49 protein-coding genes (1 of these 49 cut by a window edge) are annotated in these 57671 nt (G+C 67.8%); 15 read left to right on the forward strand and 34 right to left on the reverse strand.

Annotated elements, in window-relative coordinates; translation table 11 throughout:
* On the reverse strand, positions 1–926 hold a 926-nt coding region (locus LFM09_RS26600), incomplete at its 3' end, for a helix-turn-helix domain-containing protein (RefSeq protein WP_414099273.1).
* A 143-nt stretch (positions 927–1069) separates the two neighbouring features.
* On the opposite strand from LFM09_RS26600, the gene LFM09_RS26605 reads away from it, so the two are divergent.
* From LFM09_RS26605 to LFM09_RS26620, 4 genes are all read left to right on the forward strand, one after another.
* The gene (locus LFM09_RS26605; RefSeq protein WP_414099274.1) at positions 1070–2494 is read left to right on the forward strand and encodes a glycosyl hydrolase family 28 protein; all 1425 of its coding nucleotides are present in this window, start codon (positions 1070–1072) and stop codon (positions 2492–2494) included.
* Between the two features lie 11 nt (positions 2495–2505).
* Complete coding sequence (locus tag LFM09_RS26610; protein ID WP_414099275.1) at positions 2506–3894, forward strand: glycoside hydrolase family 28 protein; 1389 nt, start codon at positions 2506–2508, stop codon at positions 3892–3894.
* Positions 3891–6266: a TIM-barrel domain-containing protein gene (locus LFM09_RS26615; RefSeq protein WP_414099276.1), complete on the forward strand. Its 2376-nt coding sequence runs from the start codon at positions 3891–3893 to the stop codon at positions 6264–6266. Before LFM09_RS26610 ends, LFM09_RS26615 begins: the two co-directional genes overlap by 4 nt.
* A 195-nt stretch (positions 6267–6461) precedes the next feature.
* Positions 6462–7277, forward strand: coding sequence for an intradiol ring-cleavage dioxygenase (locus tag LFM09_RS26620; RefSeq protein WP_414099277.1), 816 nt, complete (start codon positions 6462–6464; stop codon positions 7275–7277).
* On the opposite strand, the gene LFM09_RS26625 is transcribed toward LFM09_RS26620, so the two are convergent.
* From LFM09_RS26625 to LFM09_RS26635, 3 genes are all read right to left on the reverse strand, one after another.
* A complete protein-coding gene (locus LFM09_RS26625; RefSeq protein ID WP_414099278.1) occupies positions 7274–9358 on the reverse strand; it encodes a peroxidase family protein in 2085 nt (694 codons plus the stop codon). The two genes, LFM09_RS26620 and LFM09_RS26625, sit on opposite strands and share 4 nt — an antisense overlap.
* A 107-nt stretch (positions 9359–9465) precedes the next feature.
* A complete protein-coding gene (locus LFM09_RS26630; RefSeq protein ID WP_414099279.1) occupies positions 9466–10290 on the reverse strand; it encodes an SCO6745 family protein in 825 nt (274 codons plus the stop codon).
* Between the two features lie 8 nt (positions 10291–10298).
* Positions 10299–11612, reverse strand: a complete 1314-nt coding sequence (locus tag LFM09_RS26635; RefSeq protein ID WP_414099280.1) for a PucR family transcriptional regulator — start codon at positions 11610–11612, stop codon at positions 10299–10301.
* Positions 11613–11694: 82 nt separating this feature from the next.
* Between LFM09_RS26635 and gabT the strand changes: the two genes are divergently transcribed.
* Both gabT and LFM09_RS26645 read left to right on the forward strand, forming a co-directional pair.
* Positions 11695–12978: a 4-aminobutyrate--2-oxoglutarate transaminase gene (gene gabT, locus LFM09_RS26640; RefSeq protein ID WP_414099281.1), complete on the forward strand. Its 1284-nt coding sequence runs from the start codon at positions 11695–11697 to the stop codon at positions 12976–12978.
* Positions 12975–14285, forward strand: coding sequence for an aldehyde dehydrogenase family protein (locus tag LFM09_RS26645; RefSeq protein ID WP_414099282.1), 1311 nt, complete (start codon positions 12975–12977; stop codon positions 14283–14285). Before gabT ends, LFM09_RS26645 begins: the two co-directional genes overlap by 4 nt.
* On the opposite strand, the gene LFM09_RS26650 is transcribed toward LFM09_RS26645, so the two are convergent.
* The gene (locus LFM09_RS26650; protein ID WP_414099283.1) at positions 14282–14941 is read right to left on the reverse strand and encodes a S1 family peptidase; all 660 of its coding nucleotides are present in this window, start codon (positions 14939–14941) and stop codon (positions 14282–14284) included. The genes LFM09_RS26645 and LFM09_RS26650 overlap by 4 nt on opposite strands.
* A 172-nt stretch (positions 14942–15113) precedes the next feature.
* Between LFM09_RS26650 and LFM09_RS26655 the strand changes: the two genes are divergently transcribed.
* The 3 genes from LFM09_RS26655 to LFM09_RS26665 all read left to right on the forward strand — a co-directional run bounded on the left by LFM09_RS26655 (position 15114) and on the right by LFM09_RS26665 (position 19028).
* A complete protein-coding gene (locus LFM09_RS26655) occupies positions 15114–16076 on the forward strand; it encodes a LacI family DNA-binding transcriptional regulator (RefSeq protein ID WP_414099284.1) in 963 nt (320 codons plus the stop codon).
* Between the two features lie 458 nt (positions 16077–16534).
* Positions 16535–17056, forward strand: coding sequence for a CAP family protein (locus tag LFM09_RS26660; protein ID WP_414099285.1), 522 nt, complete (start codon positions 16535–16537; stop codon positions 17054–17056).
* 646 nt (positions 17057–17702) lie between these two features.
* Complete coding sequence (locus LFM09_RS26665) at positions 17703–19028, forward strand: amino acid permease (RefSeq protein WP_414099286.1); 1326 nt, start codon at positions 17703–17705, stop codon at positions 19026–19028.
* Here the strand turns inward: LFM09_RS26665 and LFM09_RS26670 are convergent.
* From LFM09_RS26670 to LFM09_RS26680, 3 genes are read right to left on the reverse strand one after another with little or no spacing between them, the layout of a single operon-like run.
* Positions 18982–21018, reverse strand: coding sequence for an NPCBM/NEW2 domain-containing protein (locus LFM09_RS26670; protein ID WP_414099287.1), 2037 nt, complete (start codon positions 21016–21018; stop codon positions 18982–18984). The two genes, LFM09_RS26665 and LFM09_RS26670, sit on opposite strands and share 47 nt — an antisense overlap.
* Positions 21009–21791: a Tat pathway signal sequence domain protein gene (locus LFM09_RS26675; RefSeq protein ID WP_414099288.1), complete on the reverse strand. Its 783-nt coding sequence runs from the start codon at positions 21789–21791 to the stop codon at positions 21009–21011. The genes LFM09_RS26670 and LFM09_RS26675 overlap by 10 nt, the downstream gene beginning before the upstream one ends.
* 46 nt (positions 21792–21837) lie before the next feature.
* A complete protein-coding gene (locus tag LFM09_RS26680) occupies positions 21838–24657 on the reverse strand; it encodes a glycosyl hydrolase family 95 catalytic domain-containing protein (protein ID WP_414099289.1) in 2820 nt (939 codons plus the stop codon).
* Between the two features lie 664 nt (positions 24658–25321).
* On the opposite strand from LFM09_RS26680, the gene LFM09_RS26685 reads away from it, so the two are divergent.
* The 3 genes from LFM09_RS26685 (at position 25322) to LFM09_RS26695 (ending at position 29603) form a co-directional block, all read left to right on the forward strand.
* Complete coding sequence (locus tag LFM09_RS26685; RefSeq protein ID WP_414099290.1) at positions 25322–25534, forward strand: hypothetical protein; 213 nt, start codon at positions 25322–25324, stop codon at positions 25532–25534.
* An 82-nt stretch (positions 25535–25616) separates the two neighbouring features.
* A complete protein-coding gene (locus LFM09_RS26690; protein WP_414099291.1) occupies positions 25617–26795 on the forward strand; it encodes a cytochrome P450 in 1179 nt (392 codons plus the stop codon).
* 531 nt (positions 26796–27326) lie between these two features.
* A complete protein-coding gene (locus LFM09_RS26695) occupies positions 27327–29603 on the forward strand; it encodes a transketolase-like TK C-terminal-containing protein (RefSeq protein ID WP_414099292.1) in 2277 nt (758 codons plus the stop codon).
* On the opposite strand, the gene LFM09_RS26700 is transcribed toward LFM09_RS26695, so the two are convergent.
* From LFM09_RS26700 to LFM09_RS26710, 3 genes are all read right to left on the reverse strand, one after another.
* On the reverse strand, positions 29595–29852 hold the full coding sequence (locus LFM09_RS26700; protein WP_414099293.1) for a helix-turn-helix domain-containing protein: 258 nt from the start codon (positions 29850–29852) through the stop codon (positions 29595–29597). The two genes, LFM09_RS26695 and LFM09_RS26700, sit on opposite strands and share 9 nt — an antisense overlap.
* A 396-nt stretch (positions 29853–30248) precedes the next feature.
* Entirely contained in the window at positions 30249–30881 is a 633-nt protein-coding gene (locus LFM09_RS26705; RefSeq protein ID WP_414099294.1) for a UdgX family uracil-DNA binding protein, read from the reverse strand.
* Positions 30859–31038 (reverse strand): CsbD family protein, encoded by a 180-nt coding sequence (locus LFM09_RS26710; protein ID WP_414099295.1) that lies wholly within the window; start codon positions 31036–31038, stop codon positions 30859–30861. The genes LFM09_RS26705 and LFM09_RS26710 overlap by 23 nt, the downstream gene beginning before the upstream one ends.
* Before the next feature lie 185 nt (positions 31039–31223).
* On the opposite strand from LFM09_RS26710, the gene LFM09_RS26715 reads away from it, so the two are divergent.
* On the forward strand, positions 31224–31568 hold the full coding sequence (locus LFM09_RS26715; protein WP_414099296.1) for an ANTAR domain-containing protein: 345 nt from the start codon (positions 31224–31226) through the stop codon (positions 31566–31568).
* Here LFM09_RS26715 and treZ read toward each other — a convergent pair.
* From treZ to LFM09_RS26750, 7 genes are all read right to left on the reverse strand, one after another.
* A complete protein-coding gene (gene treZ, locus LFM09_RS26720; protein WP_414099297.1) occupies positions 31487–33169 on the reverse strand; it encodes a malto-oligosyltrehalose trehalohydrolase in 1683 nt (560 codons plus the stop codon). The genes LFM09_RS26715 and treZ overlap by 82 nt on opposite strands.
* Entirely contained in the window at positions 33166–35244 is a 2079-nt protein-coding gene (gene treY, locus LFM09_RS26725; RefSeq protein WP_414099298.1) for a malto-oligosyltrehalose synthase, read from the reverse strand. The genes treZ and treY overlap by 4 nt, the downstream gene beginning before the upstream one ends.
* Positions 35244–37349 carry a glycogen debranching protein GlgX gene (gene glgX, locus LFM09_RS26730; protein ID WP_414099299.1) on the reverse strand — a complete coding sequence of 702 codons (2106 nt, stop codon included), beginning with the start codon at positions 37347–37349 and terminating at the stop codon, positions 35244–35246. The genes treY and glgX overlap by 1 nt, the downstream gene beginning before the upstream one ends.
* 62 nt (positions 37350–37411) lie before the next feature.
* The gene (locus tag LFM09_RS26735; protein WP_414099300.1) at positions 37412–37714 is read right to left on the reverse strand and encodes a hypothetical protein; all 303 of its coding nucleotides are present in this window, start codon (positions 37712–37714) and stop codon (positions 37412–37414) included.
* Between the two features lie 93 nt (positions 37715–37807).
* Entirely contained in the window at positions 37808–39622 is a 1815-nt protein-coding gene (locus tag LFM09_RS26740) for a 4-alpha-glucanotransferase (protein ID WP_414099301.1), read from the reverse strand.
* Between the two features lie 105 nt (positions 39623–39727).
* Positions 39728–40153: a RidA family protein gene (locus LFM09_RS26745; protein WP_414099302.1), complete on the reverse strand. Its 426-nt coding sequence runs from the start codon at positions 40151–40153 to the stop codon at positions 39728–39730.
* A gap of 13 nt (positions 40154–40166) precedes the next feature.
* A complete protein-coding gene (locus LFM09_RS26750) occupies positions 40167–41078 on the reverse strand; it encodes a LacI family DNA-binding transcriptional regulator (RefSeq protein ID WP_414099345.1) in 912 nt (303 codons plus the stop codon).
* Positions 41079–41111: 33 nt separating this feature from the next.
* Here LFM09_RS26750 and LFM09_RS26755 point away from each other — a divergent pair, with 33 nt between their 5' ends.
* The gene (locus LFM09_RS26755; RefSeq protein WP_414099303.1) at positions 41112–41561 is read left to right on the forward strand and encodes a peroxiredoxin; all 450 of its coding nucleotides are present in this window, start codon (positions 41112–41114) and stop codon (positions 41559–41561) included.
* On the opposite strand, the gene LFM09_RS26760 is transcribed toward LFM09_RS26755, so the two are convergent.
* The 13 genes from LFM09_RS26760 to LFM09_RS26820 form a co-directional block, all read right to left on the reverse strand.
* Positions 41548–42036 (reverse strand): MmpS family transport accessory protein, encoded by a 489-nt coding sequence (locus LFM09_RS26760; RefSeq protein WP_414099304.1) that lies wholly within the window; start codon positions 42034–42036, stop codon positions 41548–41550. The two genes, LFM09_RS26755 and LFM09_RS26760, sit on opposite strands and share 14 nt — an antisense overlap.
* Positions 42037–42078: 42 nt before the next feature.
* Entirely contained in the window at positions 42079–42648 is a 570-nt protein-coding gene (locus LFM09_RS26765) for a TetR/AcrR family transcriptional regulator (protein ID WP_414099305.1), read from the reverse strand.
* 2 nt (positions 42649–42650) lie between these two features.
* Positions 42651–43601, reverse strand: coding sequence for an LLM class F420-dependent oxidoreductase (locus LFM09_RS26770; protein WP_414099306.1), 951 nt, complete (start codon positions 43599–43601; stop codon positions 42651–42653).
* 123 nt (positions 43602–43724) lie between these two features.
* Positions 43725–43820, reverse strand: a complete 96-nt coding sequence (locus LFM09_RS26775) for a hypothetical protein (RefSeq protein ID WP_414099346.1) — start codon at positions 43818–43820, stop codon at positions 43725–43727.
* 47 nt (positions 43821–43867) lie between these two features.
* Positions 43868–44524 (reverse strand): O-methyltransferase, encoded by a 657-nt coding sequence (locus LFM09_RS26780; protein WP_414099307.1) that lies wholly within the window; start codon positions 44522–44524, stop codon positions 43868–43870.
* 13 nt (positions 44525–44537) lie between these two features.
* On the reverse strand, positions 44538–44999 hold the full coding sequence (locus LFM09_RS26785; protein WP_414099308.1) for a hypothetical protein: 462 nt from the start codon (positions 44997–44999) through the stop codon (positions 44538–44540).
* Positions 45000–45289: 290 nt separating this feature from the next.
* Positions 45290–46774: an HAL/PAL/TAL family ammonia-lyase gene (locus LFM09_RS26790; protein WP_414099309.1), complete on the reverse strand. Its 1485-nt coding sequence runs from the start codon at positions 46772–46774 to the stop codon at positions 45290–45292.
* A 179-nt stretch (positions 46775–46953) separates the two neighbouring features.
* Positions 46954–47679 (reverse strand): SDR family NAD(P)-dependent oxidoreductase, encoded by a 726-nt coding sequence (locus LFM09_RS26795; RefSeq protein ID WP_414099310.1) that lies wholly within the window; start codon positions 47677–47679, stop codon positions 46954–46956.
* Positions 47667–49100, reverse strand: coding sequence for an AMP-binding protein (locus tag LFM09_RS26800; protein WP_414099311.1), 1434 nt, complete (start codon positions 49098–49100; stop codon positions 47667–47669). The genes LFM09_RS26795 and LFM09_RS26800 overlap by 13 nt, the downstream gene beginning before the upstream one ends.
* 75 nt (positions 49101–49175) lie before the next feature.
* Entirely contained in the window at positions 49176–50033 is an 858-nt protein-coding gene (locus LFM09_RS26805) for a M23 family metallopeptidase (RefSeq protein ID WP_414099312.1), read from the reverse strand.
* A 711-nt stretch (positions 50034–50744) separates the two neighbouring features.
* Complete coding sequence (locus LFM09_RS26810; RefSeq protein ID WP_414099313.1) at positions 50745–52838, reverse strand: transglycosylase domain-containing protein; 2094 nt, start codon at positions 52836–52838, stop codon at positions 50745–50747.
* Between the two features lie 119 nt (positions 52839–52957).
* Positions 52958–53986 carry a carbohydrate kinase family protein gene (locus LFM09_RS26815; protein ID WP_414099314.1) on the reverse strand — a complete coding sequence of 343 codons (1029 nt, stop codon included), beginning with the start codon at positions 53984–53986 and terminating at the stop codon, positions 52958–52960.
* 65 nt (positions 53987–54051) lie between these two features.
* Positions 54052–54510: an SRPBCC family protein gene (locus LFM09_RS26820; protein ID WP_414099315.1), complete on the reverse strand. Its 459-nt coding sequence runs from the start codon at positions 54508–54510 to the stop codon at positions 54052–54054.
* 128 nt (positions 54511–54638) lie between these two features.
* On the opposite strand from LFM09_RS26820, the gene LFM09_RS26825 reads away from it, so the two are divergent.
* A complete protein-coding gene (locus LFM09_RS26825) occupies positions 54639–55289 on the forward strand; it encodes an alpha/beta fold hydrolase (protein ID WP_414099316.1) in 651 nt (216 codons plus the stop codon).
* On the opposite strand, the gene shbA is transcribed toward LFM09_RS26825, so the two are convergent.
* The 3 genes from shbA to LFM09_RS26840 all read right to left on the reverse strand — a co-directional run.
* On the reverse strand, positions 55286–55972 hold the full coding sequence (gene shbA, locus LFM09_RS26830) for an RNA polymerase sigma factor ShbA (RefSeq protein ID WP_414099317.1): 687 nt from the start codon (positions 55970–55972) through the stop codon (positions 55286–55288). The two genes, LFM09_RS26825 and shbA, sit on opposite strands and share 4 nt — an antisense overlap.
* A gap of 146 nt (positions 55973–56118) precedes the next feature.
* On the reverse strand, positions 56119–57345 hold the full coding sequence (locus tag LFM09_RS26835) for a class I SAM-dependent methyltransferase (RefSeq protein WP_414099318.1): 1227 nt from the start codon (positions 57343–57345) through the stop codon (positions 56119–56121).
* A protein-coding gene (locus LFM09_RS26840; RefSeq protein ID WP_414099319.1) for a DUF1365 domain-containing protein crosses the window boundary here: on the reverse strand, positions 57346–57671 show its 3' end. It continues 352 nt past the right edge of the window; only the last 326 of its 678 coding nucleotides appear in the window; its start codon lies beyond the right edge, outside the window — the gene reads right to left on this strand; its stop codon occupies positions 57346–57348.

The following is a 57671-nucleotide window of genomic DNA, read 5'->3' on the forward strand; positions in this document are numbered from 1 at the left end:
GCGGCGCGCAGACCCGCCTGGAAGCGGGTCTGCGCGCCCAGCTCGTCCATCAACCTGTGCAACCGCCGCTGGAACGTCCGATAGCTCAACCCGAGCTGCTTCGCGATGCTGCGATCCGGCAACCCGGTGGCGAGCAACGCGAGCAACCGCGCGTCGTCGATCGACATCTCGTTCGACGTCGGCTCACCCGGCAATGCCAGCGGCACCGCGTCCTCCCACATCCGGGCGAACAACGCCCCGAGCGAGTCGAGCAACGCCGACCGGTGCACGATCACCGCGCTCTCCAGGACCGTCTCCGTGCTGTGCAACGGGATCAGGCCGAGGTGCGCGTCGGCGAGGATCATCTTCGTCGGCGCGAGAGCGACCACCCGCGCCTCCTCCCCCAACGCCAGCCCCGCCTCCAGATCCGCGCGCAGGTCGTGCAACTCCAACGCCTGCCGCTCGTAGATCCCGCGAAACCGCACACCACGCTGAAGCAGCTCCTCCTCGACCGGGTGCAACGAGGAAGGCGGCTTGGCGTAGGGCGGTTTGTCGACGAACCGCACCTCGTGCCGCGCCGTGCGCATCACCTGGTCGACCCGCTGCGAGATCGCCTCGGCGCCGTGCACCACCTCGACGAGGTCCGCCGGAGCGCGCAGACCCGCCGCCCGCTCGTACCGAACCTGCAACTCACCGGCCAGCAACCGGTCCCGCCGAAGGTCGTCTTCGCGGCGCAGGAAGTACGTCGCCAGCGCGACATCCGGGGCGACGGCCGTGTGCAGACCGTTGACGTGGTGCACGAAACCGAGATCGGTCAAGGACCTCAGCGCGGCACGTACGGCCCGCTCAGCCAGTTCTGTGGCAAGACAAAGCTCCGTCACACCCAGTTGATACGAGTCCACGAGCGTCTCGTAAACCGCTAGTTCCGCCGGACGCAATCCGAGCACACAAGCCAGTATGCCGACTTCGGGCACCCGTTGACGCGGGGCCGGAAACGGGTGTAGACATCGGTTGAAAAGGTTTACAGCATCTTTTCACTGCCGCCACGCCGCCGCTGTTGGTTCAACGCATGCGTGCGAGAGGACGGCCAATGGAGACCAACCGCCGCGACTTCCTCAAAGTCGCCGGTGCCACCGCGGGTGTCACGATGCTGTCCGGCTCGTTCCTGAACGCACCGGTTGCGTCGGCGGAGGAACACCTGTCGATCCCGATGGCGGAGTCACCGTGGGACCAGGTGCCCGCGATCCTCGCCAAGATCGTCCCGCCGACCTTCCCCAGCGCCAAGTTCGACATCACGGCGTACGGCGCCAAGGGCGACGGCAAGACGAAGAACACCGAGGCGTTCAAGAAGGCGATCGAGGCCTGCAACAAGGCCGGCGGCGGGCAGGTCGTCGTGCCCAAGGGCAGCTTCCTCACCGGCGCGATCACGCTGCTGAGCAACGTGAACCTGGTCGTCTCGGAGGGCGCCACGATCAAGTTCTCCACCGATCCCAAGGACTACCCGCTGGTCTTCACCCGGTGGCAGGGCATCGAGTGCATGAACTTCTCGTCGTTCATCTACGCCCGCAAGGCCGAGAACATCGCGATCACCGGACCCGGCCTGATCGACGGCCAGGGCCCGTCCGGTCCGTGGTTCGACTACGACCCCAAGCGGCAGCCCGACTGGGAGCAGCTGCAGAAGTGGGCGGTGGAGAACAAGCCGGTGACCGAGCGCAAGTTCGGCATGGGCCACTACCTCAAGCCGAACATGATCACGCTGTACGAGTGCAAGAACGTCCTCGTCGAAGGCGTGCGGCTGCGGAACTCGGCGATGTGGAACGTGCACCCGGTGCTGTGCACGAACGTCACCATCCGCGACATCTTCGTCTACAGCCGCGGCGGCATGGTCGACGGCTGTGACCCCGAGGCGTCGCAGTACGTGCACATCACGGGCTGCCGGTTCGACTGCGGTGACGACGGCATCGCGATCAAGGCGGGCCGCGACATCGACGGCCGCAGGATCGGCGTGGCGAGCGAGAACATCGTCATCGAGAACTGCTCGTTCGAGGGCCGCTGGGGTGCGCTCACGGTGGGCAGCGAGATGTCCGGTGGCGTGCGCAACGTGTTCTTCCAGGACTGCACGGTGAAGAAGGGCTCGTCCTACAAGCCGTTCCACGTGCTGTACATCAAGACGAACAAGCGGCGCGGCGGCACCGTGGAGAACATCCACGCCCGGCGCATCAAGGCGACCGACGTCGACCGCGAGGCGATCATGGTGACGCTGAACTACAGCCTCACCGGCCCCGGCTTCGGCCCGATCGTGAACCCCAAGGTGCAGAACATCACCGCCGACGGCTTCACCGTCAACGGGGTCAAGAAGACCGCGGTCACCCTGGACGGCCTGGCCGAGTCCCACATCAAGAACGTGACGGTCTCCAACAGCACGTTCACCAACGTCACGACCGCCAAACCGTCGATCAAGAACGCGGACGGCACCACGTTCACGAACGTCACCATCAACGGCAAGAAGGTCTGAGGAGAAGCCCTGTGTCCTTGTCACGTCGTGATTTCGCGCGTGTGTCCGGCCTGACGGCCGCTGGTCTCCTGCTCCCGGCAGGCGTTGCGGCCGCAGCACCCGCATTGGGCCGGGACCCGTGGCGTGAGGTGCCCGCCATCCTCGCCCGCATCTGCCCGCCACGCTTCCGCAGGAAGGACTACGACGTCACCGCGTACGGCGCGAAGGGTGACGGCCTCACGAAGAACACCGAGGCGTTCTACCGCGCGATCACGGCGTGCCACCGAGCCGGTGGGGGACGTGTAGTCGTTCCCGCGGGCACGTTCCTCACCGGCGGCATCAGACTTCTGTCCAATGTGGAGCTGCACGTGCGCGAGGGCGCCACGATCAAGTTCTCCACGGACCCCAACGACTACCTGCCGCTCGTGCTCACCCGCTGGGAGGGCACCCTCTGCTACAACTACCAGCCGTTCATCTACGCGTTCGAGCAGAAGAACATCGCGATCACCGGCAAGGGCACGATCGACGGCGACGCGCCCAGCGGCAAGTGGGCGAGCTGGGGTGCCGGCAACACCGCGCTGCTGCGGCAGTGGGGTGAGGAGGGCAAGCCGGTCGAGGAACGCATCATGGGCGTCGGCATGAACATGCGGCCGAACATGATCCAGTTCTTCCGCTGCCAGAACCTGCTGGTCGAGGACGTGCTGATCAAGAACCCGGCGATGTGGTCGCTGCACTTCGTGTTCTCGAAGAACATCACCGTCCGCCGCATCGAGATCTACTCGACGAACTCGCAGGGCGACGGCGTGGACCTCGACTCGTCCTCGTACGCCCACGTGCACGACTCCAAGTTCAACACCAACGACGACTGCGTCGTGATCAAGTGCGGACGGGATGCCGACGGACGGCGGGTCGGCATCCCGTCGACCCACGTCGTGGTCGAGCGCTGCAAGTTCTCCGGCCGGTGGGGCGGGATCACGGTCGGCAGTGAGATGTCCGGTGGTGTGCGGAAGGTGTTCTGCCGCGACTGCGAGATCAACGCGCCGGACTACCCGGGCCGCTACCCGATCAAGCACGCCCTCTACATCAAGTGCAACCAGGACCGCGGCGGCGTCATCGACGGGGTCCACCTGCGCAACGTCTTCGGCCAGAACGTCGAGCGCGAGATCCTGTTCGTCTCGATGTTCTACCAGGGCGGCGGCACCAAGGGCTTCTTCCCGCAGATCAACAACCTGACGATCGACAAGATGCGGATCAACGGCGGCCGGATCGCCGCGACTTTCCGGGGCTTCCCGCAGCAGCACATCCGCAACGTGCTGATCTCCAACTCGACGTTCACCGGCATCACCCAGCCAAACCTGATCGAGAACACCGACAACCTCGTGTTCCGCAACACGACGATCAACGGGGTGGTGCCGGCGTGAGATTCCTGCTGGCGCTCCTGCTCGTCGCTGCCGGACTGTCCGCTGGTTCGCCGATCGCGACGGCTCACGAAGGGTTGTCGTGGAAGGCCGTCTCCACCCCGTTCGCTCTGGATTTCCAGGACGGCAGGCGGACGCTGACCGGACAGCGCGAGACGTTCTACCGGCTCGCGGACGGCACGCAGCACTCGTTGACGAACGTCGTCGCGCAGAAACGGGTTCCGGGCGGGGTGCGGTACGTCGTGGCGACCACGGAGGCGTCCAGGACCGCCTCCGTGGTCGTGACCCGCACCTCACGCGGTCTGCGGGTGGGCTGGACGTTGGAACCTGCCACGGGCGTGGCGCAGGTGTCGGCGAACCTCACCGGCTCGTTGGAGGAGCACTTCCTCGGCGGTGGCGCGCACACGATGTTCGTTGACCTGCAACGACGTGTGCTGCTGAACAAGGCCGTGTTCGTCGGCGCGTCGAACTTCGGCAAGTGCAACAAGAACGGCGCGCCCTCGACGTTCTTCATCTCCAGTGCGGGTTACGGCGTCTACGCCGATACGAAGGCCATCGGGCGGACCGCGTTCCCCGGTGCACTCGCCGACGACCACTGCGCGGACAAGCCCGCCCCCTGCCCGGTCTCGTACGGCGTGCCGGACCGGATCCAGTTGTGCTTCAAGACTTCCCGGCTGGACTACGAGGTCTACGCGGGTTCGCCGGAGAAGGTCAACTCCTCGTACTTCAAACGGGTCGGCACGCCGACCCTGCCGCCCGCGAAGCAGTTCGCGCTGACGAAGTGGCGGGACAAGTACAACCACTCCGACGAGGTCGTCGAGGACGTCACGCGGTTCCAGGCGCGCGGGGTGCCGCTCTCGACTCTGTGGGTCGACAACCCGTGGGAGCAGGGTCCTGTCGGCGCACGGCCAACCTACGCGTGCATCGGCGCGTTGAAGTTCGACAAGACGATGTACCCGGACGCCCAGGGCACGATCGACTGGGTGCGTTCGCGAGGCGTCGACATGGGTGTGTGGGTGGCGCCGTTCCTGTCGAAACTCGCTGACGGCAAGGAATGCCCGCACGACTACCCGGCCGGCTCGTTCGCGCAGTCCGACCGCACGAACGTGTGGGACATCGACCTCACCAACCCGGTGGCGCGGGCGCACTACGAAGCACGGCTCGAAGCCGTGTTCCGGATGGGCGTGAACTTCGTCAAGGGCGACCGGGGCGAGGAGCACAACTTCGAGGAGACGACGTTCGCGGGCGGGCCCGGTACGTTGATCCACAACCAGTACCCGTTGCTGTACGCGGAATCCGTGGTGAAGATGCTGCGGAAGGTGCACGGCGACAACTACACGACGTTGTTCCGCGCGGGTGGCGACGGGATGCCGACGCTGCTGCACGGGTTCTGGCAGGCCGACGCGGACATGAGCTTCGACGGGCTGCGGCTGACCAACCGGCGTGGCATCAACTCATGGATCTCCGGTCACCCGGTGCACGGCTCGGACATCGGTGGCTACCGGAACCTCGGTGGCGGGCCGTCGGAGTCGCTGTTCGTGCGGTGGGCGCAGCAGTCCGCCGTGACGCCGGTCTTCCAGCTCGGCAGCTCCGGCCGCAACTCGACGCCGTGGGTGTACGACCCCGCTACGTTCGAACGGTTCCGGCGCGCCGCGGTGCTGCACTACGAGCTGTTCCCGTACCTGCACGCGCAGGCGGTTCGCGCTTCGAAGGACGGCACGCCGATCACTCAGGCGATGGCGTTCCGGTACCCGTCGTCAGCGGAAGCGTGGAAGGCGGACCAGCAGTTCATGGTCGGGCCGGACCTGCTCGCGGCTCCCGTCACGGCTGATCGCGCGGAAGCCGACGGCGCGGCCGGGAAGCCGACCCCGGTCGACGTCTGGCTGCCTCCGGGCGACTGGATCGACCTGTACTCCGGCGCACGGGTGGCCGGTGGGCGGACTGTTGTGCGGGAGGCCTCGCTCGACGAGTTCCCGTTGTACCTGCGGGCGTCCGCGGCGATGCCGTTCAACTTCCGCACGCCGGACGTCTGGTCCAAGGCGTGGGGTGTGAACGACCTGGACCGGAAGGACCGCGCGGGCTGGCTCGTGTCACCCTCCGCGACCGGCAAGTTCGGCAACCTGCAGGTCAAGTCGTTCGGCAAGCATCTGCTGGTCACGCTGCGGGGTGCGCCCGCGGAGTCGCAACTGATGGTGCCGGCGAACGTGAAACGCGTGGTCATCGACGGGAAGCCGCTGCCGGCGTCGACCGTCGAGGAGCTGCGCGGCAAGGCAACGGGCTGGGCGTCCCTCTCCTCAACGCCCGGCGCGTTCGGCGGCACGGTGCTGAAGCTCCTACCCCGACACGGCTCCAGCACCGTGCTGCTCACCTTCTAGGGCTGCTATCTCTGTGAGCTCGTGGCGGTCATCCGGTCGCCTCGTCGGGTCAACCGCCGAAGGCGATTCGGCCCGAAGCGGCGGCCGGATGACCGACTTCCCGACGAACTCACCGCCATCTGCGGAGCAGGAGCAATAGGGCACTGACAGTCGCTCCACAGGCGGCTCACAGGAAGCGGTCGCAGTCTGGTGTCCATGACGGACAACCACGACCGCGGCCTCCAGTTCGACCTCGCCACGCTGATCGGGCGCCGGCGGGCGTTGTCGCTGTTCGGCGGCGCAGGCCTCACTCTCGTGGCCTGCGCCCCGTCAGCCACGAACTCGAGCTCGACCGCTCCCACCACGACCACCACGTCCTCCACCACCGGGACGACCGCTGACGGCAGCCCGCTGGAGGCGATCCCCGAGGAGACCGCCGGGCCCTACCCCGGCGACGGCTCCAACGGCCCGAACGCGCTCACCCAGAGCGGGATCGTGCGGTCGGACATCCGTTCCAGCTTCGGTTCGTCCTCCCGCACGGCCGAGGGCGTGCAGCTGAACATCGAGCTCACGGTCCAGCACGAGGACGGCAAGCCGTACGCGGGCGCCGCCATCTACCTGTGGCACTGCGACATCAACGGCGACTACTCGATGTACTCGGACCGCGTGAAGAACGAGAACTTCCTGCGAGGTGTTCAGGAAGCCGACAGCGCAGGCAAGTTGAAGTTCGTCAGCGTCTTCCCCGGCGCGTACTCCGGGCGCTGGCCGCACATCCACTTCGAGGTGTACCCGTCGCTCGCCGAGGCGACCAAGGCGGGCAACAAGGTCACGACCTCGCAGCTCGCCTTGCCCGAGACCACCTGCAAGGAGGTCTACGGCACGACCGGGTACACCCGGAGCGTCCAGAACATGTCGCGGACGTCGTTGAAGCAGGACATGGTGTTCCGCGACGGGGTGGACCAGCAGATGGCGACCATGTCGGGGAACGTCCAGTCCGGTTACACGGCTTCTCTCACCTTCGCGGTCGACTAGGTAGCTCGCCGCCAGAGCGCCTGGGTGACCGGTGGCGTCCAGTCCACCTGGGACCGGTGCGCCTGGCGGCACACGTAGGTGCTGCCTCGGTACGTGATCACGTCGTTGACCGCGTACGCCGTGGCGTTCGCCCACGCGGGCAGGATCGGGATGTCCGAGAGGAACACGTTGTCCTCCACCTCCGCGTTCGTGTTCATCTCGATGATCTGCCCGAGCGTGTGCCGGTAGGTGATGCCGTACCGGGCCTCGATGTCGCGCAGGACGGGATCGTTGAGGTAGAAGAACCTGTCACCGTCGCGCAGGTTCTCGAACTGCTTCTTCCAAATCGCCTCCTGCAGTTCGCCGAGCTCGTGGCCGGAGCGGTGCGGTTCGGCGGACATGCCCGCGAACGCGTCGAGCCGGTTCACGTCGCCGTAGAGCGCCCTCAGCCTTGCGGCGTCGGTGGAACGACGGACGCCCGTCACGCCCATCGCGTCGGCCGCGGCCTCCACGTCGAGCGGCACGATGTTGCCCGCGCCGTCCCGCAACCGGACGAAGTCCATGATGTCCGGGTCGTTGGCGGGGTCGTTCGGGTTGATCAACGGGTCGTTCGGGAACGCGCTGGTGGCCTCGCCGGTGATCGCGGTGAAGCTGCTCCGCGCGGGCAGCCCGTACGCCCGGCGCAGGTCGTTGTAGTACGGCAGACCGTGGTCACGGCCTCGTGCCACGTCGATCGCGCCCAGGTCGGTGACGCCGCGGAAGCACCGCGGCAGCTGCGGTCCGTCGAGGCAGCCGGGGTTGCCCGGCACCGGGATCTGGAACAGGACGCTGCGCAGCTGGTTGTCGATCTGCGCGTCGTTGCGGTACTCCGGCTCGGCGCCGATGCCCTTGAGCACCGGTCCCAGGCCGATCGCGCCGACCAGATCGGGGTTGAAGAACGCGGTGTTCAGCGGCACCACGAGCACGACCTGGCCGTCCTCGTGTTCGACCTCGATGCCCTGTGCCTCGAAGGCTTCCAGCTGCTCCTCGGTGTAGGTGCCCTCGGGTGCGATCGGTTCGAGCTCGCCGTGGATGAAGCTGTGCGCCCGGTAGCCGACGACCGCGAACTCGTTGGAGAGTCCGGCGTTCACGTTCGGGTTGTAGCCGCGGTACGGCGACAGCGGCACGCCGAGTGCGGGCAGGAACTCCTGGTACGTGATCCACTGCTGTTCCGCGCCGACCACCCTTCGCGCGATGTCGAACGCGGCCTGGGCGGACAGGGTTCGTGGCAGGGCGTTGACGATCCTGTTGTGCTCCAAGGCGAACAGCGCGTGCGTGGCGGTCAGGGCCACGTTCTCGTTCGCTCGCACGTCTCCGGCGACCATCGCCCGGCCCGGTGTGGCCTGGAGGCGGCCGTCGGCGGCCATGACCGGAGCCTTCGAGGCGTCACCGCGCGCGTCCCGGCGCGGCAGCAATCCGTTGTCCAGCAACAGACGTGCGCCGTTGTTGGCGAGGTTGCCGTCGACCGTGCCCTCGCGCAGCCATTCGAGCCGGGTGGTGTCCTGGCCGTAGACGCTGGAGCCGTCGATGTAGCTGTCGACGGTGTTGAGCTGTTGCCTCACCGTGGTCGCCCCTGTGCCGGGAGCAGCAGGGGTGCGCTGGAACCCGATGGAGCCGAGGTCGTTGCGGAACTCCTCAAGCGGATCGTTGCGGTCGAACGGCAGCGGCGCGTTCTCCCCGCCGGCCTCCTGACGCAGACCGAAGGTGTGGTCCATGAACTGGCCCCACACGAACCCCCACTGCGAGACTCCGCGCTCGGAGAACAGGTTCTGCGCGGAGTCGTTGAACAACCGGTTGCTGACGCGGCGGGGACTCGGGCCACCGACCGGACGCGCGACGCCGTCGGCGTAGCGTGCCGGCGCGACGCGGAGGTACTCGGTGTTGGTCTTGCCCCACTCGGGATGAGCCAGGTTGTTGCAACTGCCGTCCAGCGTTCGCACGGTCGGATCGGTGCACGCGAGAACGGTGTCGTCGAACGGCTCGGCGGAGACTGCCGCCGAGCCGGAGAGAACCAGCGCGGTTGCCGCAGCGACAGGCAGCCAAGCGCTGGAGAGCGCTCTCATGATCTACGGCCTTCTTTCGGGTTTCCTTTCCCGTTTGTCGCGGCGGCGGATTTCGCAGGCTACGCGGGGCCACGTGGGGCGGAATAGGACGCGAACCCCTTAAGGCCTCACCTCGACCCGGCGGCGACCAGCTTCGCGGCGATGGGTTCGAGCACGGTGATCAGCTCGTCGAGCTCAGCCGGGGCGAGAGCCTCGTACGGCGCTTCGGCCAGCTCGTCGGTGACGGCTTCGATGCGTTGCCGGGTCTCACGACCGGCGTCGGTGAACCGGCCGTCGGCGTCGACGATCCCGCGCTCGCGCAAGCCGTCCATGACTGCGGCCAGCCGCTTCTTCGGCAGGTGGTGGATGCGGCCGAACGACTCGGCCGGGTAGACACCCGTTGCCAGCGCGGAGAGCACGTGGGCCTCCGTGCCACCGATCCGTGCGCCGAGCAGAGCCGCGATGTGCCCGTCACCGCGGTGCTCGCGCAGCGTGGTCGCCGAGTGCCACAGCCTTGCAACCGGATCGCTCGGCACCGGAAGAGTGCGCATCCCCGCGTACATCGGCCGGCCGTTCGTCGGCGCGCTCGTCGCGGCCTTGGTGGTCAGGTCGGCGGCGCGCACCAGGCCAGGCGAATCGGCCAGGTCACCCAGGATCCGCCGCAGGGAGGCCGCGCTTCCCCGTTCCCGCGCGGCGACGGACTCCTCGGGCGGGATCTTCTCCCACGCGCTCGGGATGTGCCGCGCGGCCTCGCCCTCGGCGAAGCTGTAGAAGACCGCGTGCACGACCTCGGCCGACACCCGCCCCAGCGGTGCGGCGCGGCTGGCGAAGTAGCCGGCCCAGTAGTCGGGGTGGCCGAGCGCGGCGAACTCCTCGTTGCACTCGTCGGCGAAGAAGGTGACCAGGCAGATCGGCTCCAGGAGCTCGAACATGCGCCGCGCGGTGTTGGCCATGACCCACATCATGCCCGTGCAAGAGCGAGCCACAGCTCCGCGCGCAGTCCAGGCGAGTCCAACGAACGTCCGAGCGCTTGCTCGGCTTTGCGCACCCGGTTCTTCAACGTGTGCCGGTGCACGCCCAACGCCGTCGCGGCCGGATCCCACGCGCCGTGGTGAGCAAGCCAGACCTTGAGTGTTTCCCGGGTTTCCTCGTCGAGCGGCCTCAGCAGGGCATCTGCAAACCCGTCGGGGATCTTCAACCCTCCCGCGAAGTCCTCGAACCTCCGGATCCCGGCAGCGCGTGCCTGCCGGGCTTCCCGATATCCCCGCGCGACCTCACTTATGTCCACTTCGGACGATGCGAAGCCGTCGAGCTCCTGTGCCAGCACCACGATCTCACCTTCGTGCTCGGCCCAGAAGCCGTCGTCCGGTGGCGTGTCGGACAGGAACACCCGGAAGCGTTCCGGCAGACCGTCGATCGGCAGGCCTGCCAGGAGCATCCGGAACTGACCGCTGCGGAGTTCCCTGCGCGCGGCGTCGACCTCGTCGTTCTGGGCGAGGGCGAGCGTCAGCAGTGACGCCGCCGTGTTGACGATGCTGAGGTCGGTGTCGAGCGGTTCGGACGTGCCGACCGCGAGCACACCCCGTGCGCGGCTGCCGAGGACCTGCAGGAACACGTGCGTGCCGTCGATCTCGAACGCCGCGCTGGCCAGACCACCCGCGGTCTTGAGTCTGGTGACCTCGGCGGTGAGATCCGGGACGAGACGCGGGTTGTGGGTGTGGACCGGCCGGCCGGTGGCGTCGAGCAGCACGATCCAGCCGTCGATCCACTGACCGAGCCTGCGCACCACGCCCGCGACACCCGCCCGCACGGCCGCTCTCGTCAACGCCCGCTGAGCCTCGCTGGTCCGGGTGAGAGCGGCGTACTCGTCGGCGGCGACCGCCTTCGACACCGCCTTGCTGATCGCGATGAACGGCACCTCACGCGGCACCTCGACGAGCCCCAGCCCCGCAGCGTCAGCGGCTTCGACGAGATCGGGTGGGACGACGGCGTGGCCCAGCCCGGTACCGAAGCCAAGCCCGACAACACCCGCACGCACGAGCCGATCGACATACGCACGCGCAGCCTCGCCGACGCCGACGCCGCCAGGAGCAGGGGCACCGCCCCCGAAACCCACCCCGGCGAGCCCGGTGGTGAGCAGCAACTCCCCACCTTCCAGAAATGGCGTGGGGTCCATCAACTCCGTCCCGTGCACCCACTCCACCGGCCTCTCCACCTCCCCCGCGAGCACCGGCAACCGCAGCGTCCTGGCAAGTTCCCGCAGCGTGATGGGCATGTGCCAATTTGTACAACCTAGGCACTGCAGATCGCCATTTCAGACACTGCGCAGGGCGTTGACCAGGGCCATGCTGAGCAACATGACCCGACTGCGCACCGCGATCCCCGGTCCCAAGTCGCTGGCACTCCAGGCGCGGCGCAAGGACGCCGTCGCCGCCGGTGTCGGCTCGACGCTGCCCGTCTACATCGAGTCGGCCGACGACGGCCTTCTGATCGACGTCGACGGCAACCAGCTCATCGACCTCGGCTCCGGCATCGCCGTGACGAACGTCGGCAACCCCGCGCCCGCGGTCGCCGAGGCGGTGCACGCGCAGATCGACAGGTTCAGCCACACCTGCTTCATGATCACCCCCTACGAGGGCTACCTCGAGGTGTGCGAGGAGCTCAACGCACTCACCCCCGGCGACCACGAGAAGCGCTCGGTGCTGTTCAACTCCGGCGCCGAGGCCGTGGAGAACGCGGTCAAGATCGCCCGGCACGTCACCGGCAGGCAGGCCGTCGTGGTGTTCGACCACGGCTACCACGGCCGCACGAACCTCACGATGGCGTTGACCGCCAAGAACATGCCGTACAAGCACCGGTTCGGGCCGTTCGCGCCCGAGGTCTACCGGGTGCCGGCGTCCTACCCTCTGCACGACGGTCTCACCGGTGCCGAGGCAGCTCAGAAGGCGATCGCCGCCATCGAGAAGCAGGTCGGCGCCGACAACACCGCCGCCGTCGTGATCGAGCCGATCCAGGGCGAGGGCGGTTTCATCGCACCGGCTCCCGGCTTCCTGCCCGCCGTCGCCGAGTGGTGCCGTGAGCGCGGCGTGCTGTTCGTCGCCGACGAGATCCAGACCGGCTTCTGCCGCACCGGTTCGTGGTTCGCCTCCGACCACGAGAACGTGGTGCCGGATCTGATCACCACCGCCAAGGGCATCGCCGGCGGCCTCCCGCTGGCCGCCGTGACGGGCCGCGCCGAGATCATGGACGCCGTGCACGTGGGCGGACTCGGCGGCACCTACGGCGGCAACCCCGTCGCGTGCGCGGCGGCTCTCGGTGCCATCCGCACGATGCGCGAGCGCGACCTCAACGCTGCCGCACGCCGCATCGAGGAGACGGTCGTGTCCCGCCTGCGCGCTGTCGCGGAGAAGACCGACATCATCGCGGACATCCGCGGCCGCGGCGGGATGCTCGCCATCGAGTTCACCGAACGCACGCCCGAAGTCGCCGCCCGCGTCGCGAAGGCGTGCCACGACCAGGGTGTCGTCGTGCTGACGTGCGGCACGTACGGCAACGTGATCCGTCTGCTGCCCCCGCTGGTCATCCCGGACGACCTGCTCGCCGAAGGCCTCGACGTGCTCGAAGGAGCTCTGCTCGCATGATCCCGTTCAACACCCCCGCCGAAGTCGAGAACGCCGTCGCCACGGCGTTCGCCGTCGCACCCGAGCTCGCCGCCCTGCCCGCACACCGCCGTGCCGCCGCGCTGGACCACGTCTCCCGCCGCCTGGCCGAGCGCGCGGAGGAGTTCGCGCAGGCCATCAACGACGACTCGGGCAAGCCGCTGAAGTGGGCGCGCATCGAGGTGACCCGCGCGGTCTCGACGTTCCGCTGGGCCGCCGAGGAGGCCCGCCGCTTCTCGGGCGAGCTACAGCGCCTCGACACCGACCCGTCCGCCGAGGGCCGTCTCGCGCTGGTCCGCCGCGTGGCGCGCGGCCCGGTGCTGGGCATCGCGCCGTTCAACTTCCCGCTGAACCTGGTGGCGCACAAGGTCGCTCCCGCCCTGGCGGTCGGCGCTCCCATCGTGCTGAAGCCCGCGCCCGCCACCCCGAAGGTCGCGTTCCTGCTCGGCTCGCTGCTCGCCGAGACCGACCTGCCCGACGGCGCGTGGTCCGTGCTGCACCTGTCCAATGAGGACACCGCAAAGCTCGTCGAGGACCCGCGCCTGCCGGTCGTCTCGTTCACCGGCTCAGGCCCGGTCGGCTGGGGCATCAAGGAACGCGTGCCGCGCAAGCACGTCACCCTCGAGCTCGGCGGCAACGCGGCCGCGATCGTCGCCCCCGACTGGCAGGACGTCGAGTTCGCCGCGCAGCGCATCGCCACGTTCGCGATGTACCAGGCGGGCCAGTCGTGCATCTCGGTGCAGCGCGTCTACGTGCACACCGACATCTACGACGCCATCTCGGAAGCCGTTGTGCAGCACGTCAACAAGCTCGACGTCGCAGGCGACGTCGGCCCGTTGATCAGCGACGCCGCCGCCGAACGCGTTGAGGCATGGGTGAACGAGGCGTCCGCGACCGTCCTGACCGGCGGCACTCGTGACGGCCGCACCTACGCGCCCACCGTGCTGACAGACGTGCCGGAGGACGCGAAGGTGAGCGCCGAGGAGGTGTTCGGCCCAGTCGTCACGCTCACGCGCGTCGACTCCGTGGACGAGGCGTTCGACCGCGTGAACGCCTCCCGCTACGGCCTGCAGGCGGGCCTCTTCACGAACGACGTGCGCTTGGCTTTCCGCGCCGCACAACGACTCCAGGTCGGCGGCGTGATCGTCGGCGACGTCCCGAGCTACCGCGCCGACCAGATGCCGTACGGCGGCGTGAAGGAGTCCGGCGTCGGCCGCGAAGGACTCCGTGCGGCCATGGACGACCTCACGGAGCCCCGCGTGCTCGTGCTGACGGGCCTGGAGCTCTAAACCCCGGCGACTTCCCTGATCCAGTCGCGATACGTCGCAATGCTCGCGTACTGGGTCAGCTCGTAATCACCGGTAGAGCACACGCCCATCTGCACACCGTCCGCGTCGATCTGAGGACCGCCGGAGTCTCCGTACCCGGCGGTCCCGGTCTCCCACCGGGTCTCGACAGCAACCCCACCGAACGCGTCCTGCGACATGCCGACCACCTTGACAGCGGCACGTTTCAGGTACGGCGAAATGGACTCGCAACACTCGTAGTCCGTGGTGCCCCATCCATAGATGTGATGGACCTCGCCGACCTCGGGAACACGGTCGGCGAGCTTCACGTACTCGGTGTCCACAGAGGACTCCAGCCGCAGCAGCATCAGGTCGGCGACCGGGTGATCAATCCTCTCCACGATCGCCCGTTCCTCACCCTGACCAAGATTCACATTCCCGACCCGCACGCTGTCCCCACCGCAGTGCCGCGCGCTCAGCACCCACTCCGGCGCAATGATCGACGCGGTGCAGCCGAACTGGCCACCACCCTGCAACTGCACCGCCCACGGCGCGCTGCCGACGAACTCACCCTCGACGATGTTCGGCCGCACGTCGGCCTGAGCCGTCGCACCGGCGAGCGTCAGCAGAACTGCAGCGGCGAGTGCCCTGATCTTCACAGCGCCACCCCTCCAACCGGTTCGCCCGCGGACGGCGAACCGAGGCTGGCACAGTTCCCCACCCGTGACCCACTCGGACATTCGACTGCAACGACCCACCCCGCCGCTTCCATCCAACCCGAACACATCCGATGAATGGGTCGATCCTGACCTTGACTGCGATGATTCACGAGTGGCAGTCACGATCAGGGATGTCGCTCGCCAAGCTCAGGTCTCCGTCTCGACGGTCTCGCGCGCCCTCAGCGCGCCCGGCCTGGTCAAAGAGGCCACCCGCCAACGGGTCCTGGACGTAGTCGCCGGCCTCGGCTACCAGCCGAACCGCGCGGCGAGAAGCCTGATCACGGGCCGCACCGGGAACCTCGGCATCGTGGTCCCCGACCTGGAGAACCCCTTCTTCCCCTCAGTCCTGCGCGGCGTGCAGACCCGCGCAGGCGAGGCCGGCACCTCGGTCTTCTTCTGCGACAGCAGGGAAGACCCCGAAACAGAAGCCGAGCTGGTCCGCACGATGGCCCCGCAGGTGGACGGCGTGGTGCTCTGCGCCTCCCTGCTGACCGACGACCAGATCACCGACCTGGCCGACCTGACACCACTGGTGCTGATCAACCGCATCGTCCCAGGCGTCTCTTCGGTGCTGATGGACAGCGCCCTGGGCATGGACCTGGTGATAGCCCACCTGGAATCCTTGGGCCACAAGGACTACGTCTACCTGGGCGGCCCCGCGGCAGCGTGGTCGAACAACAGAAGGCTCCAGGGCTTAGCGGGCCGCGCCCAGCTGCTCGGCTCGTTCGAACCGAACTTCACCGGCGGCTACGCGGCAGCCGAACAAGCACTCAAGACGAACGCGACAGCGTTCATCGCCTACAACGACCTGATGGCGCTCGGCGTCCTGAGCTACCTCGCCGAACACGGCGTCCAGGTACCGCAGCAGATCAGCGTGACGGGCTTCGACGACATCCTCTACGCCGCAATGTGCTCACCGGCCCTCACCACCATCGCGATGCCAACCGAGGAGGCGGGCAAGGTGGCGGTAGACCTCCTGGCCTCACGCCTGGACGGCGGCCCGGCAGAGGTCCGCGAACTCCCGACAAAGCTCGTAATCCGCGCAAGCACCCGCAAACATCCGATGTCCGCTTGACTTCCGGAACAACGACCGGGAACGCTCCACGCCCCAGGCGCATTCCTGATCACGAACGAACAACTAGGCCCACTAGTCAGCACTCCGGCCGCGAGGGAGTCCTTCTACGACTCCCTCGCGCGGCCACGAAGTCGCTCTCTAGTCGTACCCGCGAACGTGGCCGTCCTCGTCAGCAAGAATTTCGTAGCGGTCCATAGCGGATCTCCTTCCACGGTGTCTGACATCACAAACCGTAGAGCCTCAGCCGCATCCTGTGGAGTGAATTTCCACCGCAACCGGGGTAGTCACCGCTAACCCAAGGGGGTCGTAGGGGGTACCCAACACCACCACCTCGCCTGTGACGTGCATCACACCCTAAGGCTAATCAACGACTACACAGCGCCTATCGAGACAACAAATCTGCCCCAACGGGTTGCCTCAACTACCCCATCCGGGGGACAAAACCGGTCATGCGATCGATGCTCACCGTAATCGCAGCGGCCACTCTGCTAGTGACCCCAGCGACCCCCGCACTAGCCGCCGACCCCATCGCCACAACGGTAGAACGCCTCAACACCTACCGCGCGAAGCACGGCGTCGCCCCACTCTCACTCGATTCCGAAGTGACCAGGACAGCCCAGGAATGGGCAGACCACCTCCACGAGACAGACGGTTTCGAACACCGCCCGAACAACCCCTACGGCGAAAACCTTTACTGGATCAGCAGCCGCACCCGCGCCATTGACACGGTCGCCACAAAGGCACTCGACAGCTGGTACGCCGAATCCCGAGGCTACGACTACACCGAGGAGATGACGCAGTCCAACATCGACTACAGCGTCCTGCACTTCACAGCAATGGTCTGGAAGAGCTCAACCCGCGTAGGAGTAGGCCTCAAGCAGGGCAAGAACGGCACCTACGTAGTCCTGAACTTCGCAGAGCGAGGCAACACCCTGACCCACTTCGTGGCAAACGTGCTCTCCCCACTCCCCACCAGGTGATCACGAAGCCGAAGGCGGCCGCCCGACCCCCTGCGGACCAGGCGCCCAGAACTACCTCAACCCAGCAGTCTCGGTAACCGCCCTCAACGCCGCAACCACAGCAGAGAACGGCGGCAGGAACGGCTTCCCAGCAGGAGTCTCCCCGAGCCACCCAACCCCACCCCGGTCAATCCGAGACGGAGGCAACGGCACCAGGGTCCCAAGTCGATGCGTGAGCGCCCCCCGAGCCCGCAACCGAATCAGATTGACCTGAGAAGCCTCATCAGCCGAGGACGTGAGCAACAACCACCGCCCAGGAGCCGAAGGCAACACCACCACAGGCCCAGCAAGCATCCGCACAGCCAGATACCCCTGCACCTCCCCACCAATCCCAGCCCCCATCTCCACCGCCGACACCTGATGATCGGTGGTCAACAGCAGCCGGTTCTCAGACCGAAGCACAAGCCAGCCCCAGTCCGAGTAACGCTCCAGAGCACTGGAAAACGAGTCGAGTTGCGGCAATACTCCCTTAGGCGAGTTCATCGTCCTCACCCTCACTGTTGATCGGCCAGATGGATGATGTAACCCCGATCACACAATTTGACTCTCCGCCGCCATGAACTCACTATCGGCCCGCCATCGGCAGACTAGAACGGGGCTGGAGAGCGTGACTCACCTGCAACAACGCCACGTAACCATGATCGCTCTAGGCGGCGTCATCGGAGCCGGCCTCTTCGTGGGCACAGGCACCGGCATCAAACTGGCCGGCCCAGCAGTACTCATCTCATTTGGTCTGGCCGGCTTCCTGGCACTGCTAATCATGCGCATGCTGGGAGAAATGGCCGCAGAACACCCGAGCGGCGGCGCCTTCTCCGTCCACGCAGAAAAGGCCATCGGCCCGTGGGCAGGCTTCACCGTAGGCTGGTCCTACTGGGCAACAGTCGGCGTAGTACTGGCCGTAGAAGCCACCGGCGCAGCCAAGATCGCCGCAGGCTGGCTCCCCGCAGTCCCCCAATGGGCCTGGGTCCTGATCTTCATGTCGGCCTTGACCGCAGTGAACCTGACCAACGTCCGGAACTTCGGCGAGTTCGAGTTCTGGTTCGCGGGCTTGAAAATCGCCGCCATCGTCATCTTCCTGGCACTGGGCGCAGCCGCCATCGCAGGCCTGTTCCCCAACGTGGACTCTCCCGGCCTGACCAACCTCAAGGACTTCCTCCCCAACGGCTGGACCGGCGTGCTGGCGGGCTTCATGGCCGTGGTCTTCGCATTCGGCGGCCTGGAGGTAGTCACCATCGCCGCAGCAGACGCAGAAGACCCGAAGCACGCCATCGGCAAGGCGGTCAAAACCTCCATCACCCGCCTGCTCGTCTTCTACTTGGGCTCCATGGCCGTAGTGGTCACCCTGCTCCCCTGGAACGACTCCGAGGTAGGCGCCAGCCCCTACGTGGCAGTCCTGAACCGCCTGGGCATCCCCGCAGCCGGCCAGATCATGAACGTGGTCATCTTCGTGGCCCTGCTGAGCGCCATCAACGCCACCCTCTACGGCGCCGCCCGCATGCTCTGCTCCCTGGCAGAACGCGGCGAAGCCCCCAAAGCCCTCCTCACCAAGCACAACGGCGTCCCGAGAAACGCAGTACTGGCAAGCGTCGCATTCGGCTTCTTCTCAGTCATCCTCAACTACCTCTGGCCGGACACCGTCTTCCTGCTCCTCCTCAACGCCGTCGGCTCAGCACTCCTGGTCGTCTGGGGCTTCATCGCCATCTCCCAGATCCGCCTGCGCAAGACCATCTCAAACCCGACCGTCCCGATGTGGGGCTACCCGTACCTCTCCTGGCTGGCCCTGGCCGGCATCGCGGCGATCATCGCCTTGATGCTGAGCGACGAACAGGCCCGCGGACAGATCCTGTCCACGGGCCTGTTCGTGGCGATCATCGCCGCGACAGCGCTCAGCAGGTCAGCTTTGCGCCGGCGAAGTCACCACGGTCGAACCTGACACCATCACCGCTGTCGTTGACAACGAGCCGCAGGAACTTGGCTCCCTTCAACGACCCTTCAATCGAAACCGCGTCGTCACGCCACGTCCGCAACCCGCTGGACGCGACCTTCACCCCGTCGGCCCAGACCTCGAAGATCGCCGTGCCCTGCTGGTTCACATCACGCTCGTCATCAATCCCGACATCGGACGAGAACGACGTACAACGCCCACCCACGTACAGAATGAGCTCGGCGTTGGCGTGCGCGCCGAGCCCCTTCTCGTAGGTCTTCCCGTTGATGGTCAACGTCTTCCCGTCACCACCGATGTAGCCGCCGTTGGACCGGTCTCTCTCGACAGGCCCGTACCCACTGCGCTCGGTGGTGAACTTGACGTCACTGGCCCACAACGAAGCCCCCGACGGCGCCGGAACAGGCACCAGCACCGACGAACGGACCGGCCGCGTCAACTTCCCGTGCCCGACCCAGGTCACACCCAAGGAGCCGTTCAACACATGAGCCCCGGGTGAAACCCCGGCCGGTGGTGTAACCCGCCACTTCCCCTGCACCGACTGCGAAGTCAGCAACACCGGAGCACGTTCAGAAGACAGCTTCTCAACCTTCCACCCCGCGGGCGCCACGAACGAGGTAGCAGCGTTCAACACCGGAATCGGCGCCTGGTTGGTGGCCGTCACGGTCGCCACGAACGGTTCCCCAGCCGGGGTGATCGTGCTGGGAATCCCCGGGATGGACGCAGCGATGTCCAGCTGCGTGTCGATCGCCGGCTCGTGCTTGTACCAGTCCTGCGACGCCTTCACCCGGAAGATCGCCGTACCGTGCGGCGGCAACGAGGCCGAGAGCTTCCCGGCCGACTGGAAGTTCTTGTGCTGATCCAAGTCCCGCACGGTGTACCCGACACTGTGCGGCAGCCCGAGGTCACGCGCGGTCGTGGAGATCGTCGCGTTCACCTCGGACTCGTTGAACAGCGCCACCGCCTTGTCGCCGTTGGCCAGCGGCTTGACGAACACCCAGTGCCCGTCCTTCTGGTGCACGACCTTGGCCTGGACGCCGAGCTTGTCCTGGTTGATCGCGATGATCTCCTTGTTGCGCAGGATGTCGAAGTGCTCCTGCGACACCTTGCGCAGGTCCGAGCCGATCAGCAGCGGCGCCGCCATGATCGACCACAGCGCGAAGTGGCTCTTGTACTCCGTCGTGGTCTGCTGGCCGTTGCCGACCTCCAGCATGTCCGGGTCGTTCCAGTGCCCCGGACCGGCATAAGCATCCAGCGGCGCGTTCAGCTTGATGATCTCGACCGTCTTGGACCAGGTGTCGTTGATGTCACCGGTGGTGCGCCACAGGTGACCGACGCCCTTGCCCCACTCCCACGGCTTGTTCTGACCCCACTCGCAGATCGAGTAGACGATCGGCCGGCCCGTCTTCTTCAGCGCGTCCCGCATCTTCGTGTAGCGCTCAAGAGCCGGGCGGTTCTGGTTGTTGCAGTTGTCGTACTTGAGGTAGTCGACGCCCCAGTCCGCGAACGTCTGCGCGTCGATCTCCTCGTGGTCCAGCGATCCCGGCATCGTGCGAGCGCATGTCTGCGTGCCCGCGCTGGTGTAGATGCCGAACTTGAGGCCGCGCGCGTGGATGTAGTCGGCGAGCGCCTTGATGCCGCTGGGGAACCGGGTCGGGTGGTTGCGCAGCCGGCCCGTCTCGGGGTCGCGGTTGAGATCCGCCCAGCAGTCGTCGACGTTCACGTACTGGTAGCCGGCGTCCTTCAACCCCTTCGACACGAAGATGTCCGCCATGTCGCGGATCATCTGCTCGTTGATGTCGCAGCCGGTGGTGTTCCAGTTGTTGAACCCCATCGGCGGCGTCAACGCCAGCGTCGGGTCAGCTTCAACGACCGGATCGGCCTGGGCAACCGGAGCGGCTTGGGCAACCGGCCCGGAAACAGGCACAGCCACGGACGCGGCGACGAGCGCCAGCGCCGTGAGCAGAGATCTCACTCCCACTTGTAACCCCTGTAGTTGCGGATGAGCTGATAGGTGTTCTGCAGGCCGGAGCTCTCGATGCTCCGGTAGATGCCCCACTTGGGGCGCAGGTAGTTCTTGTCCCGCCACAGGTCGACGGCTGTCGTGCGACCCTGACCGACGACCGCGGCACCGTCCTTGAACAGCCACGCCAGGTGGCCGCCGCTGTTCGACGCCTTGAACTCGAACTCGACGTCGATCCACTTGTTCTGCAACGGAGTCCAGTCACCGACGATGTGCTCGGTGTTGGCGTCGTTGTCCTTCAACGTCAGGATCGTGAGCGTCGGCTTGTCCTTGGCGCGCGGCGTCAAAGTCCACAGTGGGCCGCCGACGTCCTGCACCTTCATCTGCATGATGTGCGTGAACCTGGTCGTGGCGGTCAGCGAGGACGGCCAGAACGCCTGGTAGGTGATCTTCCAGGTCTGGTCCTTTCCGATCTTGTGCGTGGTGCCGCCGGACCGCATGCCCTTGGACTCGTTGCGCTGCCGGTCCGAACCGTCGCGGTCCCGGGTGTGCATGTCGAAGCGCCAGTGGTCGCCAGACACGTAGATGTGCTTGGTGCCGCTGTGCGAGCCCGCGCGGTCGTCTTCCAGGCCCTCGAACGCTTTCAGACCGTCACCGGACGGTGTCGGGTTCCACTTCAACGCCCACGCGGCCTCGATCACCGGGTCCGCGTACGCCGGTCGCACCACACCGAGTGCCAGTGCCCCCGCGGCGCCGAGCTTGACGGCGCCGCGGCGGGAGAGTTCTGCCATCGTCTGCCTCCTTCGGAATCACTCCTTCGGTGGCGGCGGGTGACGATCAGGCTTTGGGCTTCTCCAAGGTGATCGCGAAGACGTGCAGGCGCGGGCCCGAGGTCTTCGGCAGCGTGACGGAGGTGAGGTCCTTGGCCGGGTCCAGCACGAGCGTCTGGTGGAAGATCGACACCTGCTTCTGCACCGGCCCGGACGGGGTGTGCATCAACGTCGTGGCAACGGGTTCCGACTCACCGAACTGAGGCCGCTGCTGCCACGCCGTCACCCGGAACCGCGCCGGTACGGCACCGTCGGCATATCCGATCGAACCGTCCGCGTCGACGTTGTTCGTGTCGGCGGCGGCGAGCAGGTGCAGCTTCACGTACTTCCCGGCGGGAAGAGCGATCGTCTGCCCGTTGGCGATGACGTTGTTCTTGCTGGCCTCGTCACCGTTGTGGAACTCGAACAGGATGCTGTCGTCGGTCACCGACCCGGTCTGCGGCAGCTGCGCGGCCGGGTAGGTGTTGCCGAGGCCGTCGAAGTTGCCGTCACGGCTGGTGAACTCGTTGGACAGGCCGTCGTTGTCGAGCGCCGCGCTGATGTCCACCGGCACCGCGCTGCCACCGGGTGGCAACGCGGGCAGTCCCCAGCGCTCACCGGGCTCCGTGATCCGGACCGGGGCGATCGTGAAGTCCCGCTCGCCCTTGGCGTGGATCAACGCCTCCTGGCCGCGCCTCAGCTCCAGCTCGACCACACCGTCGCGAACGCTCCACCGCGAGCAGCCGCGGACCTTCAGCGATCCCTCGATGCCGGTGCGGATGCGGCACGGCTCGCCGGCCTCGCTGTAGACCCGGACGAACCGTGTCCTGCCGCCCCGCCGGACCGCGCTGACGAGGAACGCGCCCTCGGTCCGGGTGTCGTGGATCGTGACGTCCTGCCACACCGGCGGAACGGCCGGGAAGATCCGGATCAGCCCGCCCCAGCTCTGGATCAGCATGTCCTGCAACGACTTCGCGGCACTCAGCGGAGTTTCGATCACCGGACCCGCCTCGAAGTACATCGTGTTCGGCTGGGCGAAGCGGGCGACGAACTCGCGCAGGTACGTCAACGCGGCCTCGCCACGGGTCATCTGGGCCGCGATCGAGGCCGCGCCGGTGAAGGTGAAGCCGCGCAACGAGCCCTCGAAGCTCAGCCAGTGCTCCAGCGAGCGTTCGATGAGGTCACGGCGTTCCGGCTGCTCCCAGTTGACCTCGTGCAACGGGTAGACCGCGAGCATGTGCGAGTAGTGCCGGTGCGACTTCGCGAACGGCACCCCGGCGCCGATCATGAACCCGCCCGCGTCGGCCGGGTACTCGACGAGCTGGTCGAGCACCTCCTGCCACTTCGGTGCCAGTGGGTCGTCGATCTTGAGGATCTTCGCGCTGTCGATCAGCGTGCGGCAGGACCACCGCAGCAGCGCCAGGTCGTAGTTGCAGTCGGGGGCGACGCCGTACTCCGGCGAGTAGGTGGGCAGCAGGTGGAGCTTGCCGTCGTTGCCCTTGCGCAGGAAGTGCAGGTAGTAGTTGGTGGATCGGCGCAGCACCGGGAAGACCGTGTCGCGCAGGATCCGTTCGTCCATGGTGTGCCGGTAGCTCAGCCACGCGTTGTGCAGCAGCCACGGCAGGTTGCCGATCTCCGGGTCGGGCGAGGGGTGCAGCGGCGAGCCGACGAACCCGGCGTCCTGGAACGTGGGGTCGGTGCTACGTCTCAAGCCCATCGAGTCGACGCGGAACTCCGGCCGCAGCGCGTCGATCAGGATCTGCTGGTTCTGCGAGATCGTGCGCGGGATCGGGTCCAGTTCGAGGTGGTTCGACGCGAGCACGGCCCAGTACTCCAGCTGCGCGTTGAGGTTGAACCACACCGACGGCCACGGGGTCGGCTCCAGCCACGGCCCGGTGGTGGGCATGATCGGCGCTTCGCTGCGCGCCCCGGACGCGAGCTTGTACAGCTGGATCCAGTAGAAGCTCTGCATCAACGCGTCCGGCACGGACACGAAGCTCTTGCGGTAGAAGCGATGCCACCACTTCTGGTGCTGGTGGCGCAGCATCTCCGGGATCGACGCCCTGGTGATCGTCTCCTTGACCGTCGCCTCGGCGGTGCGATCGGGGAACGAGTGGTCGACCGACAGCAGCAACTCCGTGCGGCCGTGGAGCTTCTTCACCCGGTAGGCCGTGGCGGTCTGGCCGCCCGCGACCATCTCCTGGGTGACGAGCGTGAGCCCGTTCTCCGTGCGGGTGACGGGTTTGGGGTTGAGCGGCAGCGTCGCGGGCGGTGGTTCGCGGATCACCCGCGGGCTCAACGCGTCCAGTGCGACGAACTCCAGCTTGAAGTCGCGTTCACCGCTGGTCGGGCGCACTTCCAGGTGCAGCAACGACTTCTCGGCGTGCACGAACGACCTGATCGCGAGCTCGCCCTTGTCCGTGATGATCTTGCCGCGCAGCTCGGCGTTCCACAGGTCCAGCCGGAGGTCGACACCGGTGATCTTGCCGACCGGCGTCAGCAGCACGCGCCCGACCGGGAGCCGCGCCACTCCCCACTCGTTCCCGAACTGCGGCCGGTGGTCCTGCACCTCGGCGTGGTCGACGGTGAACCTGACGGCGTTCGCGCCCGGCTCGCGGTACACGGCGGTGGCCAGAAAGCCGTTGCCCAGGAACGGACCCTCGTACCAGGCGCGCGGAACCCGCTGCCAGACGAGGTCCTGCTCGCCGAGGAACCGCTCCCAGTCGATCCTCGTCGTGCACCCGGTGATCTCGACGTCCGCGGTCGCCGCGTTCGTCCCCGCCGGCAACGCCGTGAGCGCCGCCCCAGCCACAACCCCACCCAGCAGCCCGCGCCGCGACAGATCCACAGAACACCTTTCACGTCCGCGGGCGGCTGCGAACAAAGATCGGAGGTGTACCTACTGGCCGCAGCCTATGGCGCCCCTCACAGGCGGTCAAGGCCAGTCAAGTGCCATCAACGATCGGATGAAACCGTTTGCTCTCGTCGTCGCCGGTATAGTTATACCGTGATCGAACTGAAGCCTGCCGCCGAGATCGCGATCATGCGCGAGGCGGGCCAGGTCGCGGCCCGGGCACTCGCCGCCTGCCAGGCCCACGCCGCTCCCGGCGTCACGCTGTAAGGAGCTCGACGACGTCGCCCGCGAGGTGATCTTCAGCGCCGGCGCGGAGTCACCGTTCCTCGACTACCACCCGAAGTGGGCGCTCACGCCGTTCCCCGGCGTCATCTGCGCGTCCGCGAGCGACGCGGTCGTCCACAGCACTCCCGGTGCGCTCCCGTTGCGGGACGGAGATCTGCTGTCGTCGGTACACGAGAAAGCGCTCGTGTACCGACGACAGCACCCGGCTTCTAGGAGTTGCACAGCATCGACTGCGGCGCCAAGCTGGGCGGCCTGGCCGGTGACGCGGCCATCAGCTCCGTGATCGGCGAGGCCGCGCCCGCCGGCGGCTACGGCCTGCTCGAACACCACGGCGGGCCCGGAATCAGCCGCGAGATGCACGAGGAACCCCTTCGTGCCCAACGAAGACAAGGCCCGCAAAGGCCTGAAACTGGTGCCCGGCATGGTTCTCGCACTCGAACCGATGCTGCACGCCGGTGGCCGCGACGGTTACCTCACCGACGACGACGGCTGGACGTTGCGCACGGACGGCGGCTCTCGCGCGGCGCACGTCGAGCACACGGTGGCGATCACGGTCGACGGTCCGGTCGTACTCACGTTGCTCTGAAAGCGATTCGAGACGCGGCGGTAGTGATCACGCTCCCGCCGCGCGCATGATGAGCCTCCGCCGCGAGTCCTGGAGGATGCTCATGATTGCGCGTTCCTACCCGTTCGGCCCGGTGGACGGGCTGGAGATCGATCCGACGTACACCCGGCTCCAAGAAGACGAACCGCTCGCCCGCGTCCAGCTCCCGCACGGGGAAGAAGGCTGGCTGCTCACCAGATACGACGACGTGCGCCTAGCGCTCGGCGATCCCCGGTTCAGCCTCGCGCAGGCCGCCGTGCGCGACACACCGCGGATGGGCGCGCAACGGATGGGCGCGATCCTGACCGACCTCGACCCACCGGACCACACCCGGTTGCGCCGCCTGCTCGCGCACGCGTTCACCGTGCGCCGCGTCGAACAGCTGCGAGCGAACGCGGAACGGCTGGCCGGTGAGCTGCTGGACGACATGGAGAAGGCCGGCCCGCCTGCCGATCTGGTCACGGCGTACGCGGTTCCGTTGCCCGGCTTGATGGTCTGCGACCTGCTCGGCGTTCCGTACGAGGACCGCGACCACTTCCAGGACCTCGCCGCCGCGTTCATGTCGATCACCGCGCTGACCGACGAGGAGAAGATGGCGCGGCTGGGCGAGCTCGCCGGCTACCTCGCCGGACTGGCCGACCAACGGCGCGTGCACCAGGGAGACGACCTGATCAGCGCTCTCGTGGTGGCACAGGAAGAAGGAGACCGGCTGACCGCCGAGGAGCTGGTGCAGCTGACGGTGCTGCTGCTCGGAGCCGGCTACGACTCCACCGCCGCCCACATCGCCAACTCGGTTCACACGCTGCTGCAGTTCCCCGATCAGGCCGAACTGCTTCGCTCACAGCCCGAGCTGATGCCAGGTGCGGTGGAAGAGTTGCTGCGCTGGATTCCGGCGCAGGAGATCTCCGACATCCTGCCCCGGTACGCGCTGGAGGACGTGGAACTGAGCGGTGGCACGGTGCTGGCCGGTGAGCCGGTGCTGCTCGCCAAGCACGCCGCCAACCGCGATCCGCGCCAGTACCCGGACCCCGACCGGTTCGACGTGACGCGCAATGCCAAGGGACACCTCACGTTCGGGCACGGGCCGCACCACTGCATCGGCGCGCAGCTCGCGCGGATGGACCTCCAGGTCGCGCTGACGGCGATCCTGCGGCGGTTCCCCGAACTGCGGCTCGCCGAAGAGGTGCAGTGGCGGACCGGCATGGCCATGCGGGGTCCGCTGGCCATGCAGGTCGCCTGGTGACGCGCTAGCCGGTGATGTTCTTGAGCCGAACGGCCTTGTACTTGCTGTTCGGCTCAAGGCCGTACTTCAGCGGGTGGTGGCCACCGGCGTCGTGCACTTGTCCGTGGCCAGAGCCTCGGTGTTCGGGCCACCCTCGGGATTTCCGTTCCATGCTGCACGGCACGCGGCCGCCGTTGTTCGCGGTCAGCCAAGTCGCCGCGCGCTGCAGCAACTCACCCCTGCTGACCTGCGACTAGGCCGACGCAGGAGCGCTCACGAGCGCCAGCGTCAGAAATGCCGCGATCACCGCTGAAATGAATTTCATCATTTCCCCCGTTCCGAGAAGCGCGAATCTCGTAGCTCCACCGGAACACGGCCCGCGAGAAGAGTCAAAGGTTCACTCGACGCGTTGCCGGTAGTACCGACTTTAGTGGTCACCCACCCGAGCGACTTCACGACCATCGTGGTGATTTTCCGGCTGAGAACGCGCGTCACGCCAAAACCCGCACTTGGATCTTGTCCACCCATGCGCGTGTTCGGTTCACTCCGCTCATGACAGAAGCCGTCCAGGCAACGGACACCCTCCGCGCGATCGAGCAGCGCGTGCTGTGGCTGTCGACCGCGATCGTCGACCACGCCAACCGGGTCCGGCCCAACACCACCGGTCTGAAAGTGGGCGGCCACCAGGCTTCCAGCGCGTCGATCACGAGCATCATGACCGCGCTGTGGTTCGAGCACCTGCGCCCGGAGGACCGGGTGTCGGTGAAGCCGCACGCCTCCCCCGTGCTGCACGCGATCGAATACCTGCTCGGGCTGCTCGACGACGAGCAGATGACGACTTTGCGCGCGTACAAGGGGTTGCAGTCCTACCCCTCACGGACCAAGGACCCGGTCCCGGCCGACTACTCCACCGGATCCGTCGGCATCGGTGCCACCGCGCCGATCTGGGGCGCGCTCGCCCGTCGGTACGTCGGCGAGCAGACGATCGGGCGGCAGTACTCGTTGGTGGGCGACGCCGAACTCGACGAGGGCGCGTGCTGGGAGGCGGTCCTCGACCCGATGGTCGCCGGGCTGGGCGAGATCGTGTGGATCGTCGACTTCAACCGGCAGTCGCTGGACCGAGTGGTTCCCGTGCTGGGCGCCGACCGGATGCGCGCGCTGTTCACCGCCGCGGGCTGGCAGGTGATCACCGTCAAGTACGGCACGGCGTTGGAGGAGCTGTTCACCCGGCCCGGTGGCGCCGCTCTGCGCGACCGGATCGACACGATGACCAATGCCGAGTACCAACGGCTTCTGCGCCACACCCCCGAAAAGCTCCGCGCGCTGTTGCCCGGTGACAGCCAGGACATCGCCGCGTTGCTGGCCGATCTCGACGACGACCAGCTCACCGAGGCGTTCCGCAGCCTCGGCGGTCACGACCACACGGCGCTGCGCCAGGCGTTCGAGGCGATCGACGACACCCGGCCGACCGTGATCATCGCGTACACCGTGAAGGGCCACGGCCTGCCCACCGCCGGTCACCCGCAGAACCACTCGGCGTTGCTGACCGGAGCCCAGTTCGAGGAGCTGGCCGCGCGCTGCGGGATGTCGGCTTCCCATCCCTGGCAACGATTCGAGCCCGGCACCGCCGAGCACGAGGTGTGCTTGCAAGCCGCCCGCCGGCTCCAGCGCGACCCCGTTCCCGCACCGCAGTCCCTCACCGTGCCAACAGATCTGGGCCGCACACCGTCCGGCACCGCGACCACCCAGTCCGCACTCGGCCGCACCCTGCTCGACCTGAACCGCGCCGCCCCGGACGTCGGCGCGCGGGTCGTCACCGTGTCACCGGACGTCAGCTCCAGCACCAACCTCGGCGGCTGGGTCAACAAGGTCGGCATCTGGTCGACCAGCGAGGGCGTCGACTGGTTCGCCGACGACGCCGAGACGATCCTGCACTGGCGTGAACGTCCCACCGGCCAGCACATCGAGCTCGGCATCGCGGAGACCAACCTCGTCGGCCTGCTGGGCGAGCTCGGCGCGACCTGGAGCCGTTGGGGCCGCCCGCTGTTGCCGATCGGCGTGCTCTACGACCCGTTCGTCACCCGCGCCCTGGAGCCGTGGTCGTTCGGCATCTACGCGGGCGGTCAGTCGATCCTGGTCGGCACCCCGTCCGGCGTCACGCTGGCCCCCGAGGGCGGCGCACACCAGTCGATCACCACGCCGTCCATCGGCATCGAACAACCCGGCTGCACCACCTGGGAACCCGCGTTCGCGCTCGACACCGAGTGGTGCCTGCTCGCCGCGATGAGCCAACTCGGCCGCCCCGGCGGTTCATCGGCCTACCTGCGGCTCTCCACCCGTCCGGTGGACCAGAAGCTCGCGGCGATCCCCACCGATCCGGCCGCCCGCGAACGACGGCGCCGGCAGGTGGTCGCCGGTGGCTATCCGCTGCGCCGCACCGACTCCCCCGAAGCCACGATCGTCACGATGGGCGCTCTCGTGCCCGAAGCCTTGGAGGCCGCCGAACGCCTCGAAGGCGTCGGGGTGTGCGTTGACGTCGTCTGCCTGACCAGCCCTGATCTGGTGTTCCGCGCGGTGCAGGCCCGGCGCGGTCGCGGCGACGCACCGACGTGGATCCTCGACGCGCTCTTCCGGGCAGACGTCCCGTTGGTCACCGTGCTCGACGGGCACCCGCACACGCTGGCGTTCCTGGCGGGATTGACCAGGCAGGGCGCGATCCACCTGGGCGTTCGAGAGTTCGGGCAGTCCGGCGACCTGGACAGCGTCTACCGCGCCCACGGCATCGACACCGACAGCATCATCACCGCGGTGCTGGACGTCCTAGGCTGAGCGGCTCTGCGGCGCGAGCAGCTCGTTGATGGAGTCCAGCGAGATGCCCAAAGCACCGGCGAGCGCGGAGATGGTGAAGAACGACGGCGTGGGAGCACGCCCGGTCTCGATCTTGCGCACGGTCTCGGCCGACAACCCGGCGCGGGCCGCGATCTCGACCATGCTCTCGTCGCCGCGGGCGTCCCGCAGCAACTGCCCGAGCCGCCTGCCGCGCTCCCGCTCCGTCGAGGTCAGGGGAATGCGCACCATGTCTGCGGATTCTACGCGAAACACGCAAGTCAAAGTGCTGTAGTGCCGTGGCCCCAACCCAAGTCGGCTATTTCGCGCCCAGTGGGGACGCCTCGCGGCACCGCGATGCGCCCGCCTGGACACGAAAGTAGGACGACATGGGCTGGGGGCACGGCACTAAAAACTCCGTTGCGAGGCCGGCTGATCACGACATAGGTTCGTCGTACACAAGAGAGGAGGTGGTCCAAAGTTGTATAGCTACAGGACTCGTGAGGTGGCTGTCCGCTAGGACCGCCCTCGGTGACGCCTAGTCGTAAACCCAGGCAGCCACCCGGCCCCCGGATTTCGAGCGCTGGTCCCGCTCGGCCCGCTAGCGCGGGAGTCGTCCGGGGGTTGTCCCATTTCACGGGGACTTTCTCACAGGGACTTCTTGAGGGCCTTGAGATCGGCCACGAAGGCGTCCAGCGCCTCCCCGAAGTTCTCCGCCCGCACCACGGCGGAGGGGTGCACGGTCACCCCGACCCTCAGCCCGTCGTGCTCCAGCACCTCACCGCGGTGCTCGGTCAGCTTGAACGACGGCCCCAGCAACGCCTTCGCCGCGACGGCTCCCAGCACCACGACGAGCTCCGGCTTCACGACACGGATCTCCTCGCGCAACCACGGAAAGCACGCCAGCACCTCGGACCGGCGCGGCTGCTCGTGGATCCTGCGCTTGCCCCGCAGGCTGAACCTGAAGTGCTTCACGGCGTTGGTGAGGTAGACCTCGTCCCGCGAGATCCCCGCGGCGGACAGCGCCTTGTCCAGCAACCGCCCCGCCGGGCCGACGAACACGCGGCCCTCGGCGTCCTCGCGGTCGCCGGGCATCTCCCCCACCATCATCAGCCGCGAAGCCCGGATCGGGCCCTCCCCGAACACCGTCTGGGTGGCGTCCCGGTACAGGTCGCACCCGCGGCAGTCCGCGGCCGCCGAACGCAGCGCCGCCCAGCCCGCCCGCTGAGGGACGAACCGGGCGGCGCCGGTCGACTCACTACTTGTCCGACTTGAAGGCATCCTTTACCTTCTCGCCTGCCTGCTTGATGTCTGCCTTGGCGCGCTCGGCGCGGCCCTCGGCCTGCCACTGCTCATTGTCGGTGGCGTCGCCCACAGCTTCCTTCGCGCGGCCCTTGAGTTCGTCTGCCTTGTTGCTGAACTTCTCGTCGGCACCCATGCAACTCGGTTACCCGGCGAGCACCCCGCGAAACAGTTGATAAGGTGATCACTCGCGGTTGAGAACCCAGCCGCAAGCCGATGAGACGGCTTGCTCTGGGTGTGTCCCGCCCCTTCGAGAGCTCCCGAGCACCGTCGTCGCACCGGCATGCCGCTGTGACCACGACGACGCGAAAGGAGCCGGCGGTGTCGTCCGCGAGAATCACCGCCCTCGAGGCCGAGGTGGCGGGGCTGCGCAAAGCTCTGGTGTCCCGGACTGTCATCGGGCAGGCCACGGGCCTGATCGCCGCACGCAAGCCCTGCACACCCCAGCAGGCGTTCCAGCTGCTGGTGCACGTGTCCCAGCACCACAACATCAAGCTGCACGTCGCCGCGGACCGGCTGGTCGCCGCGTTCGTGCACGCCCACCTCGGCCGGCCGGTCAAGCCGGCCGACCAGGTGCTGTGGGATCACGTCAACGCGACCACCGCGAACGAATCCGGAGAGAGCGACGACGGGTTCGCCGAGGAGGTCAGCAGCACGTCGCCCTGAGGCAGCGGGACGGGCGTCGTGCCGAGGTTCACCACCACGCGGGTCTTCCCGCGGTGCAGCACGAAGCACGCCCCGTCCTGCTCCACCACGAACCTGTCCAACCGCGGATCGGCGAGCTCCGGGCGGGAGCGGCGCAACGCGATCAGGGCTTTGTACATCTCCAGGACCCGTGCGTGGTCGCCCTGAGCGGCCTCGTCCCACCTGAGGCGCGAGTTCTCCACGGTCTGCGGCGACATCGGGTCCGGCACGTCGGACTCGCCCCAGCCGTGCCGCGCGAACTCACGCCTGCGGCCCGTCCGGACGGCCTCGGCGAGCTGCGGGTCCGGGAAGGACGCGAAGAACTGCCAGGGCGTGCTCGCAGCCCACTCCTCCCCCATGAAGATCATCGGCGTGTACGGCGAGCAGAGCACGAACGCCGCACCGCACAACAACTTTCCCGTCGTGACTGACGCGGGCAACCGGTCGCCGGTGGCGCGGTTGCCGATCTGGTCGTGGTTCTGCGTGTAGGCGAGGAACCGGTGGCCGGGGATCAGGGCGGTGTCGACCGGCTTGCCGTGGTGCTTCTCGCGGAACGACGACCAGGTGCCCGCGTGGAAGAACACCTTCTCCAGGGTGTTCCGCAGCGCGTCCGGCGCCGCGAAGTCCGCGTAGTAGCCGAAAGTCTCGCCCGTCAGGGCAACGTGCAGACAGTGGTGGAGGTCGTCGGACCACTGCGCCTGCAGGCCGTATCCGCCGCCTTCCCGTGCCGTCACGAGCTTGGCGTCGTTGAGGTCGGACTCGGCGATCAGGCTGAGCGGACGTCCGACGCTCGTGGAGAGCGCGTCCACCTCGACGGCCATTTCTTCGAGGACGTGGACCGCACGCCGGTCCGCCAACGCGTGCACGGCGTCGAGCCGCAGCCCGTCGACGTGGAAGTCCCGCAACCACTGCAGCGCGTTGTCGATCACGTACCGGCGGACCTCGTCGGAACCCGGTCCGTCGAGGTTGAGGCCTGGGCCCCAGTCGTTGCGGCCGGCGAAGTACGGCCCGAACTTGTCGAGATACGCGCCAGAAGGACCGAGGTGGTTGTAGACCACGTCGAGCAGCACGGCGAGACCTCGGGCGTGGCACGCGTCCACGAACCGCTTGAACCCGTCCGGCCCACCGTAAGGCTGGTGGACCGCACCCCACAGGACGCCGTCGTAACCCCAGCCCTCGACGCCGTCGAAGCTGTTCACCGGCATGACCTCGACGAACGTGATGCCGAGGTCCACCAGGTGATCGAGCTTGCCGATCGCCGCGTCGAACGTCCCCTCCGGCGTGAACGTGCCGATGTGCAGCTCGTAGATCACACCACCCGGCAACGCCCGGCCGGTCCACGCGCTGTCCGTCCACTCGAAGTCGTGTGCGTACACACGGGACGCCTCGTGCACTCCGTTCGGCTGCCACAACGACCGCGGATCCGGATACGCCTTGCCTTCGATGACGAACGCGTAGTCCGTGCCCTCAGGCGACTCGACGTCCGAGTACCACCAGTCGCCGTCGCGCTTCATCTCGTGGTCGAAGCCGTCGACGCGCACGTGCACCGACTCCAGCGTCGGCGCCCAGACCGAAAAGCTCACGATTCCCCTCGCACCAGCAGTGCCACCGGATAGCGGTCGAGCAGCGACGCCAGGCTCTCGGAGGCCGGCCGCCCGGTGAGCACGTCCATCCACTCCGGACCCTTCGGCAGCGGCAGAACGGTGTCCTGCCAGCCCTTCCGCGCCAACGTGACCGGCAATCTGGTCGCGACCGTGATGATGTGCGACCGCTGGAACGCCAGCACGTGCTCAGCGGCCGGACCTTCCGCGCGCAACGGCTTGTAGCCGCGGAAACCCTTCCGCTTCGCCCGCAGAGCCCGCTGCACCACCAGCATCTTCACCGCGCCCGAGTCGTCGACCTCCGGCAGCCACCCGGACTCGATGCGCGCCAGCAGGTCGCGCCGCAGGTCGTAGTCGACCGGCCGCCGGTTGTCCGGGTCGACCAGCGAGAAGTCCCACAGCTCGGTGCCCTGGTAGATGTCCGGCACACCGGGTGACGTGAGCTGGACCAGCTTCTGCCCCAGAGAGTTCGACCAGCCGGGCGCCTTGATCCGTTCGACGAATGCGGCGACGTCCGGATCGTCCAGCACCTTCGCCGGCCACGCGGCCACCTCGGCGTCGAACTCGGCGTTGCGGTCCACCCAGGACGTCTTGATCTTGGCCTCGCGCGACGCCTTGTCCAGGTACTGCCCGAGACGTTCCTCAGTGATCGGCCACGCGCCCACCAGCGACTGCAGCGCCAACCGGTTCAGCGACGGTTCGGAGATGCCGTGCTTCTCGGTCATCGCGGCCTCGAACGCCAGGTACTCGTCCGGGATCTCCGCCAGCACCGCGAGCCGCGCCCGCACGTCCTCCGACCGCTTGGTGTCGTGCGTCGACAACGCGGTCATCGACAGCGGCCAGCTCGCCTGCCTGGCCGCCGCCCGCCGGTGGAACTCCTCCACGGGCACGCCGAACGTGTCCGGCGATCCGCCGACCTCGTTGAGCGCCACGAAGTTCGTGTAGCGGTAGAACGCGGTGTCCTCGGTGCCCTTCGCCACGACCATGCCGGACGTCTGCTGGATCCTGGTCGCCAGCTCGCCGTGCGGGTCGGCGCGGACCTGCTCGTCCAACGCCCGCACGGCCGGTGACTTCGACCGCCCGACCGCGATGTCCCAGTGCTCCAGGCCTTCCGGCAGGTACGACCGGTACACCGGGAAGTTGACCATCACCTCGGCCACCGCGGTGCAGGCGTCCTCGAACGGCACGCCCTGCACCAGCCGTGCGATCCGGTGCACCTCGGCCGCCAGGATCGAGTCCGCGACCTGCTGCCGTGCCGCGTGCTCGACCTCGTGGAAGTCACCGGCGAACTTGTCGGTGGGCGCGATGAACACGCCGCAGATCTCCCGCAACGCGTCGTAACCCGTGGTGCCGTCGACCGGCCAGCTCTGCGGCAGCGTCTCGTCCGGCCCGAGGATCTTCTCCACCACGATCCAGCCGGGGAACCGCTCGCGCAGCCGCCGGAAGTAGCCGGTGGGGTCGGCGAGCCCGTCCGGGTGGTCGATCCGCAACCCGTCCGGGCGCCACCGCAGCACCTCGTGGTGGGTCATGTCGAACACCTCGGGGTCCTCGACCCGCACCGCCGCGAGCTCGGTGATGTCGAAGAACCGCCGGTAGTTGAGCTCCTGGTTGCCGCGCCGCCAGTCCACCTTGACGAAGTGCTCGCCGGGTTCGTCTTCGGCGCCCTCCGGCAGCACCGGCAGCAGCACCTTGCCCGACGACCAGTCGATGTCGAAGTACCGCGCGTACTCCGACGCCTGGCCCTTCTCCAGCACGTCGTCCCACCAGGGGTTCGGCACCACCATGTGGTTCGGCACGATGTCGACGACCAGCGAGAAGCCCAGCTCGTCCAGCTGTTCCTGCAACGCGTCCCGCGCCGCCTCACCACCGAGCTCGGGCCGCGCGCGGGTCGGGTCCATGACGTCGTACCCGTGCGTCGACCCCCGCCGCGCGTCGAGCATCGGCGACGCGTAGAGGCCGTCGACTCCCAGCCGCACCAGGTAATCCAGGATGCCGCCGGCGTCGGCGAAGGTGAAGGACGGGGTGAACTGGACGCGATACGTGGAGTTCGGCGCCATCAGCCCACGCGCTCCAGCACCACGAGCGACCGCGCGGCCAGCGTCAGGCTCCCGCCCGCCGCGATCGGCTTCTCCCCGTCCCCGATCCGGCCGGTCGCCGTGTCGACCACGACCGTCCACTCCGGACCGTACTCGGAGTCGGGCAGCGTCACCTCGATGTCCTCGTGGTGTGCGTTGAACGCCATCAGGAACGAGTCGTCGACCACCCGCATGCCGCGCGCGTCGAGATCCGGGATGCCCTCGCCGTTGAGGAAGATGACGATGGCCTTGCCGAAGTCGTCCTCCCAGTTCTGCTCGGTCATCTCCTCGCCGGACGGCGTGAACCACGCGATGTCGCGCAGCTCCTCGCCCTTGCGGATCGGCCGCCCCGCGAAGAACCGCTTGCGCCGGAACACCGGGTGCGCCTTGCGGAACGCCGACAGCGCCGCGGTGAAGTCGACCAGCTCGCTGTTGCTCTCCAGCAACGACCAGTCGACCCAGGAGACCTCGTTGTCCTGGCAGTACGCGTTGTTGTTGCCGTGCTGCGTGCGCCCGAACTCGTCGCCGTGCAGGATCATCGGCACACCCTGCGACAACAACATCGTCGCCATCAGGTTCCGCCGCTGCCGCGCCCGCAGCTCCAGGACGTCCTTGTCGTCCGTGGGCCCCTCGACACCGCAGTTCCACGACCGGTTGTGGTCCTCACCGTCGCGGTTGTCCTCGCCGTTCGCCTCGTTGTGCTTGTCGTTGTACGACACCAGGTCGTTGAGCGTGAACCCGTCGTGCGCCGTCACGAAGTTGATCGACGCGTACGGCCTGCGCCCGTCGTCCTGGTACAGGTCGCTGCTGCCGGTGATGCGCGACGCGAACTCGCCCAGCGTCGCCGGCTCACCCCGCCAGAAGTCCCGCACGGTGTCCCGGAACTTGCCGTTCCACTCAGTCCACAGTGGAGGAAAGTTGCCGACCTGGTACCCACCGGGCCCGACGTCCCACGGCTCCGCGATCAGCTTGACCTGCGACACCACCGGATCCTGCTGCACGACCTCGAAGAACGTCGCCAGCCGGTCGACGTCGTAGAACTCCCGCGCCAGCGCCGCCGCGAGGTCGAACCGGAACCCGTCGACGTGCATCTCGGTGACCCAGTACCGCAGCGAGTCCATGATGAGCTGCAACGTGTGCGGCGTCCGCACGTTCAACGAGTTACCGGTGCCCGTGTAGTCCGTGTAGAACGTCGGGTCTTCCTCGCTCAGCCGGTAGTACGCCTCGTTGTCGATCCCGCGCATCGACAACGTCGGCCCGAGGTGGTTGCCCTCCGCCGTGTGGTTGTAGACGACGTCGAGAATGATCTCGATCCCGGCCTGGTGCAGGGCCCGGACCATGCCCTTGAACTCCTGCACCTGGTTCAACGGCAACGCCGAGTAACCGTCGTGCGGCGCGAAGAAGCCGATCGTGTTGTAACCCCAGTAGTTGCTGAGCCGGCGCTCGGCCAGCGTGTGATCGCTGATGAACTGGTGCACCGGCATCAGCTCGACAGCCGTGACACCCAGCTTGGTCAGGTGGTCGATCATCACCGGATGCGCGAGGCCCGCGTAGGTGCCCCGCAGCCGCGGCGGAATCTCCGGGTGGTCGATGGTGAGGCCCCGAACGTGCGCCTCGTAGATGACGCTCTCGTTGTACGGCGTCCTCGGCAACCGGTCGTTCGTCCAGTCGAAGAACGGGTTCACCACCACGGACTTCGACACGTGCGGCGCCGAGTCCGCGTCGTTGCGCTCGTCCGGCGCCCCGAACTTGTACCCGTAGAGCGCCTCGTCCCACGCCAGACCGTTGCTGATCGCCTTGGCGTACGGGTCGATCAGCAACTTGTTCGGGTTGCACCGGTGCCCCTTCGCGGGGTCGTACGGGCCGTGCACGCGGTACCCGTACCGCTGGCCCGGCCCGATACCGAGCAGGTAGCCGTGGTGGACGAAGCCGTCCACCTCCGGCAGCCTCACGCGTGTCTCTGTGCCGTCGTCGTCGAAGAGGCAGAGTTCGACGTACTCCGCTACCTCGGAGAACAGGGCGAAGTTGGTGCCTACGCCGTCATAACCAGCGCCAAGCGGGTAGGGCCTTCCAGGCCAGGGTCGCACGATGCTCCTCGTCACAAGCGGCGGCTACCCGTCGACCCTATCCGGCTAACACCCGCCCGGCATCACACTCCTTCGTGTGCAAGAACGAGCTGCCCACGTGCGGCCGTGAGCAATGTGCGAGCTTCCTGGATCTCCACGTACTTCAGGTGCTCACAAGCAGCTTCCGCGCAGGCCAGCGCGTGCTGCAGAGCGATGTTGTCGTCCACGGGACCAGCGTCCCGCAGCGCGTCACGCAGGGATTCCTCCGCGCGCCGTGCCCCGACCACCGGGTCACCGAGCGCCTGCGGTCTCACCGAAGCGAGGACCTGCTCGACGGCCAGTTCAAGCACGCCGGTTGGTGTCCGCGTGCTCACGGCTGAGCTCATCTGGTACGCCACCTCCAAAACGTTCGTCGTCCGCCGTCGGGTGACGGCCTTACAGTACTCCGCAGGTACGTGACCTGCCGTTACGCAAAAGTTTCATCTTCCGCGGCTGCGCAGCGGGCGGGTGATGTCCCGGACGCGTGGAAAGAGATCGTCCAACGGAACGGGCAGGGGAATTCTCCAGTTCGGGTGCTCGTCGATCGTGCCCGGCACGTTGGGCTGCCGGGTTTCCCGCAGAGCGTCCTGAGGTGAAGTCAGGACCAACGCGCAGGGTGCGTGCGCGAGCAGCTCGTGGGCACCCGCGACCCGGTCGGCCGGGTCGATGCCCTCCTGGCGCATCAGCTCGTCGAAATCCGGCCCGTCGTCGCCGGCGAAGAACGTCGCCGCGGTCGGCAGGTCGTGCGTGGAGATGCTGGCCATCTGGTTCGGGTTCCACTGGGCAGGCGGGATCAGCGGGTGGCCGGACGCGTAGTAGTCGCGCTGGAAGTACAGAACGGCGCTGGTGAGCATGCCGTTCTCCTGCAACGTCTTCGTGACGACCGGCTCGACGGTGCCGAGGTCCTCGCCCACCACGACCGCGCCGGCCCGGAAGGCCTCCAGCGCGAGCACGCCGAGCATCGCGTCGGCGTCGTAGTAGACGTAGGTGCCCCTGCTGGGTGGCTCACCCGGCGGGATCCACCACAGCCTCCACAGACCGGCCACGTGGTCGATGCGGATGCCGTCCGCGTGCTTCAGGACGCTGCGCAGCACCTGCCGGAACGGCCGGTAGCCGGTCTCGGCGAGCTTGTCCGGCCGCCACGGCGGCAGGCCCCAGCCCTGGCCGTCCGCGCTGAACGCGTCCGGCGGGGCACCGACGGTGACGTCGATGGCGAAGACGTCGGGGTCCGCGAACGTGTCCGCGCCGCCCGGATCCACCCCCACCGGCAGGTCGTGGATGACGCCGACGGCCATGCCCGCCTCGTGCGCGGCCAGCCGGACGTCCTGCAGCTGGCGGGTGCAGAGGTGCTGGAGCCAGGCGTAGAACGCGACCCGCTCGGCCGGCGGGTCTTCGCGGTCTCGTGGCCACGCGCGCCAGTTCTTGCCGTGGATCTCGGCCAACGCGCAGTACGTGGCGAAAGCTTCGAGGTCAGCGTCCATCTCGATGTCGCCACCGGGGAACAGCAGCTCCAGCGCCTGCTTCTTGGCGTCCCAGATCGCGTCGTAGTCGATCAGGTCCTCGTTCGCGGGCCTGAGGTCCCGGATGAGCTGCCGCGTGCGCGGGCAGGCCTGCAGGAACTCCGCGGTGTCGGTGATGCGCAGGTACAGCGGGTTCGCGAACCGCCGGCTGGTCGGCGAGTACGGCGACCGCTCGACGGGGTGCGTCGGCGACGGCGCCTGGACCGGGTTGACCAGCACCACGCCGGCGTCGAGCTCCAGCGACGACCGGCGCGCGATCGTGGCGAGGTCGGCGAAGTCTCCCATCCCCCACGAGTCCTTCGAGCGCGCGGCGTAGAGCTGCAGCATCCAGCCCCAGGCGTGCGGGACGTCCGGCAACGTCCTGGGCGCCACCGCCAGCGTGATCGTCTGCGTCTCGGTGCGGATCCGGTGCCAGCCGAGCGGCAACGAGTCCGGCAGGTGGCGTTCGGTGTGCTCGACGGTCCCGTCCTCGAGCTCGATCGTCGCGGGACCACGCAGGTCGTACGTCTCGTACTCGCGGATCACGATCGTGGGCGGCAGCGTCTCCTGCTCCCTGCGCTGCTCGACAGCGGCGAGCTCACGGGCGACGGAGTCCTCAGTGGACGCGTCGACGCCGAACTGGGCGAGGACCTTGACGACGACCTCGGTGTCGACGGTGACCTCTTGCTGGTCCGCGTTCTCGTACCGAGTGGCAACGCCCCAGGCGTCCGCCAGCCGCGCCACCGACTCCTCCACAACTACAAGCTATGTCACAGCTCGGTGCTTATTACCAGAGCAAATGGTCCCTGGTCACCCGAAGGGTGCAGGCCGATCAGGACGCCCTTCCTCACATCGAATTGGCTAGACATCCGATGCTTCGCCGGGAATCGCCACCACAGCCTCGACCTCAACGAGAAAGTCGGGCCCGAACAACGCCGCGACCTGAACCAGCGTGCTGGCCGGGTTGGGCACTTCGCCCAGCGCGGGCCGCAAAATCTCGTCGCGGACATCACGAATGGTCTGAACCTCCGAAGCATCAAGCACATACCACGTGAACTTGATGACATCCGACCAGTCCGCACCAAGATTTCTGATGACGTGATGAAGATTGCCCAACGCCTGCCGCGTCTGGGCACCCAGGTCGTCGACCCCGACCACACACCCCTTGGCGTCGACCGCCACCTGCCCCGAGATGAACGCGAGCTTCCCGGTCACCGCCACCGCGTGCGCGTAGCCGGGCGTCGTCGGCAGGTCGGGCAGTTCGGTCAAACGCTCTTCGGCGGGCATGCCTCAACCGTACTCAGCCGACCGGCCCGCTCGAGTTCCGCACCACCAGCCGCACCGGGTGCTCGGCCGGCTCGATCTCCCCACCCCGGATCAGCGTGAACAGGTCGGCGACCGCCCGCTCCCCCTGCTCCTTCGCCGCCCCCTCGACCGACGTCAGCCCGACCACCCGGGTCAGCTCCTGCCCGTCCAGCGACACGATCGAGATCTCGTCCGGCACGGCCCGCCCATCCCGCTGCATCCGCAGGAAGATCCCCACCGCCGCGGCACCGTTCGTGCTGATCACAGCCGTGGGCAAACGCTCGCCGTCCAGCAGCACGTCGACCACCTGCTCACCACCGTCGACGGTCGGCGAGCACCACACCGTCCACTCGGGACGGACCTCCAGCCCGGCCTCGATCAGGATCTCGTCGTACGACTCGTCAACGCCGTCCGACAGCACCAGCGCCACGTCGTGATGCCCGAGCGCGAGCAGATGTTCCACAGCGGTCCGCAGTGCACGGCGAAGATCGTCGTCATCGACCGTGATGTGCGGAACCTCCAGCGACTCCAGCGCGGCCTGTTCGACCTCTGTCATGGATATGGACAGAAGAAGCACCCCGTCCACCCGGCGCCCCAGCGGAAGCTCGTCGAAGAACTTCTCCCGCCCGCGTTCGTCAGCGAGAACGTAGAGCAGCACGTCGTACCCGGCCTGCCGCAGCGCGCCTTCCGCACCCGCCAGCACCGGGCTGACCTCGGACGTGAGCACCGCGATGGCGTACCGGCGGCCACCGGCCAAAGACGAGGCGTCGCGTGCGATGGCGTACTTCATGCGCCGCGCGACCTCGCTCACGTGCTGCCGCGTCGCATCGGACACGCCCGGTTCGCCGCGCAGGGCCCGCGATACGGTCGCAGCGGACACCCCTGCAGCCTTGGCCACATCGGACATGCTGGTCACGGTTCACGAGCGTATTGGAGATCCATGAAGCCCGGCGACCTCGCCCCCGACTTCTCCCTGCCCGACCAGGACGGCACCGAGCGCAAGCTGTCCGATCTCCTCAGCAACGGCCCGGTCGTGCTCTTCTTCTACCCCGCCGCGATGACGGCCGGGTGCACCGCGCAGAGCTGCCACTTCCGCGACCTCGCCGGCGAGTTCGCCGAAGCGAAAGCGCAGCGCGTCGGGATCTCCACCGACGACGTGGCCAAGCAGAAGCAGTTCGCGGAGCTGAACAACTTCGACTACCCGCTGCTGTCCGACGTCGACGGTGAGGTCGCCGAGCAGTTCGGCGTGAAGCGGCGGTTCGGGCCGATCCCGGTCAAGCGGCACACGTTCGTCATCGACACCGACCGCGAGGTCATCGAGGTGATCAAGAGCGAGTTCAGCATGAACACGCACGCGGACAAGGCGCTGGCGGCGCTCAGGAATCGGTGATCGTCAGCACGCCGTAGGGCCCGGAAGCCTTGCCCTCACGGACAGTCACGCCGTCGACGGTGTATTTGCCGTGCACCTCGGCGCCGTCCGGGCCTGCCACCACCACGAGCATCACGGACTTCGACGACGGGTCGACCGACACCTCGACCCGGTGCGTCCACGGCAGGGGCACGCTCGACTGGTTCCGCACGGACGTGCCGACGGTCGCAGTGATGTTGAACGCCGTACCGGTGCCGGTCACCTCGAACACCACGACCCGCTTCGGGGGAGACGGCACCACGGTGGGCGGCGGTGGCCCTTCCTCGGCGACGGGCCGAGTCGCCTCGCGCGCCGCGTCCAGCACGCGAGGGCCGAAAACGACCGTGCCCACGGCGAACAGCGCGAGGATCAGCAACAGCACCCACGGCCACTTGGGTGACCGAGGCATCTCGTACATCGGCGGTGCGACGCCGTACTCCGGTGGCAGCTGCGACATGAGGACCCCCTGCCGGTGAGGTCGACATCGCGCCGCCCGCCGTTACCGCAGGCCCGCCAGCACGAAGTCCGCGATCTCACCGGCCAGGGCGACAGGCGTCTTCGGCCCGTCCGGCCGGTACCACATGGGCAGCTGGTTCACGACGCCCAAAGCGATGCGCACCACCGTGTCCGCGGGCACCGTGGAGCTGAACTCCCCGTCCGCCTGCCCCTTCTCGATCACCGCGAGGAACGTCTCGTGGTACCGCCGGCGCTCGGCCCGGAACTCGGCCATCCGGTCCTCGCCGAGCCGGTGCAGCTCCCGCACGAACACGGCCGTCTCGTCGACCCGTTCCGCCGTGGAGACGACCAGCGAAACCAGGATCTCGCGGACCGTGTCGACGGCCGGCAGCCCCAGCCCGATGATCCGGTCCATGTCGGCGGACTGGGACGTGATCAGCAGCCGGTAGATCTCGAAGAGCAGGTCGTCCTTCGCGCGGAAGTAGTGGTACAGCGCGCCCTTCGTCACCTCCGCGGCCGTGACGATCTCCTGCACCGACGTCGCGTCGTAACCCTGCGACGCGAACAGGCGCACGGCCGCGTCGATGATCTTCTGCTCGGTCGCGCTGGGCATGATCAGGCCCGCGGTGCCAGCGCGCGTACCTGCTCGACCTGGTCGCCACCGGTCGGGAGCAGGGCGATGATCGGCGTGTCGACGCCGGCGGTCTGGTACTCGGCGACGCGCGCACGACAGTGGTCCAACGAGCCGTGCACGACCAGCGCGTCGACGACCTCGTCCGGGATGGACTTCGACGCGGCCTTGCGGTCTCCCGCCGCCCACGCCTCGTGCATCGGGCGCAGCACCTCGCCGCGGCCCAGCCAGTCGTGGAACGCCGCGTACGCCGGCACGGTCAGATAGGTGCTGATCAGCATGCGCCCCAACGCCCGCGCGGCGTCAGCGTCCTCGGTCGGGCACACGAAGATCCGCGCCGCCAGCTCGGCGTCGCCCAGCTCGGAGCGAACCTGCGCCACGTCCGAGGCGGCCAGCCAGTTCGTGATCGCGCCGTCGGCCTCGCGACCGGCCAGCCGCAGCATGTTGGGCCGCAGCGCAGCCAGCATGATCGGCACCTTCTCGGCCGGCGGGCGCTCCAGCTTGAAGCCCGACACCGAGAACGTGTCGTACTCGGCGGTGACCTTCTCGCCGGCCAGCGCGGCCTTGAGGAAGCGCAGCGTGTCGCGGGTGCGCTTGAACGGCTCCTCGAACGGGATCGCGTTCCAGCGCTGCACGATCACGGGCGACGACGAGCCGATGCCCAGCACGAACCGGCCGCCGGTGACCTCGGCCATCGTGGCCGCCGTCATCGCGAGCGTCGCCGGTCCGCGGGTGTAGACGGGCGCGATCGCCGGGCCGAAGCGCAGGTCGGAGGACCACTGCGCGGCCAGCGCGAGCGGCGTGAACGCGTCCGTGCCGGTCGTCTCGGCCGACCACACGTCCGTGTACCCGAGCCCGGCGAGCTCGGACACCAGCGCGCGGTGCTCCAGCACCGGCACGCCGATCAGCGGCAGCGTGATTCCCCAACGAGCCATGAACGCCTCCCGGTCAGCCACTGACGTTGTCGACCCGCGAGTGCTTTTCTCGCGGGTCGACAACGTCAGTGCCAAGCTTCTAGGAATGTCACCGAGGCTCACCCTACCGACCGGTCGGTATGCTCACAACTTCCTGGCGAAGGTCAGTCCGTCCGCGATCGGCACCAGCACCGACTCGACCCGCGGATCACGCAGCACGAACTGGTTGAACGCATCGATCNTCTAGGAATGTCACCGAGGCTCACCCTACCGACCGGTCGGTATGCTCACAACTTCCTGGCGAAGGTCAGTCCGTCCGCGATCGGCACCAGCACCGACTCGACCCGCGGATCACGCAGCACGAACTGGTTGAACGCATCGATCGCGGCGGCGTTGCCCTCCGGCTGCTCCAACGCGGCCTCGCCGTAGTAGAGCGTGTTGTCCGCGAGCAGCAGGCCACCCTGACGGACCCGCGGCACCAGCAGGTCCCAGTAGTGCACGTAACCGACCTTGTCCGCGTCGATGAACACCAGGTCGATGACCGGCTCGTCGGGCAGCTCGGCCAGGGTCTGCGCGGCCGGCCCCATGCGGAGGTCGATCCGGTCGCGCACGCCCGCCGCCTGCCACGCCTCCTCGGCGATCGCGGTCCACTCGGTGGAGATGTCGCAGGTGATGACCTTGCCGTGCGGGGGAAGCGCCTGCGCGAACGCGAGCGTGGAGTACCCGGTGTACGTGCCGACCTCGAGGATCGTCTGCGCGCCGGTGAGCTTGACCAGCAACGACAGCAGGACGGCCTGCTCGTGCGGGATCTGCATCTCCGCCGAGTCGCCGAGCTCCAGCGTCCTGGCGATCAGCTTCTCCTGCACCGCACTGGGCTGGCCTGCCTGTTTGCGCACGTACTGGTAGATCTGCGGGGTCATGACCACGGTCTTGAAGTCGTTCACGCGCGGCCTTCTCTCATAGTCGGGTGAGGAACGTCCTGAGTGTGTCCCTGTACTCGGGCCGCAGTGGGTGTTTCGCGAGGTCGTGACCGATGGCGGACAGGACGGCGGCGCGGTGTGCGCGATAGCGGCTCACGCACACGTTCTCGCGGCTGACCAGGAAGAACTCGTCGAACCGCGCGCGCTCGGCGTCGGTGGTGGGCACGCGCGTGCGCCCCGACTCGCGCAGCAGCGAGACGCCGCCGGGCACGAGTCTGCGCATGACCTCCATGTGTGCCAACAGGTTCGCCTTGCTCGCGGTGGAAAGGGGTGCGGCTGCCACGGGCCCCAGTGCGGCACGGGCCCGGCGCAGCAGTCCGGGCACGGGCTCGTAGTCACGTGCCCATCGCCCGCTGAACGCCGGGTCGAACGCCATCATCATCGGCCGGATGACGTCCTCGTACACCTCACGGGAACAACTGCCCGAATAGGCCAGCATCACCGAGTACGCGTCGTATCCAAGCGCAGCGAGGCGGACTAGTTGCGAATCGGGCTCGCGTATCAACCGATCGAGTGAATCCGAAAGAAACCTCCACACCAAGAATGCGCCGTGATGGCCGAGAAACCACCGGTGCACGGCGCGCTCGACCGGATCCTCGGGGGTGCCGATCTCGATCGGAATCTGATAGCAGCCGGTGCACGGAATCAATTCCGCACCAGGCATCGGCATCCGCAGAACGGGCAGGTCGACCCAGGTGTGACCCCATGTGGGACTGCAAACCGGAGCACTCATGACACACTCTCCACTTCGGACACAATGACGTCCAGGAGGTCGGCGACCTGGCCGAGTGCGCTGTCAAGTGGCCGATCTTCCACAATTGGCGGCACTTCTTCGGCTATCCGGTCGAACGCCTCCGCGAGTTTCGGCGCGAGCGGCCGGCGCGCGCCGACGTGCACGGCCTGGCGCAGGCCGATCGCGAGCCCTGCGTGCAGGTAGCGCAGGTGCGTCGCCTGGTCGAGCGCGGTGAACGCGGCCTGCGTGCCGAACGGGACGACGTCCTGGTTGTGCAGGTTCGTCGGCAGGCTCTGCACCGAGGCGGGCACGGCGGCGCGGCGCATCGCGGCCACGGTCGCGGTCGTGCACAGCTGCACCCCCTGCAGCGCGTGGTGCTGACCGGGCGCCGGGCTGAGCATCGGCGGCAACCCGTTGGTGCGGCGGGGATCCACCAGGAGGTCGAGCTGGCGTTCGGCCAGGTTGCCCAGCTGCACGAGCGCCACGTTGAGCTGGTCGGCCGCGAAGGCGCTGGGCTGACCGAAGAAGTTGCCGCCGTGCACGACCTCCCCGGTCTCCGGGAAGAACAACGGGTTGTCGCTCACCCCGTTGAGGTCGCGGCGCACCACCTCGTCCGCGTGCCGCACGCTCGTCCCGGCCGCGCCGATCAGCTGGGGCGTGCAGCGAATGCTGTACGGCTCCTGCAGCGGACGTTCACCGGACGGACTGCTGCCGGCGAGCCAGGTCCGGATCGCGGCGCCGGTGTCCGCGACGTCCGGGTGGCCGAACGCGGCCAGCAGCCCGACCGAGGTGAACTCCGTGCCGCAGCCCAGGACGTCGGTCATCAAGGCGGACAACAGCTCCGCGCTGCGCCGGGCGCGGATCGCCTGTGCCACAGCGAGTCCGAGTGCTGCGGCGGTCACCGAAACACCGTTCACCAACGCGAGCGCGTCCCGCCCGTCGAGTTCGAGCTTCTGCAGCCCCGCACGGTCGAGAGCTTCCCCCGCCGGCATGAGCCGGCCTTGGAAAAACGCATTCCCGTTACCGCGCAACGCATGCGCGACGTAGGCCAGCGGCTGCAGGTCACCGCTCGCGCCGACCGAGCCCAGCCGTGGCACCGCGGGGGCGAATTCCGTGCCCAGCATGGCGATCAGCGCGGTGACGACCTGCTCCGACACCCCGGATCGCGCCTGTGCCAACGAGAACAGCCGCGCCAGGACGGCCGCGCGGGCGACCGCGGGCGGCATCAGCTCACCGTGGCCGACGATGTGGTGGATGATCGTGTTGTCGCTCTGGCCGGCGCCGTCAGGTCTGCCCCCGAACTCGACGAGCGGGCCGAAACCCGTTGTGACACCATAGATCGCGCGCCCGGAACCGCTGACTTCGAGCACGAACTCACGGCACCGCGCGATCCGCGCCCGCACCCCGGCATCCAATTCGACGCGCAGCGGTCCGCGGGCCAGTTCGAGATGGGAAGGTTCGAGAGCTGCTGCGAGATTCACGGCAGCAGAAGATGTTCCGACAGGCACGACGCCTCCTGTGGACGACATGAGGGAGCCTCTCGCGACGATCCCCGTTGACCTGTCGGCGAGGAAGGGCCTAAACGCACTACCCGAAGAAATAGCCTGTCTTCGTTCCACCCCGTGGCGGTAGTTGTTGCTCGTTGACAGTGAAGCCGTTTTCAGAAGTCCTCTGGAGTGATGAGCCCACCAGAGCGGTGATCGAACTCTCCGCTCACGATTCGGGCCAAAAGACCGGCCGACTGCTCCACCGGGGTGAAACTCCCCCTGGTGTGCTGAGATTTCGCCCACTGCGAGACGCGTCGCAGGTCCGGATCATCGCTGTCCATGGTGCGGCCGCGGTGCATCAGGCCGACGTCGACCATGCCGGGGTCGTAGCTCAGCACGGCGATCGGCCGGTGCTTGAGCTCGACCGCGACGTTCTCGGTCAGCTTGATCACGGCCGCCTTCGACACCGAATACGCGGTGACGTAAGGCCATCGGTGCACGCCGGCGTTGCTGACCACGTTGATGACCCGCCCGCTCGTCATCGTGCGGATCGCGGCGTTCATCGCCGACGCGGTGCCGCGCAGGTTCACCTCGAACGTGCGCCACCACTCGGTCTCGTCGACCTGCCACGTCGGCCCGACCGGTCCACCGAGCGCACCGTTGTTGACCAGCACGTCGACCCCGCCGATGCTCTCGATCAGCTTCGGCGTCGCACTCGGGTCACCGAGGTCGGCGACATGTGTCTCCACGTCGACGCCCTGGGCTTTGAGCTCGGCTTCCACGGCGTCGAGCGCCTTCTCGTCCCGGCCGGTGATGACGAGCTGATGTCCTTGCGCGCCAACGGCCTCACTGAACGCCCGGCCCAGTTCCTTGGCGCCGCCGGTGATCAGGACGCGCACTCGCCGGCTTCTTTCAGCAGTCGGCGGAGGATCTTGCCCGAGACCGACCTTGGTATCTCTGCCACGAACTCAACCTGGCGCACCTTCTTGAACGGCGCCACCTCCGCCGCCACGAACGCCATCAGTTCGTCCGCGGTGACGTCGCCTTGCGTCACCACGAACGCCTTGGGCACCTCGCCGTTAACCCGATCGGGCGCACCGACCACCGCGGCGTCCCTGACCGCGGGATGCCTGCGCAACAAGGCCTCCAGCTCGGCCGGCGCGATCTGGTAGCCCTTGTACTTGATCATCTCCTTGATCCGGTCCACGACGTGGAACCGGCCGTTGTGGACTCGCACGAGATCGCCGGTGCGCAGCCATCCGTCCACGAAGGCCTGTCGCGTGGCCTCCTCGTCGTTCAGGTAGCCGTCCATGACCTGCGGACCCCTGATCAGCATCTCGCCCTCGGCCGTGATCCGCGCTTCGGTACCGGGACAGAGCACACCGACACTCGTGGGGTCGGAATCGTCGATCGTCTGGTGCGTGCCGCCCGCCTCGGTCAGGCCGTAGCCCTGCCAGAGCGGGGCCTGCAGCTTGCGTTCGGCTTCCCGGCGAATGCTCTCGTCGAGCGGAGCGGCACCGCACAGCGCGAGCTTGAGGTGGAGCTTCGGCGGTGCTTGTGCGTAGTCCGCGATCGCGGCGGCGAGCGGTGGCACGAGGAACGCCCTGGTGACCCTGTGCTCGGCGAGGCGTTGCAGGTAGGTGCCGGCGTCGCTGCGGGGCATCGTGATGAGTGTGGCGCCGCCGAGCAGGCCGGAGTTGAGGATGATCGCGAAGCCGTAGATGTGGAAGAACGGCAGGTTCGCGGCCAGGACGTCGGTCTCGTCGACGCGCCAGCCCGGCCGGTGCTGCTCCAGGTTGGCGACGAGGGCGCGGTGGCTGAGCTTCACCGCTTTGGTGAGACCCGTGGTGCCGCTGGAGAAGAGCACGGCAGCGGTACTGCTCGGGTCTGTGCGCGGGAGCGTTCCGGTGTCGCTCTCGGGAAGGTCGTCGAGGTCGAGCGTTGCCTTGACGTTCGCGACGTCTTCGAGCCGCTCGACTTCTTTCGCGGTGAGCAGCGGATTGATCAACGCGGCCGTCGCGCCGGCGGCCATGATCGCGTGCAGCCCGACGGCGTACCTCGGCCGGTTCACGCTCGCGATCGCTATGGTGTCGCCGGGCTTCACACCCTTGCTGACCAGGCCCTTCGCTGTTCGCTCGACCTGGGTCTTGAGTTCGGCGTACGTGAGGCTTTCGCCCGTGACCGCGTCTTTCAACGCCACCTTGTCGTGGCTTCTGGTGAGGACGTGCTCAGGGACCGTGCATGCGGGAATCGCCACCGCGGGCAGGGGGCTGCGGTAGATCACCTGGTCGGCTCCGGGTTCCACGCCGCCGGGCCTCATGCCCGGCAGCGTGGCCGAAGGGTATTCCCACTCCTGGTGCTCGTGCGACTACCCGAGGGGACCGATTTGAGACGACTACAGCGTGACGCCGCGCGCCGCCAGCCAGCCCACCGGGTTGATCTTCTGCCCGCCACCGACCCACACCTCGAAGTGCAGGTGCGGCCCGGTCGACTGCCCGCGGTTGCCGATCGTGGCGATCTGCTGACCAGCCTTGACCTTCGCACCGTTCGGCACGTCGATCGTGTTCATGTGGCCGTAGACGGTGATCGTGCCGTCCTCGTGCTGAACACGCACCCACAGCCCGAACCCGGACGCGGGCCCGGCCTCGATGACCGTGCCGTCCATGACGGACACGATCGGCGTGCCGATGGCGTTCGCGATGTCGACCCCGTTGTGGCTGGTGCCCCAACGAGCGCCGAACCCGGACGTGAACGACCCCTGCGCGGGCCGGACGCACTTCGGCCTCTTGGCTTCTTCCTCGGCGGCCTTGCGGGCCTGCTCGGCCTTGATGGCCTCCTGGCGCTTGACGTAAGCGCCCTCCGCGGACTTGAGCGCCTCGCGAACGGTGAACTGCACCTGGAGCTGCTCGGCCTGCAACAGCTTGCGGGTCTCAGCGCCGGTGTCGAGAGAGTGCACCGTGCGGATGCCCTGCTCCGGCTGCTGCTGCTGTCCGGTCATCGCCGCCGCGAGGTCCGTCGTCGAGGCGACGGGGACGATGCGATCGACCGGCGTGACCGTGGCCGCCGCCTGGGTGAAGCCGGCGCCTGCCAGCGCGCTCGCGGCGACAACCGCCGCCACAGCCTTCTTGCGGTCGAGGTCCACCTTGGCGATCACGTCGACCAGCGGGGCCTTCGCTCGGGACAGCGGGGACTTCGCGCGATTCAGCGATTCCTTCGCTCTACCCAGCGAGCCCTTCGCTCGATGCCGTGCCAAACCTGCCTCCATGCACTCGGGGGAGTTCGGCTAACCGCGCTTCGCCTGGCGTCGGGGGGCCTGGCTGCGGGCGTTTCGGGGCGCCCGGTGGTGGACTTGGGCCGCTTCGGGGGCGACCCGTTCTGGACCGCTTCGGGGGCGGGTCCGTGTCCTTGCGGTTATCGAACCGTGACATGCGGCAGGGAACGTAACCTCGCGTCACCAGCACGGGCAAGCTATGTGGGCGTTTAGGTGACGAGGGCCACGGTTGGTCACCGTGCGTAGTTTCTTGGTTCAATGCCTAGGTAACGGCTTTTAGACCAATCCTGGCCTTGGTGTTTGTACTGGTCAGTCGCTTTATCGTGAAAGGTTTGCTGGGTCGGTTGGCCGGGGATGGCGCGGTGGGGTGCTCACGCGCTGGAGCCGGGGTCGTTTGGGTGCGGTCCCAGGTCGGCTTGCGTGCGGGCGGTCACGTTCCAGGGGGAGGGCGCGTGCCGTGCGCGCGGTCACCTTGCGTTGGTGGCCGGGTGGGTCCTTAGACGAGCTTTGGTTGCGTCTCGCGACTTCGTCGCGATGCGATTGGCCGCGGCCATCCACCAAGCCGATGGCGGGTGCTCGGCCGCACTCTCCCGGCCCCCGCCATCCCATCAATCCACCAGCCCCCCAAAGCAAAGGGCCGCCGGACGCGTCTGGCGTCCGGCGGCCCTGCGATCAATCAGGCCTTACTCGTCCTTACTTGTAGCGGGCCGCGGCAGGCGGCAGGCCCACCACCGGCAGCCCCTCGTGGATCACCTTCATGGCGTTGAACCACGTAGGCGCAGCCACCTGACCACCGTAAACACCGTTGTTGCTGCCAGGGCAGAACCGGATCGGGTTGGCGCAGATCACCTCAGGCCGGTTGCCGTCGGCGTAGGTCATCACGGCACCCGCGAACTGCGGGGTCGCGGCCATGAACGCCACGGACTTGTGCTCCTCGGTGGTACCGGTCTTGCCGATGGCCGGGCGGTTCCAGCCGGTGGTGCGGGCCGCGTCGGCCGCGGTGCCGCTACCGCTGGTGTCGTGCGACATGCCCTGGGCCAGGGAGTTGGCCAGGTCGGGCTTCACGGCCTCTTCGCACGGCTTTTCGTTCAGCGGGATTTCCTTGCCGTAGCGGTCGATGACCTTCTCGACCGGGGTCGGCGGGCACCAGGTGCCGCCCGAGACGATCGTGGCGGCCACGTTCGCCAGCTCCAGGACGCTGGTCGCGCCGGGGCCGAGGGTGTAGGAGCCCGCGTTGTTCTGCTTCGTCCAGTCGCCCTGGGACGGGCCGTTGGACTTGTCGTCCTTCAGCGGCTCGCCCGCGCGGTTCACGCCCTGCAGGGTTTCGCGCATGCCCAGGCGGTAGGCCATGTCCACGACCTTGTCGAGGCCCGTCTTCTCCTGCAGGATCACGAAACCCGTGTTCGGGGACTGGGCCAGGGCCTGGGTCAGCGACATCTTCTCGGGGTACTTGCCAGCGTTCTCGACCACCCACGGCTTGTTGCCGTTCGGGTAGACCCTCGACGAGTAGGTGGCGGGGACCGACATCTCCTTGTCGATGCCGATGATGCCGCGTTCCATGGCCGCGGCGGCGGTGAAGACCTTGTTCACCGAGCCGGGACCGAACGGCAGGACCTCGGCGGGCACGGGGCGGGCGACCTGGCCGAGCTCGGCCTTGTTGCCGTAGTCGCGGGAGGCGACCAGGGCGCGCACGCGGTGCTTGTCGGTGCCCGGCTGGACGACGGACATGACGTTCGAGATGCCGTTCTGGGTCTTCGGGACCTGCTGCTCGGCGGCGGTCTTCGCGGCCTTGGTGGCCTTGGGGTCCATCGTGGTCTTGATGGTGAGGCCGCCGCGCTGCAGCTGCTTGTTCGTGATGCCGGACGCGCGCAGGTAGTCGAGCAGGTAGGAGCAGAAGAAGCCGTAGATCGGGCCGTCACCGGCGCCGACGCAGCCCTTGGGCAGGATCTGCAGGTCCTCGACGACGCCCAGCGGCTGCGCCTTGTACTCGTCGGCCTTCTTCTGGGCCTCGGCCTGGTCGGTGCCGAACGCGCCGTTGTCCTTCATCATGGTGATGACGAGGTTGCGGCGCTCCAGCGCCTTCTCCGGGTTCGCGCCGGGGTTCAGCGACGACGGGCGGTTCGCGATCGCGGCGAGCAACGCGGCCTGCGGGACGGTGAGCTTGTCGGCCGTCGTGTTGAAGTACGCCTTGGCCGCGGCGCCGACACCGTAGGTCTGGTTGCCCAGCGGCACGATGTTCAGGTAGCCGGCGAGGATCTCGTCCTTCGACATCTGCTGCTCGAGCTGCAACGCGACCCGCGCCTCGCGCATCTTGCGGCCGATGGTCGCCTCGGTGGCCTTCTCCCAGGCTTCCTGCTCGTTGTCCGCGCCGAGCACGAACGCCATGTAGTTCTTCACGTACTGCTGGGTGAGCGTCGACGCGCCCTGCGTCGCCCCACCGTCCACACCGGCCTTGGCGGCGGCACGGGCGATGCCCTGCCAGTCGACGCCCTGGTGCTGGTAGAAGCGCTTGTCCTCGATCGCGAGGATCGCGGCCTTCATCGTGTCCGAGATCTCGTTGAACTCCAACGGAACCCGGTACTGGTCGTACAGGTAGGCGATCGGGTCGCCGTTCATGTCCTGAATCGTCGTGACGAGTGGCAGCTCCCCCTTGGCGAGGTCACCCGACGTCTGGTCGACGGTGTCGGCAGCGCGGTTGGACGCGAGCCCGAGACCTCCGACGAACGGGAACACCATCGCAGCGAGGAGGACGCCCGCCGTCAGGCACAACCCCAGCAACTTGACCAAGCCTGACGCACGTGCGGCGAACAACCCGCAACTCCTTCCGAGCAACACCCCAGAGATCCCTACATATAAGTCGCGCGGGAGGCCACGAAGGTTGCGTCCGCTGATCGACTGTTTTCAAACTACCGGAGTAGCCGCAGGCCGATCGTCGGACTAGCCCTTCGCACCTCGACTCCGGCGTGGTCGGGCAACAGGTCGTCGAGGAACCCGTACCGCGTCAACTCTTCGTCCGGCCGCCGGCTCACCGTGCGCCACCAAACCGCGATGTCGCCCCACCCCGGAGCCGACAGCGACCCACCGAAGTGCTGCACGGACAGCGCGGCGCACAGGTTCGCGAACCGCACCCGGTGTTCAAGCGGCCACCCGGCCAGAGTGCCCATCACGAACCCGGCCCCAAACACGTCACCGGCACCGGTCGCGTCGAGTTGCGCCACGTTCAGCCCCGGCACGTCCACGACCTCGCCGGTAGAGCTGTCGACCGCGACCGCACCTCCGCCGCCTCGTGTGACGACCACCACCGGCACGTGCTCGGCGAGCTTGCGCGCCGCGGCCTCCGGTGTGTCGGTCCGCGTGTACCCCTGCGCCTCCACGTGATTCGGCAGAAAGACGTCATATCCCTCAAGGCGGCGCAAGAGCTCCGGCGACCACGCCCCGGTCCGGTCCCACCCGATGTCGGCGAAGAGCTTCGCGCCGTTCTCCTTCGCCGTGCGCACCCACTGCTCGTCCTCGCCTTGGATGTGCACGAAACACGCCCGTGCGGACGGCGGCGGGCAGAAGAGATCGTCTGCCACGACAGGCGCCTTGTGCCCGTGCGTGACCATCGAACGGTCGCGCTCCATCGCCATAGATACAGTCACCGGCGAATGCCACCCGTAGAACCGGCGGCAGTAAGAGAGGTCGACCCCCTCCTGGTCGGCGAGCACGTCCCAGCAGAAGTCGCCGTACGCGTCCTCACCGAACGCCGCCGCCAGCGCGGTCTTCAGTTCCAGTCGCCGCAACGCCACCGCGAGGTTCGCGATCCCGCCCGGACACGATCCGAGGCCCTCGGCCCACACCTCCGTGCCCGCGGCCGGTGGGCGGGGCAGGCCGGTGAAGATGATGTCGAGGAAGACGGTGCCGGTGAGCAGCACGTCGTAGTCGGGCTCTGCCATGGGTGAAACTCTGCCATCCGACACCGACAATCCCAGGCTGGAAACGGCGTCGTGGCGGGTTCCCCTCAGGAAATCGTCCCGCTCGCGACGATGCCGAGGTGCTCGTTGCGGAGCCGGATGAGGCGCGGCATGTACCTGTCGAGCACGAGCCGCTCGGCGACCCTCCCCAACGGCCCGAACGGCGCTGCGAACTCGACGACGTCACGCATGAGGGTGCCGTCGCCGTCCCGCGCGAAGTGGTGATCGTGACGCCAGTGCCGGAACGGGCCCGCGACCTGCTCGTCGACGAAGTGGTGCGGCCGGTCGTAGGCGGTGATGTGCGAGGTCAGGCGCCATCGCAGCCCGAAGTGCCGCGCCTGCCAGGTGACGGTGTCGCCCAGCCGCATGCCGCCGGACGTGACGCCGCCGACGACCTTCTCGCCGGACCGCGCCATCGACCCGGTGTGCACCTCGACATCGAGGGACAGGTCGAACAAACGCTCCGGCGGCACGGCGAAACGGGTGACCACCTCGAACTGCGTCATGCCGCGAGGCTAGAACTCCGCAGCTGAGAGAGATCCCGCCGGGTTCGGGATCGATTCCGGTCCTGGCACTTCCGCTCAGCGGAAGCCGATGCTCCCTGGCGACCCCGGTCACGACGTCCACTGAGGACATGTCCGAACGCCCCGCTCTCCTGCTGGTCCACGGCGCCTGGCACGGCTCCTGGTGCTGGGAACCGCTCCGAGCACTCCTCACCGAGGACGGCTGGCACGTCGACACGGTCGACCTGCCCAGCGTGGGTTCGCCCCACCACGGCATGCACGACGACGCCAAGGTCATCAGAGACGCGATCAACGGCCCCACGGTCGTCGTCGCCCACTCCTACGGCGGCATCCCCGCCACGCAAGCAGCCGCAGACCTGCCCGACGTCCAGCACCTCGTCTACGTGGCCGCGTTCCAGCTCGACGTCGGCGACTCGCTCCAGAAGACGGTCGGCCCTCCCCCGCCGTGGTGGCAGCAAGAAGGCGGGGTCCTCCACGCACAAACCCCGGAGACCATCTTCTTCAACGACGTCGACGATCCCCCGACCGACAGGCTCCGACCTCAGAGCTACCGGGCCTTCACCGACCAGCTCACCAAAGCGGCGTGGCACAACACGAACAGCACCTACGTCATCTGCGAGAAGGACAACGCGATCCCGGTCTTCGCGCAGGAAGCGATGGCCCAGCGCGCGACCTCACAAGAACGCCTCACAACGGGCCACTCCCCGTTCCTGGCGAACCCGCGACAACTGGCCGCGATCATCGCGAAAGCAGCGAGCTAGCCCTCCTCGGCGATCATCTCCCGCATCCGGGTGAGCGCGCGGTGCTGAGCGACCCGCACCGCCCCCGGAGTCGACGAGACGGCCAGCGCGACCTCCTCGGCGGACAGCCCGACCGCCACCCGCAGCACGAGAATCTCGCGCTGGCGCGACGGCAGCTTGTGCAGCAGCCGCGTGACCTGGGCCATCATCTCGCCGTTGACCGCGTGCTGCTCCGGCCCGTCATCCAAGGAAGGACAGTCAGGCAGTTCCGGCACGACCTCCGCGCGGTTGCGGACGGCGCGGCGGCGGGCGTCGGCGACCTTGTGCGCGGCGATGCCGTACACGAACGCGAGGAACGACCCCGGCTCGTAGCGGTACTTGGACAACGCGCCGAGCACCGCCACGCAGACCTCCTGCGCGATGTCCTCGGCTGAGACCAGGGTTCGCTCACGGCCGCCGACGCGGGCACGGCAGTAGCGCACGATCAGCGGCTGGATCCGGCCGAGCAGATGCTCGACCGCACGTCTGTCTCCGGCTAGAGCGGCGTCGACGAGGTCGGTGAACTCGGCTTCGGCGAGCCACTGGTTGGAGACCGGTGCCTGGCGCACCCGCCGGCGCATGGGCACCGTTGGCTGGTTCCACGTGTCCTCGGGTGAGAGGACGCCGACACCGCCACCGGTCCGCACGGCTGTGGGTTGAACCATCCCGGCGACCTCCTCCACTACAGCGACACTCGGGGCTTCACTGAAGAAGAGAACGCAGCGAGCCGTTTGATACCGCCTGCTTCCAAGAGGACCACGAAGTCCAGTCGGGTGGGGCAAGCAGCACCCTTTTGGGGTAGAACGTGGTCCTAATGGCCCAGTCTTTCGGCCATGCCGAATTGCTGTACCCCGAGGTAGCCGACGCGGAAGCCGGCCTCCGAGTAGGCCAGGTAGAACTCCCACATCCGGCGGAACGTGTCGTCGAAGCCGAGCTGTTTCACCTCGTCCCAACGGGTGAGGAACGTTTCACGCCAACGCCTCAGCGTCTCGGCGTAGTCGTCGCCGAACGACCGCGTCTCGACGATCCGCAGCCGGGTGTGGTCGCGCACCGACTCCTCGATCGCGCGGACCGACGGGATGAGCCCACCGGGGAAGATGTACTTGTGGACCCAGCTGTAGGTGGCCTTGCTGGCGATCATGCGGTCGTGCGGCATGGTGATGGCCTGTAGCCCGACCCGGCCGCCGGGGGCAAGCACCCGATCGAGCATGGAGAAGTACGCCGGCCAATATTCGGCACCGACTGCCTCGATCATCTCGACGCTGACGACGGCGTCGTACTGCCCACGCTCCTCTCGGTAGTCGCGCAGCTCGACCGTCACCCGTTCGTGGAGGCCCGCGTCCCTCACCCGGTCCAGCGCGAGCTTCCGCTGTTGCTCGGAGATCGTCAGTGACGTGACCGTGGCACCCCGCTCCGCCGCCCGAATGGCCAACGCACCCCACCCAGTGCCGATCTCCAGCACCCGTGTACCAGCGCGAACGCCCGCGTAGTCGAGCACGCCGTCGATCTTGCGCAGCTGGGCCGTGCGCAGGTCGACCTCGCGGTTGTCGAACAACGCCGACGAGTACGTCATCGTCTCGTCCAGGAAGGCCGCGAACAGCTCGTTCGACAGGTCGTAGTGCCGGTGGATGTTCTGCCGCGAGCCCGCGACGTCGTTGATCTCGTGCTGGCGACGCTCCGCCCACCGCCGCAGCCGCTGCAGCCGGGGCGGGATCAGGGTCGTGAGCCGGGCAGCGAACACCGACAGCACGTCCGCGAGCTCGTCGGACGCCCAGTCGCCCACCATGTAGGCCTCGCCGAAGCCGATCTTGGCGTCGGCGCCGAGCCGGTGGAAGAACGCCGCGGGCCGCTCCAGCCGCATGACCGGGCCGCCGGCACCCCAGGTCTTCCCGTCGGGCAGCCGCACGGTCACCGGCAAAGTGCGCACGGCGTTGCGGAACAGCGACTCGGCGATCCGCGCCCGCAGCGGCGAACGCGGCGTCGTGAACAACCCCGGCCAAATGCCCTGGCCGGGGCGGGGCAAGGACAACGTGCTCATCTACTTACTCCTGGGGACGATCGGCAGGCGCCGGAAATACAGAGCGATGCCATGACGGCGGATAAGCGCGGACACGCGCTGGGGCATCAGCGGCCGTCTGAACAGCATCCGCAGCCCCGTGCTGCGGGTGCCCCTCATCGTGGCGCTGAAGGTCGTCTTCCCGTTCTGCCGCAACGCGATGGTCACGGAGAGCTGGTTCCCGGGTTTCGGCAGCCGCATCACGTAGTGGCCGTCGACCTCCAGGAACGGGGAGACGTAGAACTCCTTGTCCACCGACGCCCGGCCGCGGTCGTCGGTGCGCAGCAAATAGCAGTGGCGCCCGCCGT

Source organism: Lentzea alba, from assembly GCF_047445655.1.
Taxonomy (GTDB): domain Bacteria; phylum Actinomycetota; class Actinomycetes; order Mycobacteriales; family Pseudonocardiaceae; genus Lentzea; species Lentzea alba_A.

What these genes read in the sequence shown, in the direction of transcription:
- LFM09_RS26605 (WP_414099274.1), top strand. Translation starts at nt 1,070, where the DNA reads ATGGAGACCAACCGCCGCGACTTCCTCAAAGTCGCCGGTGCCACCGCG.
- LFM09_RS26620 (WP_414099277.1), top strand. Translation starts at nt 6,462, where the DNA reads ATGACGGACAACCACGACCGCGGCCTCCAGTTCGACCTCGCCACGCTG.
- LFM09_RS26625 (WP_414099278.1), bottom strand. Translation starts at nt 9,358, where the DNA reads ATGAGAGCGCTCTCCAGCGCTTGGCTGCCTGTCGCTGCGGCAACCGCG.
- LFM09_RS26630 (WP_414099279.1), bottom strand. Translation starts at nt 10,290, where the DNA reads ATGGCCAACACCGCGCGGCGCATGTTCGAGCTCCTGGAGCCGATCTGC.
- LFM09_RS26635 (WP_414099280.1), bottom strand. Translation starts at nt 11,612, where the DNA reads ATGCCCATCACGCTGCGGGAACTTGCCAGGACGCTGCGGTTGCCGGTG.
- gabT (WP_414099281.1), top strand. Translation starts at nt 11,695, where the DNA reads ATGACCCGACTGCGCACCGCGATCCCCGGTCCCAAGTCGCTGGCACTC.
- LFM09_RS26645 (WP_414099282.1), top strand. Translation starts at nt 12,975, where the DNA reads ATGATCCCGTTCAACACCCCCGCCGAAGTCGAGAACGCCGTCGCCACG.
- LFM09_RS26660 (WP_414099285.1), top strand. Translation starts at nt 16,535, where the DNA reads ATGCTCACCGTAATCGCAGCGGCCACTCTGCTAGTGACCCCAGCGACC.
- LFM09_RS26675 (WP_414099288.1), bottom strand. Translation starts at nt 21,791, where the DNA reads ATGGCAGAACTCTCCCGCCGCGGCGCCGTCAAGCTCGGCGCCGCGGGG.
- LFM09_RS26690 (WP_414099291.1), top strand. Translation starts at nt 25,617, where the DNA reads ATGATTGCGCGTTCCTACCCGTTCGGCCCGGTGGACGGGCTGGAGATC.
- LFM09_RS26695 (WP_414099292.1), top strand. Translation starts at nt 27,327, where the DNA reads ATGACAGAAGCCGTCCAGGCAACGGACACCCTCCGCGCGATCGAGCAG.
- LFM09_RS26700 (WP_414099293.1), bottom strand. Translation starts at nt 29,852, where the DNA reads ATGGTGCGCATTCCCCTGACCTCGACGGAGCGGGAGCGCGGCAGGCGG.
- LFM09_RS26705 (WP_414099294.1), bottom strand. Translation starts at nt 30,881, where the DNA reads ATGCCTTCAAGTCGGACAAGTAGTGAGTCGACCGGCGCCGCCCGGTTC.
- LFM09_RS26710 (WP_414099295.1), bottom strand. Translation starts at nt 31,038, where the DNA reads ATGGGTGCCGACGAGAAGTTCAGCAACAAGGCAGACGAACTCAAGGGC.
- treY (WP_414099298.1), bottom strand. Translation starts at nt 35,244, where the DNA reads ATGGCGCCGAACTCCACGTATCGCGTCCAGTTCACCCCGTCCTTCACC.
- LFM09_RS26735 (WP_414099300.1), bottom strand. Translation starts at nt 37,714, where the DNA reads ATGAGCTCAGCCGTGAGCACGCGGACACCAACCGGCGTGCTTGAACTG.
- LFM09_RS26745 (WP_414099302.1), bottom strand. Translation starts at nt 40,153, where the DNA reads ATGCCCGCCGAAGAGCGTTTGACCGAACTGCCCGACCTGCCGACGACG.
- LFM09_RS26750 (WP_414099345.1), bottom strand. Translation starts at nt 41,078, where the DNA reads ATGTCCGATGTGGCCAAGGCTGCAGGGGTGTCCGCTGCGACCGTATCG.
- LFM09_RS26755 (WP_414099303.1), top strand. Translation starts at nt 41,112, where the DNA reads ATGAAGCCCGGCGACCTCGCCCCCGACTTCTCCCTGCCCGACCAGGAC.
- LFM09_RS26760 (WP_414099304.1), bottom strand. Translation starts at nt 42,036, where the DNA reads ATGTCGCAGCTGCCACCGGAGTACGGCGTCGCACCGCCGATGTACGAG.
- LFM09_RS26765 (WP_414099305.1), bottom strand. Translation starts at nt 42,648, where the DNA reads ATGCCCAGCGCGACCGAGCAGAAGATCATCGACGCGGCCGTGCGCCTG.
- LFM09_RS26770 (WP_414099306.1), bottom strand. Translation starts at nt 43,601, where the DNA reads ATGGCTCGTTGGGGAATCACGCTGCCGCTGATCGGCGTGCCGGTGCTG.
- LFM09_RS26785 (WP_414099308.1), bottom strand. Translation starts at nt 44,999, where the DNA reads ATGCTGGCCTATTCGGGCAGTTGTTCCCGTGAGGTGTACGAGGACGTC.
- LFM09_RS26800 (WP_414099311.1), bottom strand. Translation starts at nt 49,100, where the DNA reads ATGAGGCCCGGCGGCGTGGAACCCGGAGCCGACCAGGTGATCTACCGC.
- LFM09_RS26815 (WP_414099314.1), bottom strand. Translation starts at nt 53,986, where the DNA reads ATGGCAGAGCCCGACTACGACGTGCTGCTCACCGGCACCGTCTTCCTC.
- LFM09_RS26820 (WP_414099315.1), bottom strand. Translation starts at nt 54,510, where the DNA reads ATGACGCAGTTCGAGGTGGTCACCCGTTTCGCCGTGCCGCCGGAGCGT.
- LFM09_RS26825 (WP_414099316.1), top strand. Translation starts at nt 54,639, where the DNA reads ATGTCCGAACGCCCCGCTCTCCTGCTGGTCCACGGCGCCTGGCACGGC.
- shbA (WP_414099317.1), bottom strand. Translation starts at nt 55,972, where the DNA reads ATGGTTCAACCCACAGCCGTGCGGACCGGTGGCGGTGTCGGCGTCCTC.
- LFM09_RS26835 (WP_414099318.1), bottom strand. Translation starts at nt 57,345, where the DNA reads ATGAGCACGTTGTCCTTGCCCCGCCCCGGCCAGGGCATTTGGCCGGGG.